The organism is Roseateles sp. P2_H4, from assembly GCF_056403315.1.
Window position 1 is genome coordinate 168,954 of record NZ_JBFUFR010000003.1, and the last position, 55,822, is coordinate 224,775.

The 55,822-nt window shown below is 68.6% G+C and carries 54 protein-coding genes (2 of these 54 only partly in view); 28 read left to right on the forward strand and 26 right to left on the reverse strand.

The window, feature by feature from the left end; translation table 11 throughout:
- From AC1DW3_RS03640 to AC1DW3_RS03650, 3 genes are all read right to left on the reverse strand, one after another.
- Window positions 1–107 carry the 5' portion of a CAP domain-containing protein gene (locus AC1DW3_RS03640; protein ID WP_477928659.1) on the reverse strand. Its footprint begins 520 nt before the window's first position, so 107 of the gene's 627 nt are visible here — the first part of the coding sequence; it begins with the start codon at window positions 105–107; the stop codon falls past the left edge of the window.
- 102 nt (window positions 108–209) lie between these two features.
- Complete coding sequence (locus AC1DW3_RS03645; protein ID WP_477928661.1) at window positions 210–2,531, reverse strand: ATP-dependent DNA helicase; 2,322 nt, start codon at window positions 2,529–2,531, stop codon at window positions 210–212.
- Complete coding sequence (locus tag AC1DW3_RS03650; RefSeq protein WP_477928663.1) at window positions 2,528–3,736, reverse strand: DNA polymerase Y family protein; 1,209 nt, start codon at window positions 3,734–3,736, stop codon at window positions 2,528–2,530. Before AC1DW3_RS03650 ends, AC1DW3_RS03645 begins: the two co-directional genes overlap by 4 nt.
- A 162-nt stretch (window positions 3,737–3,898) precedes the next feature.
- On the opposite strand from AC1DW3_RS03650, the gene AC1DW3_RS03655 reads away from it, so the two are divergent.
- On the forward strand, window positions 3,899–5,293 hold the full coding sequence (locus AC1DW3_RS03655; protein WP_477928665.1) for a patatin-like phospholipase family protein: 1,395 nt from the start codon (window positions 3,899–3,901) through the stop codon (window positions 5,291–5,293).
- Between the two features lie 271 nt (window positions 5,294–5,564).
- Entirely contained in the window at window positions 5,565–6,197 is a 633-nt protein-coding gene (locus AC1DW3_RS03660; protein ID WP_477928667.1) for a PEP-CTERM sorting domain-containing protein, read from the forward strand.
- A gap of 67 nt (window positions 6,198–6,264) precedes the next feature.
- Here AC1DW3_RS03660 and AC1DW3_RS03665 read toward each other — a convergent pair whose 3' ends face one another.
- On the reverse strand, window positions 6,265–7,245 hold the full coding sequence (locus tag AC1DW3_RS03665) for an aldo/keto reductase (protein WP_477928669.1): 981 nt from the start codon (window positions 7,243–7,245) through the stop codon (window positions 6,265–6,267).
- Window positions 7,246–7,361: 116 nt separating this feature from the next.
- On the opposite strand from AC1DW3_RS03665, the gene AC1DW3_RS03670 reads away from it, so the two are divergent.
- Both AC1DW3_RS03670 and AC1DW3_RS03675 read left to right on the forward strand, forming a co-directional pair.
- On the forward strand, window positions 7,362–7,649 hold the full coding sequence (locus tag AC1DW3_RS03670; protein WP_477928671.1) for a hypothetical protein: 288 nt from the start codon (window positions 7,362–7,364) through the stop codon (window positions 7,647–7,649).
- An 85-nt stretch (window positions 7,650–7,734) separates the two neighbouring features.
- The gene (locus AC1DW3_RS03675) at window positions 7,735–8,364 is read left to right on the forward strand and encodes a hypothetical protein (RefSeq protein WP_477928673.1); all 630 of its coding nucleotides are present in this window, start codon (window positions 7,735–7,737) and stop codon (window positions 8,362–8,364) included.
- Between the two features lie 221 nt (window positions 8,365–8,585).
- On the opposite strand, the gene AC1DW3_RS03680 is transcribed toward AC1DW3_RS03675, so the two are convergent.
- The 3 genes from AC1DW3_RS03680 to AC1DW3_RS03690 all read right to left on the reverse strand — a co-directional run bounded on the left by AC1DW3_RS03680 (window position 8,586) and on the right by AC1DW3_RS03690 (window position 11,584).
- Entirely contained in the window at window positions 8,586–10,253 is a 1,668-nt protein-coding gene (locus tag AC1DW3_RS03680; RefSeq protein ID WP_477928675.1) for a PhoH family protein, read from the reverse strand.
- Between the two features lie 186 nt (window positions 10,254–10,439).
- The gene (locus tag AC1DW3_RS03685) at window positions 10,440–10,919 is read right to left on the reverse strand and encodes a peroxiredoxin (protein WP_439463346.1); all 480 of its coding nucleotides are present in this window, start codon (window positions 10,917–10,919) and stop codon (window positions 10,440–10,442) included.
- A 146-nt stretch (window positions 10,920–11,065) separates the two neighbouring features.
- A complete protein-coding gene (locus AC1DW3_RS03690; protein ID WP_477928677.1) occupies window positions 11,066–11,584 on the reverse strand; it encodes an Mth938-like domain-containing protein in 519 nt (172 codons plus the stop codon).
- On the opposite strand from AC1DW3_RS03690, the gene AC1DW3_RS03695 reads away from it, so the two are divergent.
- The 6 genes from AC1DW3_RS03695 to speD are packed head-to-tail and all read left to right on the forward strand — an operon-like array spanning window position 11,574 to window position 17,362.
- Window positions 11,574–12,800, forward strand: coding sequence for a pyridoxal phosphate-dependent aminotransferase (locus AC1DW3_RS03695; protein WP_477928679.1), 1,227 nt, complete (start codon window positions 11,574–11,576; stop codon window positions 12,798–12,800). The genes AC1DW3_RS03690 and AC1DW3_RS03695 overlap by 11 nt on opposite strands.
- An 11-nt stretch (window positions 12,801–12,811) precedes the next feature.
- Entirely contained in the window at window positions 12,812–14,131 is a 1,320-nt protein-coding gene (locus AC1DW3_RS03700) for a homoserine dehydrogenase (protein ID WP_477928681.1), read from the forward strand.
- 1 nt (window position 14,132) lies between these two features.
- On the forward strand, window positions 14,133–15,524 hold the full coding sequence (gene thrC, locus AC1DW3_RS03705; RefSeq protein ID WP_477928683.1) for a threonine synthase: 1,392 nt from the start codon (window positions 14,133–14,135) through the stop codon (window positions 15,522–15,524).
- Entirely contained in the window at window positions 15,517–16,725 is a 1,209-nt protein-coding gene (locus AC1DW3_RS03710) for a molybdopterin molybdotransferase MoeA (protein WP_477928684.1), read from the forward strand. Before thrC ends, AC1DW3_RS03710 begins: the two co-directional genes overlap by 8 nt.
- Window positions 16,722–16,979: a MoaD/ThiS family protein gene (locus AC1DW3_RS03715; RefSeq protein ID WP_477928686.1), complete on the forward strand. Its 258-nt coding sequence runs from the start codon at window positions 16,722–16,724 to the stop codon at window positions 16,977–16,979. The genes AC1DW3_RS03710 and AC1DW3_RS03715 overlap by 4 nt, the downstream gene beginning before the upstream one ends.
- The gene (gene speD / locus AC1DW3_RS03720) at window positions 16,976–17,362 is read left to right on the forward strand and encodes an adenosylmethionine decarboxylase (protein ID WP_477928688.1); all 387 of its coding nucleotides are present in this window, start codon (window positions 16,976–16,978) and stop codon (window positions 17,360–17,362) included. Before AC1DW3_RS03715 ends, speD begins: the two co-directional genes overlap by 4 nt.
- Here speD and AC1DW3_RS03725 read toward each other — a convergent pair.
- The 4 genes from AC1DW3_RS03725 to AC1DW3_RS03740 are packed head-to-tail and all read right to left on the reverse strand — an operon-like array spanning window position 17,320 to window position 21,784.
- The gene (locus AC1DW3_RS03725; RefSeq protein WP_477928690.1) at window positions 17,320–18,906 is read right to left on the reverse strand and encodes a flavin monoamine oxidase family protein; all 1,587 of its coding nucleotides are present in this window, start codon (window positions 18,904–18,906) and stop codon (window positions 17,320–17,322) included. The genes speD and AC1DW3_RS03725 overlap by 43 nt on opposite strands.
- Window positions 18,907–18,944: 38 nt before the next feature.
- Window positions 18,945–19,202 carry a hypothetical protein gene (locus AC1DW3_RS03730; protein ID WP_477928692.1) on the reverse strand — a complete coding sequence of 86 codons (258 nt, stop codon included), beginning with the start codon at window positions 19,200–19,202 and terminating at the stop codon, window positions 18,945–18,947.
- A gap of 57 nt (window positions 19,203–19,259) precedes the next feature.
- Window positions 19,260–20,813 carry a polyamine aminopropyltransferase gene (locus AC1DW3_RS03735; RefSeq protein WP_477928694.1) on the reverse strand — a complete coding sequence of 518 codons (1,554 nt, stop codon included), beginning with the start codon at window positions 20,811–20,813 and terminating at the stop codon, window positions 19,260–19,262.
- Window positions 20,810–21,784 carry a TolB family protein gene (locus AC1DW3_RS03740; protein WP_477928696.1) on the reverse strand — a complete coding sequence of 325 codons (975 nt, stop codon included), beginning with the start codon at window positions 21,782–21,784 and terminating at the stop codon, window positions 20,810–20,812. The genes AC1DW3_RS03735 and AC1DW3_RS03740 overlap by 4 nt, the downstream gene beginning before the upstream one ends.
- A 184-nt stretch (window positions 21,785–21,968) precedes the next feature.
- On the opposite strand from AC1DW3_RS03740, the gene AC1DW3_RS03745 reads away from it, so the two are divergent.
- Window positions 21,969–22,790 (forward strand): PEP-CTERM sorting domain-containing protein, encoded by an 822-nt coding sequence (locus AC1DW3_RS03745; protein ID WP_477928698.1) that lies wholly within the window; start codon window positions 21,969–21,971, stop codon window positions 22,788–22,790.
- Here AC1DW3_RS03745 and AC1DW3_RS03750 read toward each other — a convergent pair.
- The 5 genes from AC1DW3_RS03750 to AC1DW3_RS03770 form a co-directional block, all read right to left on the reverse strand.
- Complete coding sequence (locus AC1DW3_RS03750; RefSeq protein WP_477928700.1) at window positions 22,787–23,134, reverse strand: YciI family protein; 348 nt, start codon at window positions 23,132–23,134, stop codon at window positions 22,787–22,789. The genes AC1DW3_RS03745 and AC1DW3_RS03750 overlap by 4 nt on opposite strands.
- A 159-nt stretch (window positions 23,135–23,293) precedes the next feature.
- Window positions 23,294–24,631: a M48 family metallopeptidase gene (locus tag AC1DW3_RS03755; protein ID WP_477928702.1), complete on the reverse strand. Its 1,338-nt coding sequence runs from the start codon at window positions 24,629–24,631 to the stop codon at window positions 23,294–23,296.
- Between the two features lie 96 nt (window positions 24,632–24,727).
- The gene (locus AC1DW3_RS03760; protein WP_477928704.1) at window positions 24,728–24,949 is read right to left on the reverse strand and encodes a DUF350 domain-containing protein; all 222 of its coding nucleotides are present in this window, start codon (window positions 24,947–24,949) and stop codon (window positions 24,728–24,730) included.
- 12 nt (window positions 24,950–24,961) lie between these two features.
- Window positions 24,962–26,554 carry a DUF4178 domain-containing protein gene (locus tag AC1DW3_RS03765; RefSeq protein WP_477928706.1) on the reverse strand — a complete coding sequence of 531 codons (1,593 nt, stop codon included), beginning with the start codon at window positions 26,552–26,554 and terminating at the stop codon, window positions 24,962–24,964.
- Window positions 26,547–27,575, reverse strand: coding sequence for an SPFH domain-containing protein (locus AC1DW3_RS03770; protein WP_477928708.1), 1,029 nt, complete (start codon window positions 27,573–27,575; stop codon window positions 26,547–26,549). Before AC1DW3_RS03770 ends, AC1DW3_RS03765 begins: the two co-directional genes overlap by 8 nt.
- Window positions 27,576–27,688: 113 nt before the next feature.
- Between AC1DW3_RS03770 and AC1DW3_RS03775 the strand changes: the two genes are divergently transcribed.
- From AC1DW3_RS03775 to clpB, 3 genes are all read left to right on the forward strand, one after another.
- The gene (locus AC1DW3_RS03775) at window positions 27,689–28,162 is read left to right on the forward strand and encodes a molybdenum cofactor biosynthesis protein MoaE (protein WP_477928709.1); all 474 of its coding nucleotides are present in this window, start codon (window positions 27,689–27,691) and stop codon (window positions 28,160–28,162) included.
- Window positions 28,159–28,524, forward strand: a complete 366-nt coding sequence (crcB, locus tag AC1DW3_RS03780) for a fluoride efflux transporter CrcB (protein WP_477928711.1) — start codon at window positions 28,159–28,161, stop codon at window positions 28,522–28,524. The genes AC1DW3_RS03775 and crcB overlap by 4 nt, the downstream gene beginning before the upstream one ends.
- Window positions 28,525–28,585: 61 nt before the next feature.
- Window positions 28,586–31,180 (forward strand): ATP-dependent chaperone ClpB, encoded by a 2,595-nt coding sequence (gene clpB, locus AC1DW3_RS03785; RefSeq protein ID WP_477928713.1) that lies wholly within the window; start codon window positions 28,586–28,588, stop codon window positions 31,178–31,180.
- A gap of 30 nt (window positions 31,181–31,210) precedes the next feature.
- Here the strand turns inward: clpB and AC1DW3_RS03790 are convergent, their stop codons facing one another.
- Genes AC1DW3_RS03790 through AC1DW3_RS03800 form a run of 3 tightly spaced genes read right to left on the reverse strand, consistent with a single transcriptional unit; the run spans window position 31,211 to window position 34,576 of the window.
- Window positions 31,211–32,551, reverse strand: a complete 1,341-nt coding sequence (locus AC1DW3_RS03790) for a GGDEF domain-containing protein (RefSeq protein WP_477928715.1) — start codon at window positions 32,549–32,551, stop codon at window positions 31,211–31,213.
- 58 nt (window positions 32,552–32,609) lie between these two features.
- Window positions 32,610–33,593 carry a DUF2804 domain-containing protein gene (locus AC1DW3_RS03795; RefSeq protein ID WP_477928716.1) on the reverse strand — a complete coding sequence of 328 codons (984 nt, stop codon included), beginning with the start codon at window positions 33,591–33,593 and terminating at the stop codon, window positions 32,610–32,612.
- Window positions 33,590–34,576 (reverse strand): AraC family transcriptional regulator, encoded by a 987-nt coding sequence (locus AC1DW3_RS03800; RefSeq protein WP_477928718.1) that lies wholly within the window; start codon window positions 34,574–34,576, stop codon window positions 33,590–33,592. The genes AC1DW3_RS03795 and AC1DW3_RS03800 overlap by 4 nt, the downstream gene beginning before the upstream one ends.
- 127 nt (window positions 34,577–34,703) lie before the next feature.
- Here AC1DW3_RS03800 and AC1DW3_RS03805 point away from each other — a divergent pair, with 127 nt between their 5' ends.
- Complete coding sequence (locus AC1DW3_RS03805; protein ID WP_477928720.1) at window positions 34,704–35,579, forward strand: sterol desaturase family protein; 876 nt, start codon at window positions 34,704–34,706, stop codon at window positions 35,577–35,579.
- Here AC1DW3_RS03805 and AC1DW3_RS03810 read toward each other — a convergent pair.
- Together AC1DW3_RS03810 and AC1DW3_RS03815 are read right to left on the reverse strand one after the other, a co-directional pair.
- Window positions 35,569–37,524, reverse strand: a complete 1,956-nt coding sequence (locus tag AC1DW3_RS03810; RefSeq protein WP_477928722.1) for an alpha/beta hydrolase family protein — start codon at window positions 37,522–37,524, stop codon at window positions 35,569–35,571. The two genes, AC1DW3_RS03805 and AC1DW3_RS03810, sit on opposite strands and share 11 nt — an antisense overlap.
- Before the next feature lie 7 nt (window positions 37,525–37,531).
- Complete coding sequence (locus AC1DW3_RS03815; protein WP_477928724.1) at window positions 37,532–39,532, reverse strand: S9 family peptidase; 2,001 nt, start codon at window positions 39,530–39,532, stop codon at window positions 37,532–37,534.
- 226 nt (window positions 39,533–39,758) lie between these two features.
- Between AC1DW3_RS03815 and nadB the strand changes: the two genes are divergently transcribed.
- Complete coding sequence (gene nadB, locus AC1DW3_RS03820; protein WP_477928726.1) at window positions 39,759–41,360, forward strand: L-aspartate oxidase; 1,602 nt, start codon at window positions 39,759–39,761, stop codon at window positions 41,358–41,360.
- Here the strand turns inward: nadB and AC1DW3_RS03825 are convergent.
- From AC1DW3_RS03825 to AC1DW3_RS03840, 4 genes are all read right to left on the reverse strand, one after another.
- The gene (locus AC1DW3_RS03825) at window positions 41,357–42,334 is read right to left on the reverse strand and encodes a hypothetical protein (RefSeq protein WP_477928728.1); all 978 of its coding nucleotides are present in this window, start codon (window positions 42,332–42,334) and stop codon (window positions 41,357–41,359) included. The two genes, nadB and AC1DW3_RS03825, sit on opposite strands and share 4 nt — an antisense overlap.
- 121 nt (window positions 42,335–42,455) lie before the next feature.
- Window positions 42,456–43,133: a hypothetical protein gene (locus AC1DW3_RS03830; protein WP_477928730.1), complete on the reverse strand. Its 678-nt coding sequence runs from the start codon at window positions 43,131–43,133 to the stop codon at window positions 42,456–42,458.
- An 83-nt stretch (window positions 43,134–43,216) separates the two neighbouring features.
- Entirely contained in the window at window positions 43,217–43,753 is a 537-nt protein-coding gene (locus AC1DW3_RS03835) for an RNA polymerase sigma factor (RefSeq protein ID WP_477928732.1), read from the reverse strand.
- A gap of 2 nt (window positions 43,754–43,755) precedes the next feature.
- On the reverse strand, window positions 43,756–43,953 hold the full coding sequence (locus tag AC1DW3_RS03840) for a YgaP family membrane protein (RefSeq protein ID WP_477928733.1): 198 nt from the start codon (window positions 43,951–43,953) through the stop codon (window positions 43,756–43,758).
- A gap of 220 nt (window positions 43,954–44,173) precedes the next feature.
- On the opposite strand from AC1DW3_RS03840, the gene AC1DW3_RS03845 reads away from it, so the two are divergent.
- Window positions 44,174–44,707 (forward strand): hypothetical protein, encoded by a 534-nt coding sequence (locus AC1DW3_RS03845; RefSeq protein WP_477928735.1) that lies wholly within the window; start codon window positions 44,174–44,176, stop codon window positions 44,705–44,707.
- Between the two features lie 12 nt (window positions 44,708–44,719).
- Here AC1DW3_RS03845 and AC1DW3_RS03850 read toward each other — a convergent pair whose 3' ends face one another.
- Window positions 44,720–45,574, reverse strand: a complete 855-nt coding sequence (locus AC1DW3_RS03850; RefSeq protein WP_477928737.1) for an AraC family transcriptional regulator — start codon at window positions 45,572–45,574, stop codon at window positions 44,720–44,722.
- 38 nt (window positions 45,575–45,612) lie between these two features.
- Between AC1DW3_RS03850 and AC1DW3_RS03855 the strand changes: the two genes are divergently transcribed.
- The 11 genes from AC1DW3_RS03855 to AC1DW3_RS03905 form a co-directional block, all read left to right on the forward strand.
- Window positions 45,613–46,872, forward strand: coding sequence for an MFS transporter (locus AC1DW3_RS03855; protein WP_477928738.1), 1,260 nt, complete (start codon window positions 45,613–45,615; stop codon window positions 46,870–46,872).
- Window positions 46,873–46,938: 66 nt separating this feature from the next.
- On the forward strand, window positions 46,939–47,394 hold the full coding sequence (locus tag AC1DW3_RS03860; RefSeq protein WP_477928740.1) for a group II truncated hemoglobin: 456 nt from the start codon (window positions 46,939–46,941) through the stop codon (window positions 47,392–47,394).
- 6 nt (window positions 47,395–47,400) lie between these two features.
- Window positions 47,401–47,817 (forward strand): NAD(+)--rifampin ADP-ribosyltransferase, encoded by a 417-nt coding sequence (gene arr / locus AC1DW3_RS03865; RefSeq protein WP_477928742.1) that lies wholly within the window; start codon window positions 47,401–47,403, stop codon window positions 47,815–47,817.
- A 67-nt stretch (window positions 47,818–47,884) separates the two neighbouring features.
- Window positions 47,885–48,307 (forward strand): hypothetical protein, encoded by a 423-nt coding sequence (locus tag AC1DW3_RS03870; protein WP_477928744.1) that lies wholly within the window; start codon window positions 47,885–47,887, stop codon window positions 48,305–48,307.
- Window positions 48,308–48,345: 38 nt separating this feature from the next.
- Window positions 48,346–48,777 carry a hypothetical protein gene (locus AC1DW3_RS03875; protein WP_477928746.1) on the forward strand — a complete coding sequence of 144 codons (432 nt, stop codon included), beginning with the start codon at window positions 48,346–48,348 and terminating at the stop codon, window positions 48,775–48,777.
- Window positions 48,778–48,853: 76 nt separating this feature from the next.
- The gene (locus tag AC1DW3_RS03880) at window positions 48,854–50,566 is read left to right on the forward strand and encodes a thiamine pyrophosphate-binding protein (protein WP_477928747.1); all 1,713 of its coding nucleotides are present in this window, start codon (window positions 48,854–48,856) and stop codon (window positions 50,564–50,566) included.
- The gene (locus AC1DW3_RS03885) at window positions 50,559–50,783 is read left to right on the forward strand and encodes an RNA-binding S4 domain-containing protein (RefSeq protein ID WP_477928749.1); all 225 of its coding nucleotides are present in this window, start codon (window positions 50,559–50,561) and stop codon (window positions 50,781–50,783) included. The genes AC1DW3_RS03880 and AC1DW3_RS03885 overlap by 8 nt, the downstream gene beginning before the upstream one ends.
- 49 nt (window positions 50,784–50,832) lie before the next feature.
- Window positions 50,833–52,125 (forward strand): metal-dependent hydrolase family protein, encoded by a 1,293-nt coding sequence (locus AC1DW3_RS03890; RefSeq protein WP_477928751.1) that lies wholly within the window; start codon window positions 50,833–50,835, stop codon window positions 52,123–52,125.
- 402 nt (window positions 52,126–52,527) lie between these two features.
- Window positions 52,528–54,909: a pectate lyase family protein gene (locus AC1DW3_RS03895; RefSeq protein WP_477928753.1), complete on the forward strand. Its 2,382-nt coding sequence runs from the start codon at window positions 52,528–52,530 to the stop codon at window positions 54,907–54,909.
- Between the two features lie 14 nt (window positions 54,910–54,923).
- Window positions 54,924–55,673: a PEP-CTERM sorting domain-containing protein gene (locus AC1DW3_RS03900; protein ID WP_477928755.1), complete on the forward strand. Its 750-nt coding sequence runs from the start codon at window positions 54,924–54,926 to the stop codon at window positions 55,671–55,673.
- A gap of 10 nt (window positions 55,674–55,683) precedes the next feature.
- Window positions 55,684–55,822: the 5' end (the start) of a PEP-CTERM sorting domain-containing protein gene (locus tag AC1DW3_RS03905; protein WP_477928757.1), read on the forward strand. It continues 743 nt past the right edge of the window; only the first 139 of its 882 coding nucleotides appear in the window; its start codon is at window positions 55,684–55,686; the stop codon falls past the right edge of the window.

The window sequence follows — 55,822 nt, forward strand, 5'->3', positions numbered from 1 at the left end:
GCGGGAGCGGGCGAGGCGGTGTCGGACCCACCGCCGCCGCAGCCGGTCAATGAAAGCAGGGTGGCGACGGCGAGAGGAGCAACGAGGCGGGCGGGGAGTGGGCGCATAGGCTGCCAGCGTCGCACGCCTGGCCGGGGCGCCGGTTACCGGGTGCAGCCGCGACAGACGGCCGGCAACATCCCTACACACCTGACGTCAAGGACTCGGGGTCAAAGCTGCCACCACGCCGGCAGCAGCGCCCGCACGTCGGGCCGGGCATAGCGCTTGTCCAGCAGCCACACCCAGCCGCGGTCGTCCACGGAACGCAGCACGCGGCCGGCGGCCTGGACGACCTTCTGCATGCCGGGCACGAGGTCGGCATAGCCGTGGTCGGCGCCGAACATGGTGTCCAGGCGATCGCGCACCTGGTCCTGCAGCGGCGACACGGGCGGCAGGCCCAGCGTGGCGATGAAGGCGCCGATGAGGCGGGTGCCGGGCAGGTCCACGCCCTCGGCGAAGGCGCCGCCCAGCACCGCAAAGCCGATGCCACGGCCGCCCGCGACGAAGCGGTCGAGGAAGGCGCGCCGCGCGCCGTCGCCCATGGCGCGGCCCTGGCTCCATTGCACGACCTGCGGGTGGCGCAGCGCCAGGCGGGCCGCGGCCTTGTCGAGATAGTCGAAGCTGCTGAAGAAGGCCAGGTAGTTGCCGGGGTGTTCGGTGAACTGCAGGGCGAGCAGGTCCACCAGCGCATCCATCGAGGCCTCGCGGTGCTCGTAGCGCGTGGACAGGCGGTGGGCCACCTGCACGCTCAGGTGCTCGGGCGGGAAGGGTGCGGGCACGTCGATCCAGGCGGTGTCCTCGGGCATGCCGAGCAGTTGGCGCGGGTAGTCGGGCGGCCCCAGCGTGGCCGAGAACAGCGTGACGCTGTGGCAGCCCTCGAAGCGCTCCTTCAGGAAGGCGCCGGGCACGATATTGCGCACCGACAGCACGACGTCGCGCACGTCGCCGGTGTCGACGGGTTCGTCGTCCTCCAGCAGCGACAGGTTGAGCGGCGCATCCGCCACCAGCACCCGGCCGGCGGTGCGCTGCAGGTCGCACAGCGAATGCGTGTCGAAGCGGTCCAGCAGGCGCTGCAGGCCCAGCACCTCGAAATAGAACTCCAGCAGTGCGCCCACCTCCAGCGGGTGCTTCTGCACATGCTCGCCCAGGGCAACGTTGACGCGCTGCAGGGCCTCGGCCAGCGCGTCGGGCACTTGCTTCAGCGGCTGGTAGTCCTCGACCTGCTCGGTCCCCAAGCGGGCCAGCTCACCGGCCAGGCGGCGCAGCGGCGCGCGCAGGCTCACGGGCGCACCGGCGAGCACCTCGCGCACGCGCGCCAGGCTCAGTGCGACGCTGTACATGTCGCGGGCCCGGTCGATCAGGTTGTGGGCCTCGTCCACCAGCAGGGCCAGCTTCCAGCCCTGGGACTGGGCCAGGCCGTAGAGCTGGCCATAGGGGTCGAAGGCGTGGTGCACGTCGCCGACGACGACGTCGGCCCAGCGCAGCAGTTCCTGACCCAGGTAGTAGGGGCAGACGTCGTGCTTGAGCGCGATGCGGCGCTGGGCGGCGGGGTCCAGCCAGGCTGTCTGCACGGCCTCGGCGCGGGCGGCCGGCAGCTTGTCGTAGAAGCCGTTGGCCAGCGGGCAGGCATCGCCATGGCAGGCCTTGGTGGGGTGCTCGCAGGCCTGCTCCTTGGCCACCAGCGTCAACACGCGCAGCGACTTGGTCGGCGCGCCGTCGCGCAGCGCCTCCAGGGCCTCCAGCGCCGCGATGCGGCCGGTGCCCTTGCAGGTCATGTAGCCGATCTTGTCGAGCTGCTGGGTGGGCATGGCGCGCAGCAGCGGGTACAGCGTGCCCAGGGTCTTGCCGATGCCGGTGGGTGCCTGGGCCAGCAGATGGCGGCCATTGGCGGCGACGCGGTAGACGGCTTCGGCCAGCAGGCGCTGGCCCGGGCGCAGCTCGCCCTTGGGGAAGGGCAGGGTGGCGAGGCCCGCGTCGCGTTGGCCGCGGTGCTCGGCCTCCTGCTGCGCCCAGGCCTCGAACTGGCGGCAGCGTGCCTCGAAGGCGGCCTGCAGGCTTGCGGCCGTGACCGTCTCGCGCAGCACGGTTTCGTTCTGCGTGTCGGCATCCACGTAGACCAGAGCCAGCTCGATCTCCGGCAGTTCGCGGTCGGCGCAAATCAGCGCGCCATAGGTTTCGAGCTGGGCCCAGTGCAGCGCTCGGCGGTTCTCGGGGATGAGATCGACGGGGCCGCGGATGGTCTTGATTTCCTCCAGACGGTTCACGTCCGCCTCGTAGCCATCGGCCCGGCCGCGCACGCGCAGATTGCCGTGGACGGCCTCCAGCGGCAGCTCGATCTCGTAACCCGGCGAGCGCCGCGCCAGCACGGCCATCTGGCCGGCCTGGCCCTCCAGCGCGGTGGCCGAGGGCGTGAAGCGGCGGTCCAGGTCGCCGCGCTTGGCGGTGAACTCGCAGAGGCTGCGGACCGAGACGGTGTAGGTCCAGTCGCTCAAAACAGACTCAGGTTGTCGGGCGCAGGCTGGAGCTCGGCGCGCGCCGCTGCGGGCGCGGCCTGCACTTCGCTGGCGTGCACGAGGTTGCCGATGCGCACGCCCATCAGCCGCAGGCGCTTGTCGAACTTGACGCGCTTGAGGCAGAGCCCAACCGCGTGGCGGATGTCGGTGGCGCTGGTGATGGGCAGTTTCAGCGTCTGGTCGCGCGTGACGGTCACGAAACCCTCGAAGCGCAGCTTGATGCCCACCGTCTTGCCGGCGTAGTGCTTGCGGGCGAGGTCGCGGGCGAGGCTTTCGCAGAGCTCGTCCATGATGCCGCCGAGCAGGACCTTGTCATGCACGGCGCTCAGGTCGCGCTCGAAGGTGGTCTCGCGGCTGATGGAGACGGGCTCGCTGTGGGTGACGACGGCGCGGTTGTCGAGGCCGTGCGAGGCCGCATGCAGCCAGGCGCCGTAGCTGCCGCCGAACTGCTCGATGAGCCAGGCGGGGTCGGCGGCGGCGATATCGCCGACACTCTCCAGGCCCAGCTTGATGAGCTTTTCGCCGGCCTTGGGACCGATGCCGTTGATCTTGCGCACGCCCAGCGGCCAGACGCGGCTGGGGATGTCGTCCATCGTCAGCACGCTGATGCCGTCGGGCTTGTCCAACTCGCTGGCGATCTTGCTGAGCAGTTTGTTGGGCGTGACGCCGATGGAGCAGGTCAGGCCGGTGGCGCGGCCGACCGAGTTCTTGATCTCGCGGGCCACCGCCTTCACGCCGCCCAGCGGGTCGTGGCCGACGGCATCGCGCACGCCGGGCACGTCGGTCAGGTCGATGTAGATCTCGTCGATGCCGCGGTCCTCGATGACGGGTGCGACCTCGGCGACGGCGGCCTTGAAGAGGCGCGAGTACTTGCGGTAGCTGTCGAAGTCGGCCGGCAGCAGGATGGCGTCGGGCGCGCGCAGGGCCGCCTTCATCAGGCCCATGGCCGAGAACACGCCGAGGTCGCGGGCGGCATAGGTGCTGGTGGTGACGACGCCGCGGCCGGTGTAGTCGCGCAGCTTGGAATAGCGCCAGGAGCCGTCTTGCAACTGCTGCGGTGCATCGGCCCGCCGGCCACCGATGACGACCGGCAAGCCCCTGAGCTGCGGATAGCGCAGCAGCTCGACGGACGCGTAGAAGGCGTCCATGTCGAGGTGGGCGATCCAGCGAGGGGGCTGCTGCATGTCAGCGGTGCACGGCCGCCCGAAACCGCTGGCGCGCCCCCGCGGGGGGCAGCGAGCGGATGCGAGCGTGGGGGGTGTTCATTCCCTGGATTGTCACTGGGAATAAAGACAGGGTCTGGCAGCATCGGCAGAATGCGCCGGATCTCAAGGGAAAGAGGCCCGATGCGCGTCCTGCTGCTGCTTTGCACCTGCCTTGTCTGGCTCTCGCTGGCCGGCTGTGCCGGCGCACCGCTGAACACGCCCAAGAACCGGCCGGCCGTGGCCGAGCCGGTGGCGCGCGAGCCGCAGAGCGCCGTCAGCGAGACCATCGTGGCCCTGAGCTTCTCGGGCGGTGGCCTGCGCGCGGCGGCCTTCTCCTACGGCGTGCTGGAGGGCTTGCGCGACCAGCCCTCGGCCGCTGGCCACAACCTGCTGGACGACGTGAGTTTCATCACCAGCGTGTCGGGCGGCTCCATCACGGCGGCTTACTTCGGCCTGCATGGCACCGAGGGCATGCGGGACTTCCGCGACAAGGTGCTGATGCGCGATGGCGAGGCCGGCCTGCGCTTCAGCCTGCTCAACCCCAACAACCTGCGCCGACTGTTCGCCGGCGGCCTGAACGACCGCAGCAACTTCAGCGACTGGCTGGAGCGCGACGTGTTCCAGGGTGCGACGTTCGCGGACATGTTCCGCCACCAGAAGCCGGTCATCTGGATCAACGCGAGCAACGCCCAGTACCGGTTGGCCTTCCCCTTCCACGAACGGGCCTTCGACGCCATCTGCAGCGACCTCGCCAGCTTCCCGGTGTCGGAGGCCGTCGCCGCGTCCATGGCGGTGCCGCTGTTCTTCGCGCCGGTGGTGCTGGAGAAGTTTCCCGAGTCCTGCCAGAAGCCCATGCCCGCCAACCTGGGCCGTGTGCCAGGCCCCGAGCGCGACGACCAGCACCGGCTGCGCCTGGCGCTGCTGCGGGCGCTGAAGGACTTCCGCGACAGCAAGACGGGCCGCTACATCAAGCTGGTGGACGGCGGTATCACGGACAACCTGGGCCTCGTCAGCATCCTGCAAAGTCGCATCCTGCTGAACACGCCCTACGGCCCGATCAGCGAGCACGACGCGGCGAACGTGCGGCGCATGCTGTTCGTCGTGGTCGACGCGGGCCAGGGCCCGAGCGGCGACTTCGGCCGCGAGGTGGCGGGGCCCTCTGGCCTGGACGTGGCGACGGCCGCCGTGGACACGGCCATCGAGAGCACGATGCGCATGAGCTATTCCTATTTCGTGCCCATGGTGCGCAACTGGGAGCGTGACATCGTGACCTGGCGCTGCTCACTGCCCGATGAACGCAAGGCCGCGCTGCGTGCCTGGAACCCTGACTGGCGCTGCGAGGACATCAAGTTCGTCGTCACGCAGATCAGCTTCGCCGACCTGCCCGAGGCCGAGGAGATGGCGCTCAACGCCATCCCGACGCGGCTCAAGCTGCCGGCCGAGCAGATTGACAGGCTCATCGCCGCCGGGCGTCAGGCCGTGGCGGCGGATGCGGGTGTGAAGCGCTTTTCTACGGCCGTTCAGCGGGGCGACTGACTGTCAACCCCGTATCTGATCGACTTGCGAGCGGTTTTCCTGACGGGTCATTTCAGCGCAAGGTCCACCAAGGGTTTGTCTCATGTCGAGGGAATTTCCACCTTCGAACGTGGGGGTCATTTCACGTCTGAACGGCACGTCTGTCCTACCGGAGCGTCCTACACGCGGCTTGGTGTTGGCATGGTTGATGCGCTAGGGATTGTGCGGTGCCCTAAACGTGTCGTTGAGCGAAGGCGCCAGCAAAACCATTGCCACCTCTGGAGATAAACCAATGATCAAGAAGATGCTTGCCACTGCGGCCCTTGTCGGGCTCGCCCCGTTCGCGGCCCACGCCGCCTTGACGACATTGACGGCTGCTGACGGTTGGCCGCCGGCGGGCAGCACCGGCCTGCAGACCGTGCAGTTCGCCGCCGTTGCGGCCAGCGGGGTCAAGGTCGCCATCGGTGCTCACGCCTACAAGAACAGCGCCTTTCTGGCCAATGACGGGGTGCGCAATTTCTATGCGCAAAATGGCGTCTATCTGCCCGACGGCAAGAACTACGCGAACTGGAGCTTCGACTTCGCCTACGACATCCGCGGCTGCCAGGGCTGCAAGATCTGGCTGGGCATCGACACCGACAGCAGCGCCGCCGTCAACTACACCGACATCGACCTGCTGAGCCTCGGGCTGCCGATGTTTCTGGGCGAGTCCTGGAACCTGGAGATGTCTTTCCTGAACACGCCGAGCTTCAATTTCAACCCCTACGCCGCCAGCTCGACGGATTTCCGCCTGTTCGTCACCGATGCGGCCGGCGGCACCCTCGCGACCACCGACATCACGGTCAATGTGCCCGAGCCGGCCTCGATGGCTCTGATCGGCATCGCACTGGCCGGCCTGGCGGCAGTCCGCCGTCGCCGCGGCTGATCCGCCGAGGAGAAAAGCGAAGCGGCCCTCGGGCCGCTTTTTCATATGGGGTGAGTGCGGCGCGGGTTCACCAGAGGGCGTGGACCTGCGGCGCGATGCGGCGCAGGTAGAGCGCGGCCAGGGCCTGCATCAACGGCGCGGGCAGGGCGGCCAGGTCGGCGGCGCTGACGTTTTCGTCCACCTGGGCCGGCGTGCGGCCCCCGGGGATGGCCGTCGTGACGGCCTCGTTCATCAGGATCCAGCGCAGGGCCAGCCTGGCCATGCTCACGCCTGGCGGCAGCAGGCCACGCAGCTCTTCGACGGCGGCCAGGCCTTGCTCGTAGTCGACACCCGAGAAGGTCTCGCCCTTGTCGAAGGCCTCGCCCTGGCGGTTGAAGCCGCGGTGGTCGTCGGCGCCGAACTTGCTGTCGCGCGTGAACTTGCCGCTGAGCATGCCGCTGGACAGCGGCAACCGCGCCAGCACGCCGACCTGGGCCGCCTGGGCGGCGGGCAGGAAGACTTCGGCCGGGCGCTGGCGGAACAGGTTGTAGATGATCTGCACCGACTGCACGCCCGGGAACTTCAATGCGGCCAGCGCCTCGTCGACGCGCTCGACGCTGACGCCGTAGTGGCGCACTTTGCCTTCACGCACCAGTTCGTCCAGGGCGCCGAACACCTCGGGCATGCTGTACACGGCGGTGGGCGGGCAGTGCAGTTGCAGCAGGTCGATGGCCTCGGACTCGAGGTTCTGCAGGCTGCGCTCGATGAAGGGCCTCAAGTCGCGATAGCCCTCGGCGACATGCGGGTTCAGGCGCCGGCCGGCCTTGGTGGCGACATAGAACGCGTCGCTGGGCCGCTCCTTGCGCAGGCGGGCCAGCAGGCGCTCGCTGTGGCCATCGCCGTAGACGTCGGCCGTGTCGAAGAAGTTCACGCCGCGGTCCAGGGCGTGGTGCAGGGCCGCCATCGCGGCGCTGTCGTCCGTGTCGCCCCAGGTGCCGCCGATGGCCCAGGCGCCGAAGCCGATGGCAGAGATGTTCCAGCCGGTGCGGCCGAGGGAGCGGTAGATCATGGAATCGCCAGGAAGTGGAAACGAAATGGTATCGCAACCATCTTCGTGGCCCGCCGCCTGTGGGAGCGCGGATTGCTGCTGCATCCCCTGCGCCTTTTCGGCTCTGAAGGAGCAACATGATCACGTCGCCATCCCGTGCCGCCCAGCCGGCAGGAACTGAAGATTTGCAGCCGCAGCAAGATCGGCCGCTGCGCCAGGCGCAGCAGTCGCCGGGCGCTGCTACGGTGCCCGCGTCCGTCCCGCACGGGGGGCGTCGCCAGCAGCAGCAGGAGGACTTTGCGCATCGCCCCGCGACCCAGCAGCAACAGCATGAGCGTCAGCAGCATCTGGTCGATGCCGAGGACGACCCGGCCTCCGACGCGAATACGGCTTCTGCCAACCACCCCAACGACGACGACGAGTGACCGTGTCGCAGACCGTGAATGATGTGCACCACGGCATTCGCCTCCAGGCGGAAGTGGGGCCTCGCGAGGGGTGAGCAAACGGCCCATGGACGACACCGCATCGCTGTTGCAGGGCCTACTCGCCTTCGTGTGGGCGCCCATGCTGGTGGCTGCGGGTGTGCTGGACTGGTCGCTGCACCGCGCGCAACGCATTGAGTTCACGGCCGGCATTGCCGAATCGGCTCTGCACCTGGCCATGCTGGTGCTGGTGGGGAGCGCCATCCTGGCGGCAGTGCTGCTGGAGCCGACCGCCGGATTGCTGGCGGGCCTGATGGCCGTCGTGCTGCTGCACGATCTGAGCTACCTGGCCGATTTGCGCGTGGCGCTGGCAAAGCGGCGCATTCCCATACTGGAGCAATGGGTGCACGGCTTCCAGCACTTGTTGCCCTGGGCGGGCTTGTCCTGCCTGCTGGCGCTTGCTCCCGGGCAGACGCTGGCGCTGCTGCAACGGCCGGGCTACACGGCGGACTGGGGCCTGCGCTTCAAGGCGGACCCGCCCTGGACGTACACGGCCGTGATGTTCGTCATCTCGATGCTGCTCACGTGCTGCCGTTTTGCGAGGAAGCATGGCGCAGCGTCAGGGCGGCGCGGCGCCGCTGAGCCAGGGCTCCGCGAAGCTCAAACGGGACTTTCGTGCTGCAATTCCGGGTCCTCGCGGTCGGCGTCGTCCGGCTGAAGCGCCTGTGCTTGCCCGGGGTGCTGCGGCAGATGCGTCGCGGGCGGGCTGGCCGGCGCAACGCCGCTGGGCTGGACGTCCGGCACGCCTTCGCGCTGGGGCTGGTCGGAACTGTCCGGCTGAAGGGGCTGGTCGGCTTGGGGCGATGGATTGCTCATGGGGATTCCTTTCAGAATCCCCATGGCAATCGTCGTGCCGCCCCAGAGACGGCTTCAGTTCGGTCAGAGCACTTCGGAGGCGAAGTCGGCCAGCCTTGAGCGCTCGCCGCGCGCCAGCGTCACATGGCCGCTGTGGGCCCAGCCCTTGAAGCGGTCGACGGCAAAGGTCAGGCCTGAACTGCCTTCGGTCAGGTAGGGCGTGTCGATCTGCGCCAGGTTGCCCAGGCAGACGATCTTGGTGCCGGGGCCGGCGCGGGTGATCAGCGTCTTCATCTGCTTGGGCGTCAGGTTCTGGGCCTCGTCGATGATGACGAACTTGTTCAGGAAGGTGCGCCCGCGCATGAAGTTCAGGCTCTTGATCTTGATCTTGCTGCGCACCAGGTCGTTGGTGGCGGCGCGACCCCATTCGCCCGCGGAAGACCCGCCCTTGGCCAGCACCTCGAGGTTGTCGTCCAGGGCGCCCATCCAGGGGCCCATCTTTTCTTCCTCGGTGCCGGGCAGGAAGCCGATGTCCTCGCCGACCGGCACGGTCACGCGGGTGACGATGATCTCGCTGTAGCGGCGGTCATCGAAGACCTGGGCCAGGGCGGCGGCCAGCGTCATCAGCGTCTTGCCGGTGCCGGCGGTGYCGGTCAGCGTGATGAAGTCGCATTCCGGGTCCATCAGCAGGTTCAGCGCGAAATTCTGCTCGCGGTTGCGCGACGTGACGCCCCAGACGGAATGCTTCTGGTTGCCGTAGTCCTTCAGCGTGCGCAGCACCGCCGTCTTGCCGGTGATCTCGGTGACCTTGGCGTAGAGCGGCGTCTCGCCCGGGGCTTCAAGATAGACCAGTTCATTGATCAGCAGCGTGGGCACGAGGGGGCCGCTGATGCGGTAGTAGGTCGTGCCACCCTGCTGCCAGCTCTCCATGGTCTTGCCATGGCGGTCCCAGAAGTCCGAGGGCAGGGCCTGGACGCCGGTGTAGAGCAGGTCGGAGTCTTCCAGCGTCTTGTCGTTGCGGTAGTCCTCCGCCGGCAGGCCCAGGGCGCGGGCCTTGATGCGCATGTTGATGTCCTTGGACACCAGCACGACTTCGCGGCCCGGGTGGCGGCCCTTCAGCGCCTGGACGACGCCCAGGATCTGGTTGTCGGCCTTGCCCTGCGGCAGGCCCTGGGGCAGGGGAGTGTCGATCAGCTCGGTCTGGAAGAAGAGCTTGCCCTCGGCCTCGCGGTGGCCGGTGCCGGCCAGTGGCAGGCCCTTGGACATTTCCTCCAGGCTGCTGGTCTGCAAGCCGGCGGCGAGTTGATCCAGCTCGCGGCTGACCTGGCGCACATTGCGGGCAACTTCGGTCATGCCCTTCTTGTGCCCGTCCAGCTCCTCGAGCGTGATCATGGGCAGGAAGACGTCGTGCTCCTCGAAGCGGAACAGCGACATCGGGTCGTGCATCAGCACATTCGTGTCGAGGACGAAGAGCTTGGCGGCGCCGGCGGGTTTGCGCGTGCGTTTGGGTGCGGCGGCTTTGGCGGGCGTCTTGCTCGCCGATTTCACGGGCAGCGCCGGCTTGGCGGCAGCGGGGCTGGAGGTGGGGGTGGGAAGCCGCAGCACTTCGGCTGTCGGCACCGCGACCGGAGCGGCGGCGGGCGCGACGACGACGGGAGGCGTCGCGCGAGGTTTGCTGGGGGTCAGAGTGGCCGAATAAGCAGAGGCATCGAGGCGGCTGGCGCGTTGTGCAGGAGGCTTAGGCAGTGGCATGTACGGCGGATGGGCGACAAGTGAACCCCCTGCGATCCAGGCTCCAGAAAGCAAAAAGCCGCACAGGATGAGTGCGGCTTTGTAGTCTGAGACAAGGATTCGACCCGGGGCATGAGCTGATTATGCACATACCGCGGGCACCCGCGATGTCAGCAAACAACGCGCTTTCGCGTCCGATGCGGCGCCTTAGGCGGCTTCCTTCTTCAGGCCCTTCACGGCCTTCAGGACTTCGTCGACGTGGCCGGCAACCTTGATGCCGCGCCATTCGCCCACCAGGATGCCGTTCGGGGCGATCAGGAAGGTCGAGCGCTCGATGCCCTTGACCTTCTTGCCGTACATGATCTTGTTCTTGACCACGCCGAACATATGGCAGAGCTTCTCTTCGGTGTCGGCGATCAGCTCGAAGGGCAGTTCCAGGGCCTGCTTGAACTTCTCGTGCGACACCATGTTGTCGCGCGAAACGCCCAGCACCACCGCGCCGGCCTTCACGAAGTCCTTGTGGCGATCGCGGAATTGCATCGCCTCAGTGGTACAACCCGGCGTATTGTCTTTCGGGTAGAAGTACAGCACCACCGATTTGCCCAGGAAGGCATTGGCAGTGAACTTCACGCCGCCGGTGGCTTGAGCCTCAATTTCCGGCAGGGGTTTGTTGAGCGCAGGCGTCATTGGGGAGTGCAGCAGAAGCGTTGTGCTCACGGGGTCCCCGGTTCGTGATCACTCTGTGAAGCCTTTCACGGAAGCAATCTACGCGGGCGCCCGCAAGCAATAGCCCGTGATTATAAAGCCTCGCCCCGACCTCCCGGTCGGTTCGGTCATCCCTCGATGAGCAATGCTGCCAGAACGTTGCGACCTTCGCTGGCCAGCACGTTGTAAGTACGGCAAGCGGCTGCGTTGTCCATCACCTCGAAGCCGATGCGCGTTTCGACCAGGGCCCGCCACAGCGCCGGGTTCGGGAAACGCAGCCGGGCGCCGCTGCCAAAGACGACCAGCTCGGGATTCAGCGCCTTGATTGCTTCGAAATGCGCAGGCTGAAGTTCCTCGAAGCGCGAAGGCGCCCAGGCGACGACGTCACCCTTCCAGGGGACGAGGACGCTGGCCGTGTGCGGGCGGCCGTTGACCCAGACGCCCTGGGCGTCATGGCGGGAAATGCTGTTGCCGCCTTGCGGCTCGTCGAGCTGGAACTTCATCGTGAAAGGGCCGGAAAACCGGGCGCGAGTGTCGCGCAGAACGGCAGCTTGCGTGCCCGGGCCTTGCTTAAACTCCAAGATCCCCCTTTTTGGCCCTTTCTTGCACTGCAGCAACGCTGCGCCGGAGCCCCTTTTGAAGCCCATCGCCAAGTCCAGCAAGCTCGCCAGCGTCAGCTATGACATCCGCGGCCCCGTGCTGGACAAGGCGCGCCAGATGGAGGAAGAGGGCCAGAAGATCATCAAGCTGAACATCGGCAACACGGCCGTGTTCGGCCTGACGCCGCCGGACGAGATCGTGCAGGACATGATCCGCAACCTGGCCGATGCCGGCGGCTACACGGACAGCAAGGGCCTGTTCGCGCCGCGCAAGGCGGTCGTGCACTACACGCAGGAGAAGGGCGTCAAGGGCGTCAGCGTCGACGACGTGTATCTCGGCAACGGCGCCTCCGAGCTGATCCAGATGGCCATCAACGCCCTGGTCAACGATGGCGACGAGATCCTGATTCCCGCCCCCGACTTCCCGCTCTACACGGCCGTTGTCGGCCTGTCCGGTGGCCGTCCGGTGCATTACCGCTGCGACGAGGGCGCCGGCTGGCTGCCCGACCTCGCCGACATCGAGGCCAAGATCAGCCCGCGCACCCGCGGCATCATGGTCTGCAACCCGAACAACCCGACCGGCGCGCTCTACCCGGACGACGTGCTGCTGGGCATCATCGAACTGGCCCGCCGCCACCAGCTCGTCATCTTTGCCGACGAGATCTACGACAAGACGCTGTACGACGGTGTGACCCACACCAGCATGGCGTCCCTCGCCGACGACGTGCTCTTCATCACCTTCAACGGCCTGTCCAAGAACTACCGCGCCTGCGGCTACCGCGCCGGCTGGATGGTGGTCAGCGGCGAGAAGCGCCATGCCCGCGACTACATCGAGGGCCTGAACATGCTGGCCTCGCTGCGGCTGTGCTCCAACACGCCGGGTCAACTGGCGATCCAGACGGCCCTGGGCGGCTACCAGAGCATCAAGGACCTGGTCGCCCCCACCGGCCGCCTGGCCCGCCAGCGTGACCTCGCCTACGAACTGCTGACGCAGATCCCCGGCGTCAGCGTCGTGAAGCCCAAGGCGGCGCTTTACATGTTCCCGCGCCTGGACCCCAAGATGTACCCCATCGCCGACGACCAGCAGTTCGCCTACGAGCTGCTGGCCGAGGAGAAGGTGCTCATCGTCCAGGGCACCGGCTTCAACTGGCCCGAGCACGACCATTTCCGGTTGGTGTTTCTGCCGAATGTGGACGATTTGCGTGAGGCTATTGGCCGCATTGATCGATTTCTTGCCGGGTATCGCCGGCGTGTTTCTTCCTGAGAGCGTTGCAGATGAAAGCCATCCAAGTCGGCCTGATCGGCCTCGGCACCGTCGGTGCCGGCACCTTCCACGTCTTGCAGCGCAACCAGGCCGAGATTCGCGGCCGCGCCGGACGGGGCATCGAGATCGCGATGGTGTCCGCCCGCAATGCCGAGCGCGCCAAGGCCTACCAGGCCATCGTCGGCGACGGCATTCCCTGCGTCGGTGACGCCCAGCAGCTCGTCAACAACCCGGCCATTGACATCGTCGTCGAGCTGATCGGCGGCATCGAGCCGGCGCGCTCGTTGGTGCTGCAGGCGATCGCCAACGGCAAGCATGTCGTCACCGCCAACAAGGCCCTGCTGGCTCTGCACGGCACCGAGATCTTCGAAGCCGCGCGCGAGAAGGGCGTCGTCGTCGCCTTCGAGGCGGCCGTGGCTGGCGGCATTCCCATCATCAAGGCGCTGCGCGAAGGCCTGACGGCCAACCGCATCGAGTGGATCGCCGGCATCATCAACGGCACCACCAACTTCATCCTGTCGGAGATGCGCGGCAAGGGCCTGGACTTCGGCGTCGTGCTGAAGGAAGCCCAGCGCCTGGGCTATGCCGAGAGCGACCCGACGTTTGACATCGAAGGCGTCGACGCGGCCCACAAGCTGACGCTGATGAGCGCCATCGCCTTCGGCGTGCCGGTGCAGTTCGACAAGGCCCATGTCGAGGGCATCAGCAGCCTGCAGGCCACCGACATCAAGTACGCCGAGCAGCTCGGCTACCGCATCAAGCTGCTGGGCATCACGCGCCGCCGCGACAACGGCATCGAGCTGCGCGTGCACCCCACGCTGATCCCGTCCAGCCGCCTGATCGCCAACGTCGAAGGCGCGATGAACGCCGTCGTCGTGCAGGCCGATGCCGTCGGCACGACGCTGTACTACGGCAAGGGCGCCGGTGCCGAGCCGACCGCCTCGGCCGTCGTCGCCGACCTGGTGGACGTGACCCGCCTGGCCACCGCTGACCCGGATCATCGTGTGCCCCATCTGGCCTTCCAGCCCGACGCGATGAGCGACACGCCCATCCTCGAGATGGCCGACGTGCACACCGCCTTCTATCTGCGTCTCGTCGTGGCGGACCAACCCGGCGTGCTGTCTCGCATCACCACCATCCTGGCCGAGCACGACATCTCCATCGACGCCGTGCTGCAGCGCGAATCCGGCGAAGGCGAGCGCCAGACCGACCTCATCATCCTGACCCACGACACGGTGGAAGGCCGCATGAACGAGGCCCTGGCCAAGATGCAGGGCCTGCCGACCGTGCTGGCGCCCATCGTGCGCATCCGCAAGGAAGAGCTGGCCTGATATGAAGTACATCAGCACCCGCGGCGACCAGACCGAGCGCGGCTTCTCCGACATCCTGCTGGAGGGCCTGGCGCCCGATGGCGGCCTCTATCTGCCCAAGGCCTACCCGCGCGTCGACGCGGCCACGTTGGCGCGCTGGCGCGGCCTGGCCTATGCCGACCTGGCCTTCGAGATCCTGTCGCTCTACATAGCCGACATCCCGGCCGACGACCTGCGCGCGATCACGCGCAAGGTCTACACGGCCGAAGTCTTCGGCACCGAGCAGATCACGCCGCTGACCTGGCTGGGCGACCACATCGCGCTGCAAGGCCTGTCCAACGGCCCGACGCTGGCCTTCAAGGACATGGCCATGCAATTGCTGGGCGCGCTGTTCGAGTACGAACTCGGCCGCCGCGGCGAGACGCTGAACATCCTGGGCGCCACCTCGGGCGACACCGGCAGCGCCGCCGAATACGCGATGCGCGGCAAGAAGGGTGTCAAGGTCTTCATGCTCAGCCCCAATGGCCGCATGAGCCCCTTCCAGCAGGCGCAGATGTTCAGCCTGCAGGACGCCAACATCCACAACATCGCCATCGACGGCGTGTTCGACGACTGCCAGGACATCGTCAAGGCGGTGTCCAACGATCTCGCCTTCAAGCGCGAGCACCGCATCGGCACCGTCAACTCCATCAACTGGGCGCGGTTGCTGGCCCAGGTCGTCTACTACTTCGCCGGCTATTTCCAGGCCACCAAGAGCAACGCCGAGAAGGTCAGCTTCACGGTGCCGAGCGGCAACTTCGGCAACGTCTGCGCCGGCCACGTCGCGCGCATGATGGGCCTGCCCATCGCCAAGCTGGTCGTCGCGACCAACGAGAACGACGTGCTCGACGAGTTCTTCCGCACCGGCGCCTATCGCCCGCGCGGCACGGCCGACACGCACGAGACGTCCAGCCCGTCCATGGACATCTCCAAGGCCAGCAATTTCGAGCGCTTCGTGTTCGACCTGCTGGGTCGCGACGGCGCGCGGGTGAAACAGCACTTCGGCGCCTCGCAGTTCGAACTGGGCGGCGGCGAGCATGCCGACATCGCCGGCTTTGGCTTCATCTCCGGCCGCAGCACGCATGCCGACCGCGTCGCGACCATTCGCCGCTGCCACGCCGAGCATGGCGTCATCATCGACCCGCACACGGCCGACGGCCTCAAGGTGGCGCTGGAGAAGCGCGACCCCAACGTCACGATGCTGGTGCTGGAGACGGCCCTGCCGGCCAAGTTCGCGGCCACCATCGTCGAAGCGCTGGGCACCGAGCCGCCGCGGCCCGCGAACCTCGAAGGCATCGAGCAACTCCCCAAGCGTGTGAAGGTCATGCCGGCCGATGTGGGCCAGGTGAAGGCCTACATTCACGCCCATGTCTGAACCCAAGAAGTCGCCACTGATCCCGCTGGACGAGGCGCTGGCCCGGCTGCTGGCCGGGGCTGAAGCGCTGGCCGGGCGCGAGACGCTCGCGACCGGCGCCGCCACGGGCCGTGTGCTGGCGGCCGATCTGGTGTCGCCGGTCGACGTGCCGCCGGCCGACAACTCGGCGATGGACGGTTACGCCCTGCGCGCCGCCGATGCCGGCCAATCCCTGCCGGTCACCCAGCGCATTCCCGCCGGCAGCGTGCCCGCCCCGCTGCCGCCCGGTGAGGCGGCGCGCATCTTCACGGGCGCCCAGGTGCCCGCGGGTGCCGACACCGTCGTCATGCAGGAGTTCACCGAGCTGGTGGGCGACCAGGTCAGCGTGACCCAGCCCATCACCGCCGGCGCCAATGTGCGCCTGCGTGGCGAGGACGTGCGCACCGGTGCCGTCGTGTTGCCTGCGGGCACGCGGTTGGATGCCGTGGCCGTGGGGCTGGCCGCGACTGCCGGTGCCGCCGAGCTGACCGTGACCCGTCGCCCGCGCGTGGCGCTGTTCTCCACCGGCGATGAACTCGTCATGCCCGGCGAGGCGCTGCCGCCGGGCGCCATCTACAATTCCAACCGCTTCACGCTGCGGGCGCTGCTCGAAGGCCTGGGCTGCGAGGTCATCGACCTCGGCATCGTGCCCGACCGCCTGGACGCCACCCGTGCCGCGCTGCGCGAGGCTGCTACCAAGGCCGACGTCATCCTGACCTCGGGCGGCGTCTCGGTTGGCGAGGAAGACCATCTTCGTCCCGCCGTGCAGGCCGAAGGCCAGCTGGACCTGTGGGCCATCGCCATCAAGCCGGGCAAGCCGTTCGCCTATGGGCGCGTTGGCGAGGCCCACTTCATCGGCCTGCCCGGCAACCCGGTGTCCAGCCTGGTGACCTTCCTGGTCCTGGTGCGGCCCTTTTTGCTGAAGCTGCAGGGGGCGAACCGTGTCACGCCGCGCGGCTACCGTCTGGCAGCGGGCTTCGATTGGCCCAAGCCCGACAAGCGCCGCGAGTTCCTGCGCGTGCGCCTGGACGAGGAGGGCGGCCTGGCGATGTTCTCCAACCAGAGCAGCGGCGTGCTGACCTCGGCCTTCTGGGCCGACGGTCTGCTCGACAACCCACCGGGCCAGGCCTTCAAGGCGGGCGATGCGGTGCGCTTCATTCCGTTTGCGGAGCTGCTGGCGTGAGCATCACGGTGAAGTTGCGCTTCTTCGCGTCTCTGCGCGAGAAGCTGGGCGAGGGTGAAGCACTGGCCTTGCCCGAAGCCAGCTCCGTTGCTGCGGCGCGCGAGGCCTTGATGGCGCGTGGCGGCCTTCACGCCGAGGCGTTGGCCAGCGGCCGCGCGGTGCGGGCGGCGCTGAACCAGAAGATGTGCGCCGAGTCCGCCGAGCTGGCAGACGGCGACGAGCTGGCTTTCTTCCCCCCGGTTACCGGCGGATGAACGGCTTGCACCTGACCGCCGATCTGCACGGCGTCGACCCGGCGCTGGCGGTCATGCGCGATGCGGATGCGCTCGCCCTGCTGTGCCGTGACGCGGTGACTAGATCAGGTCTTACCGGCGTTGCTGAACTCTTCCACCGCTTTGCCCCCAAGGATGAGCAGAGTGGCGTCACCGGCGTCGTGCTGTTGGCCGAATCGCATCTGGCCGTGCATACCTGGCCCGAGCTGGGCGGCGTGACGCTGGACGTCTACGTCTGCAACTATGGCGCCGACAACAGCACCAAGGCCGAGGCCTTGCTGGATGCCTTGCTGAAGGCGTTTGCGCCGCGCGAGGCCGAGATTCAGAGGCTGAGCCGCGCCGCCGCCTCGACGCCGGCCGTGTAGGCCTCTTCGAACACCGAATACGCCGCCAGGTCGCTGTGCGCGAAGACGACGCGGCCGCGTTGGGCGTTCAGCGCTGCCAGCTCGGCGGAGCCGCGCAGGCCCGGGGTGGGAATGCTCATCGCATGGCCGAAGCGGCACAGGTCGATGCGCTCCAGCTTGGCGGGCAGATCGGGGTGGGTCTGGGCCAGTTCGTCAGTGACGACCCGCGCCCAGTGCTGCCAGGGCTGTTTCAGCAGCTCGCCGCGCTGGGTTTCGGGCAGGGCGAGATAGGCGGTCAGCAGCGGCGCATGCGGTGTCGGGTCCAGGGTTTGATGGTGGGCATCGACATAGCCGAGCGCCGTGGTGCCGTAGCGCACGTTGTCCCAGGACGGCGGCGCGCCGGCACGTTGCAGCAGCGGCTCGCGCAGGGAGAGGTTGGCCGTCAGCCAGGGCGCGTGGCGCTGCTTCAACGAGCGCAGCGCAGCGGGCGGGGCGGCCAGCAGCCGGGCCGACACGAACAGCGGCGTGGCCATGACGACGGCACGCGCTGCCCAGCGCTCGGTCGCGCCGGTGGCCTCGTTCCAGGCCAGCAGCTCGACGCCCTGGCGCTGCTCGGTCACGCGCAGCACCGTACGGCCCAGATGGATGCGCTCGCGCAGCGGCGCGGCGATGCGGGCGCTGAGCCAGCCATTGCCTTCGGGCCAGGTCAGCACCGGTTCGCGCTCGCCCGCCTCGTCGCCCGGCGCATGGAAGCCGTGGCGGCTGGCGAAATAGTGCAGGCCGGCCCAGGCCGACACGGTGTCGGCCCCGGCGCCGAAGTCGTCGCGGCAGCAGTAGTCGAGATACCAGCGCAGGCGAGGATCATCCAGACCATCGTTGTCGAGCATGGTAGCGAAGGTCTGAGCATCCAATGCGTCGTGATAGACCTTCCACCGGGCACGACGGCTAGGCATGGCAAAGCCCATGTTGCGCTGCGCATCTTCAACGAGAACGCTGAAGCGCCGGTATTGGGCCAACGAGGCAGCGCCGCTGGGCGGCGGCAGCAGGCCGTCGCGCCATTCGCCGTCGATGAAGAGGCGCTCCTGCGGGCTGTGGCAGAGGTGCTTCTCGTCCCAGACGGTGCGGCCCAGTTGTTCGCGGGCCAGGCCCAACTCGTGCAGCAGCTCGCTGACCTCATGCGCTTCGGCGCCGGGCACGGGCAGGTAATGTGCACCCAGCGGGCAGGGCGAGCCGGCGAGGCTGTGGCCGCGGCTGTTGCCGCCGGCCTGGTCTTCGAGGTCGAGCAGGGCGAAGTCGTCGACACCGCGCGTGGCAAGGGCACGCGCGCAGGCCAGGCCGGCGATGCCAGCGCCGACGATGAGGACGCCGGTGGTTTTCAGCGGCCCGTCGGCCTTGGGCGGCTCGCCGCGCAGCCGATGGCCACGTTCCGGATGCGTGCCGACCCAGCCGCCCTGCAAGGCCGGCGCCTCGGGCGTGCAGCCGCTGGCCAGCAGGCCGAGCACAACCGCCCGGCGTGACGGGCCGGGAGAGACGATGCGGGAATGGACGGGCGGGGGCGGACGCAAGGGCGGCAGGGTAGCAGCCTGGCGCCGTGATCCCGCCGTCAGCCGCCGGTGGGTTTCACGTCGGCGCCGTCACTGTTCGAGCGCCATTCGCGCAGCTCTTCGGCCAGCACCGGGTGGTGGTCGGCCGCGGCGCGCTGCATCAGCGCCTCGACGTTGGCTTCGGTCACGTGCTCGTGGCCGACACCGTGGACGAGGTTGTCGTAGATGCTGTCGATATTCCTGGCATCGGTGCCGGGCGGCGTCGAAGGCAGGTCGACCTGGGCCAGGGCCTCAGGTTTCAGGGTGGCAGTCTGCATGGGTGGCTCCTGCGCCGGCGCCTCGCCGGCGAGCCCATCTTCCGGCAAAAGGCGCTCCTAGTGAACCTGCCCCCACTCGGTTTCAAACTCTTGCACCAGCACCTGGTTGCTGAGCCGGTTCACCTCGGTGGGCACGCGCGCCATGTCGGGCGGAAAGTCGAGCAGGGCCGGCAGGCTGCTGGGGCTGATAAAGCGCAGGCCGTCGGGGAACTTCGTGGGCCGGCGGAACGGCCGCCGCGACGCCAGCACGAAACCCCATTCGCCGAAGCTCGGCACATGGGCGTGGTAGGGCGTCGTCGTCAGGCCGGTGGCTTCGATCGTCGTGACGACGGTCCAGAAACTTCGCCGCGCGATCAGCGGTGACGTGGTCTGCACGACCGCATAACCGCCGGCACTCAGGTGCTGGTCCACCAGCTCGTAGAAGCTGGCCGTGTAGAGCTTGCCCAGCGCAAAGTTGGACGGGTCGGGGAAGTCGATGACGATGACGTCGAAGCTGTCCTGCTGCTGCTCCAGCCAGCCGAAGGCATCGGCATTGACGATGCGCAGTTTGGGGCTGGACAGCGCGTGGCCGTTCAGCGCCGACAGCTTGGGGTTGTCGCGGAACAGCGTCGTCATCTGCGGGTCCAGCTCGACCAGCGTGACCTGTTCGACGCTGGCGTACTTCAGCACCTCGCGCACGGCCATGCCGTCGCCGCCGCCCAGCACCAGCACGCGCTTGGGCGCCCCGTGCGCCGCCATCGCGGGCTGCACCAGGGCCTCGTGGTAACGGTACTCGTCCTTGGAGTGGAACTGCAGATTGCCGTTCAGGAACAGGCGGGTGCCGGCGCGGCCATCGGTGACGACGATGCGCTGGTAGGCGCTGCTCTGCTTGAAGACGATGTGTTCACCGTAGAAGCGGTCCTCGGCCCAGGTCGTCAGTTGCTCGGCGCCGGCGAGGGCCGCGAGCAGCAGCGCGGCCGACAGCGCGCAGGCGGCGGTGTGGGCACGCTTGGCGCGCAGGTCGGCACGGAACAGCCACAGCGCCCAGATCGCGACGGCGACATTCAGCAGGCCGAAGGCCACGCCGGTGCGCACCAGGCCGAGATGCGGCACCAGCACGAGCGGGAAGGCGAGGGCCACGAGCAGGGCGCCGAGGTAGTCGAAGGTCAGCACCTGCGAGACCAGATCCTTGAGGCCGTAGCGTGCGCTGAAGTGGCGCTTCAGGATGCGCATGACCAGCGGAATCTCCAGCCCCACCAGCGTGCCCACCAGCAGCACCAGCGCATACAGCAGCACGCGGAAGGCCGCGGCCTCGCCCGGCGGCAGCAGGCTGTGCACGGCGAACAGCGCCGCCGGCATCAGGCCGCCGATGACGCCCACGAGCAGCTCCACCTGCAGGAAGACGCCCACCAGCTGCCGCTCGACGAAGCGCGACAGCCAGGACCCCAGGCCCATCGCGAACAGGTAGACGCCGATGACGGTGGAGAACTGCAGCACCGAGTCGCCGAGCAGATAGCTCGCGAGGGCGCCCGCCGCCAGCTCGTAGACCAGGCCGCAGGCGGCGATGACGAAGACGCTGGCGAGCAGCAGCAGCTCGGGCAGCGAGGCGCGCGAGGAGCCGGGTTCCGTCACGGCTTGGCCGGGGCCAGCAGCACCGAGAAGGCCAGGCGCTTGCCGTCGGGGCTGACGGCGATGTTGCGGATGGCGCCGCCGAGATCGGTGAGTTCGGCCAAGGGCTTGAAGCCGCCACCCGGCTTGCCGTCCCAGCGCAGGAAGAGGTTGCCGCGCGCCATCAGCATCGAGCCGTCCGGCAGGGCGACGAAATACTGGCTGCGGTTGGATTCCTTCTCGCCCTCGGGCAGGGCCGGCGTCTCGACCAGGGCCTGGGGTTTGGCGTCGCCGACACCCATGGCGGCAATGAACCAGTGGGCCGGGTCGGTCTGGTCGACGAAGAGGGCGCGCTTGCCGTCGGCCGTGCGGCCGAGCGAGCGGCCGGGCTTGGAGGTCAGCAGCGTCTGCTGACCGGTGGTGCGGCTGATCAGCACGGCGCGGTGGTTGTTGCGCTCGGGCACGTCGTCGACGAGGAAGGCGGCGATCAGGTCGGGCGTGATCCAGGCGTGGTAGCCGATGCGCTTGGTCGGCACGACGGGCGCGACGGGCTTGCCGTCCCAGCCGAACAGCCACAGCGAGGGCTCGTTCATCTCGATGCCATAGGCCGGATCCGCGGTGACGACGCGGATGGCCGAGAAGCCGCTGCCATCGGCCAGTGGCGTGGGCGAATAGAGGTTCTCCGTCGTCGCCGTGACGGCCGAGGTGGTGTTCTTGGCCAGGTCGTGGCGGTAGATGTTGTTGGAGCCCGAGCGGTCCGACGCGAACAGCACCGCGCTGCCGTCGCGCAGGAAGGACGGTTGGAAGTTGGCGCCCTTGGCGGGCGTGACGTTGCGGACGTCGCTGACCGTGCCCGCGGCTGTGTCCAGGCGGGCCAGGAACAGGCCCACGTCGGGCTTGGCGTCGGCCGCCCCGGCAGACAGCGTGAACAGCGCGAGGGCAGATGCGGCCAGCCCCTGCAGGGCGAGGCGGCGGGTCGGAGCCGGCAATGGCATGAGCGGGCCTTTGAGGAGGGGGTGAAGCGGGGCGAGGCAGTCTAGAGCCTGTCCATGGGGCCGCAACGCGGGTCGGCGCCGACCCGAGGACGCGGGGGCTTCTCGTCCTCTCTCGGTAGGGCGGCGCGGCCGGTTCCAGGGCGTGCCGGCGGCCACACTGCCGCATTCAGACAAGGAGCTGGAGATGACGCTGACAAGAATGGGCAAGACTTTGGCGGGCCTGCTGCTGGTCGCCGCGACGGCGGCCGTGCAGGCACTGCCGGCGCCGTATGTCTACGGCGCCTATGGCTACTACAACCCCGCCACCGGAGACCACACCGTCTTCACGCCGGGCAGCCAGTCCCATGCCGACAGCAACGCGGCGTTTGCCTCCATGGCCACCTTGAACGGCCCGATGGCCCAGGCCTATGTCGGCACCTCGGGCTACATCGGCACCGGCCAGTCCAATGCCAATGCGACGTCCTCCGCGACGGTGCAGTACGACTTCTACGCAACCAACGGTCTGACCTTCAGCGACCTCGTGCCGATCACGATCAAGGGCCGGGCCTTCATGTCCGGCACGGGCAGCGCAGTGGGCAGCGGCTACGCGCGCGTGGTGCACTCGTCGACCGCGGGTGGCGTGAACAACGGTTCCTTCACCAACCAGTTGACCACCTGGAACTGCGGCGGCGGCGGCAACGATTGCGGCCTGTTCGACTTCGAGTTCAAGCTCTACGTCAGCGCCTTCTCCTTCGCCGAACCCGGCGAGATCGCGCGCATCAGCCTGTTCGCGAGCGCCAAGCTCAACAACTCGGCCTACGCCACCCAGGCCAGCGCCTGGGTCGACCCGGTCATCAGCATCGACCCGGCCTATCTCGCCAGCCACCCGGACGCCGCCCTGGTGTTTGACTCGTCCATCACCAACGCCATCGGCGCGGCGCCCGTGCCGGAGCCGGGCACCAATGCGCTGCTGCTGGCCGGCGTCGCGGTCATGGGTGCAGCCTTGCGCCGCCAGCGCCCGCGCTAGAACGACACCGGCTGAGGCAGGGCCTTGCTCCAGTAGAAGATGTCCCAGCCGGCGCGCAGGCCGCCGGTGGTGAAGGGGTCGGTCGCGATCAGCGCCTCCACGGCGGCCTTGTCCGGCGCCCGCACCACCCACAGGCCGCCGACGGGTGTCGCCTCGGGCGACTCACGCAGCGAGCCGATGGCCCTCACCATCTCGGCATTGGCTGCTGCCCATTCCAGATGGGCCTGCAGCAGCTGGCGGCGCAGCTCGCCGGCGCCCGGCTTGTCGTGGAAGCGGATGGCGAACAGCGTCCAGTCCTCGTGGGCGTTGTTGGTCAGCGTGGCGAAGTCGTGTGTGGCGGGCACTACATCTCTCCTTGTTGTCTTCGGGCCGAGCGCTGGGCCGCTCCCGAGCCGGCCCGCGTTGGCGATGTGCTTGCGGCTCGATGCCGCAAGCATCGCCGTCCCCTCGGGGGACCGTTCAGGCGCGTCCACGTTCAGTGGGGCGCGACTGGGCGAGGGGCTTCAGGGACTGCTCATTGCCTCTCGCCAGCGCATCGCGTCGTAGACGCGGTGGCGGGTGCTGGGGTGGTGGAAGAAGATGAATTCTTCCAGCGCGCCCGGGTCAGCCTTGCGGTACTCGACGAGGCGCAGTTGGGCCTCGGCAAAGCCATGCGGCTCGCGCGACAGGTTGAGGCCGAACTGGTCCGCCTCGGCTTCCTGCACGCGGGTGATGCTGTTGTTGACAGGCGTGGCGAGCGCGAAGAAGACAGAGAACACCGCCGCCAGCATGGGCAGCCCGGCCACATCGTCGATGCGGCTGACGCCGGTGACGCCGGCAAAGCGTGCAAGCAGCCGCCCGAGCAGCCACTGCACGGTGGCAAAGCCGACGAAGAGCACCAGCGTCAGCATCGCCATGGTCTTGGCGATGTGGTTCATCACGTAGTGGCCCAGCTCATGGCCCATCACGGCGCGGATCTCGGGTTCCGAGGTGCGGCGCAGCAGGTTGTCGTTCAGGCGCACGGCAGCGCTGCCGAACAGGCCGGCCACGTTGGCGCTGATGCGCGTCGTCTGGCGCGAGGCGTCGAAGACGTAGACGTTGTCCACCGGCACGCCGTTGGCGTGGGCCATCTGCAGCACGGCGCTCTTGATGGGGCCTTCTTCCACTGGCTTGTAGGTATTGAAGGCCGGCTCGATCAGCACCGGCGAGATGGCGATGATGACGATGAGCACGGCCATGCTGCCGGCTGTTCCCCAGATCCACCAGCGCGCGCCGGTGCGGCGCATCAGCGCATACAAGCCCGCCACGACGATGGCCATCAATGCCATGTTGATGGCCTGCATCATTGCCGCCTCACCCAGCCAGGCGAGCAGGGTCTGGGTGGACATGCCGTAGGCCTGTTCGCGCCACCAGCCTTCGTAGACGGCCAGCGGCAGGGTCAGCAGCGTCGAGGCGGCCACGTAGACGGCGCCGAACAGCATGTCGCGGCGCACCGGCCCCTTGCCCACGCGTTGGGCCCAATCACGGACGCGGGCGGCGCGGCGGCCGCTCATCATCAGCACGGCGACGGCCAGGCCAAGCAGCAGGTTCCACAGTTGCAGCCAGTAGCCGCCGGTGTAGTAGGCGTCGGACTTGGCGACGACGTCGGCCGGCAGCCTGTCCATATAGGCCTGGGTGGCGGCCTCGGCATTGCGGGGCAGGGCGGCGCGCCAGGCGTCGTCGACGGGGCGGATCTTGAAGCCCGAGGCCTGGGCGGTGGCGTCGGCCTTCTGGGCCTGGGCTTGAACCTTCGCGGCATCGTCTGCGGCGTGGGCCAGCGTGAGGCTGAGCGCCAGGGTGGCTGCGGTCAACCATGTCTTCATCGAATCCTCCTGTTTTGAAGCGGCGCGATTGTGGCGACGCTCACCACACCCGGAGGTGCGGTGCGACAGGCTGCGTGCAGAGCAGGATGGACGGCTTCAGCCGTGGATGGCTGCAGCGACGATGTTGCCGATGGAGATGCACATCGCTCCCACCACGATGGCCAGGGCGATGTTCTTGTGCTCCACGAGCTCTTCCCAGAGTTTGTAGGGCGTGATCTTGTCCACGATGATGAAAGCCACCCAGAAGATGACGACGCCGATGAGGGCGTACATCGTCGAGCCGAGGACGACTTCGGGTTTGAGCCAGTCGAGGGTCATGGTGCGTGCTCCTTATTTGTGGCCGCCGCCACCGCTGCTGTAGCCGCCATAGCTGCCACCGCTGTTGCCACTGCCGAAATAGCTGCCGCCGCGCGAGCTGCTGCGGCATTGCCGGTATTCATTGCTGTTCTCACCGAAGCTGGTCTTGTACTGCTGGCAGTCATCGTTGGAGCATGCGCGCAGCAGCGCGAACAGCAGCACGATGAGAAACAGGCCGATGATGATGTTGCGCAGCAGATTGCCGCCGCTCTTGAAGGCCGAGGCGTCGCGCGCGAAGGGTGCCGCCGGTGCGCGCAGGCCGAAGGCCTTCTGCACGGCGTCGGCGGGCACGGGGCTGCCGCCGCTCCAGGTGATCTCGGGGCCTTGCTGTTCGCGGCTCAGCAGGTATTGGCCGTCGCGGGTGATGTAGTCGGTGACCTGGACACGGTCCTCCAGCCGCACGGGCCAGTAGAACTCGCCCAGTACCTGCGTGGTCTTGGCGCCGTAGACCCAGCGCTGGCTGTAGTCCCTTCCCTGCCAGTTGACGCCACCACGGGCCTGGGAGGGTGCGCCCGTCAGCGTGCGCACCAGGCTCCAGCCTTCGCGGGTATCGACGAGGAAGGCGAAGCCGGCGAGGCGGTTGTAGAGCAGGTACTCGCGCCAGAAGCTCTGCTCGTCGTCGGCATCTTCGGGCAGGTCGCAGCGCTCCTGGTAGCCGACGACGGTCCAGACTTCGGGCTTGCCGTCGACGCCCAGCGTGCCGGTGCGGCCGAGCGGGATCAGCGGCGGCAGGCCGGGGTTCTGGGCCGTGAAGCCCAGCGCCTTCGACTCGCCCTCCGGCAGGTCGACGACGGCGTTGCACTGGGCGCAGACCATGCTCTTGGTCTGCGACAGCTTGGGCTCCAGCGGCGCGCCGCAGCTGGGGCAGGCGATGGCCCGGCCCTTGAACTTGGCCTCGGCGATGGACTCGCCTTCGGCCGTCGTGCGCAGGCCCTGCAGGGCCATCTCGGCCAGGACGACGCTGCGGCCGAGCGACCAGACCGGCGGCTGGCCGTCGCGGTATTCCAGGCTGCCGACCTCGCCCTGGGCGTTGCGCAGCTCGACGACCCGGCCCGCCTTGGGCGGCCGCGGCAGCTCGCCCTCGGCCGCACGCAGGGCCGCCTCGACGATGGCGGCCACCTGCCAGCGCTGGCCGGCCACCGTCAGCGGCAGGCCGACGCCAGGCGCCTCGGGCGGTGTTTCGTTGAGTGGCGCCTCCAGGCTGAGGACGAACTGGCCGTTGTCCTCGCTGAGCCAGGCGACGCGGGGCGTTTCCGGCCCGGCGTCGAACAGCAGATGCCATTCGTTCCAGTTGCCCAGCTCCGAGCCGCGCTGCACGCGGCCGACGACGGCGAAGCTGCGGCCCATCCAGCGGCCCGTGGTGCCGAGCTGCAGCGGGGAATAGTCTTCGAAGATCTCGGCGCTCTGGCCGATCTGGCTCAGCGTGTCGCCGTCACGCAGCAGCGTGCTGCGGCAGAAGCCGCAGACGGCACTGGCCGACGCCGCGCTCGCGAACTCGACGGGCGCGCCGCAGTTGGGGCAGGCAGCGCGCCAGCGTCGCTGCGCGGCTGGCGCCTGATCAGCCAAGTTTCTTCAGCAGGTCAGCCTTCTTGGCGGCGAATTCCTCATCGGTCAGGATGCCCTTGGCCTTGAGGTCGCCGAGCTTTTCCAGCAGCGAGACGATGTCTTCGGGCTTGCTGGCKGCGGGCGCGGGTGCGGCGGTGCCGACGCCGGCCAGGCCCTGGCCCAGCGTCTGCGCCAGCGTCTGGCCCAGGGCCACGCCGGCGCCCAGGCCCACGGCCTGGCCGGCGATGCCACCACCGTCGCCGCCGCCCTTGGCCATTTCGGGCAGGGCTTGCGCGGCCTGGTACTGCATGAACTGGCCCATGTTCTGGCCAATGATGCCCATGCCGATGCGCTGGTCGAGGATCTTCTGCAGCTCCTCGGGCAGCGACACGTTCTGCATCGTCACCGAGATCAGCTCCAGGCCGATGGCCGTGAAGGATTCGGCGGTGGCGTTCTTCAGCGCGGCGGCGAACTCGACCTGGTTGGCGGCCAGGTCCAGGAAGGGCGTGCCGCTGCTGGCGACGGCGTCGCTGATGTGTTGCAGCATCAGGCCGCGGAGCTGGCCGTCCAGGTCCTGCACCGTGTAGCGCTCGCGCGTGCCGGAGATCTGCGTGTGGAAGACCTTGGGGTCCTGGATGCGGTAGGCGTAGTTGCCGAAGGCGCGCAGGCGCACGGCGCCGAAGTCCTTGTCGCGGATGGCGACCGGCTGGCTGGTGCCCCAGCGCTGGTCGATCTGCTGGCGGGTGCTGAAGAAGTAGACGTCGCTCTTGAAGGGCGACTCGAAGAGCTTGTCCCAGTTCTTCAGGTAGGTCAGCACCGGCAGGGTCTGGGTCGTCAGCTTGTGCGTGCCGGGGCCGAAGACGTCGGCCACCTGGCCTTCATTGACGAAGACGGCAACCTGCGACTCGCGCACCACCAGTTGGCCGCCGTTCTGGATTTCCATACCCGACATCGGGAAGCGGTAGGCCAGCGTGCCATCGCCGTCCTCGGTCCACTGGATGACGTCTATGAACTGTTTCTTGATGAAATCCATCAGGGCCATGTTGGTTCCTGCGTGCGGTGAGAAAGAAATGACGACAAGTATCCGGCCGCGGCTGGGCGCTTCGACGCCCAAACATGTGAATCTCACCGCGGGCCGAGGTGAGAATCCGTGCCATGCCTAGAGTTTGCATCCAGACGCAGGACTTTGACGTCGGCGCCGAAACCTCCGCCCTGCGGATAGGGGATGGCGGCGTCGGTGCCGCCGTCGCTTTCGTCGGCACCGTGCGCGAGCGCAGCAGCGGCGCGGCCGTGTCGGCGATGGAGCTGGAGCACTACCCTGGCATGACGGAGGCGGCCATCGAGGCCATGGTCGACGCGGCGCTGGCCCGTTTCGACATCCGCGCCGCCAAGGTCATCCACCGCGTCGGCCGCCTGGAGGCCCGCGATCAGATCGTTCTCGTGCTGGTCACCAGCGCCCACCGAGGGCAGGCGTTTCAAGCCTGCGAATTCCTGATGGACTATCTGAAAACCCAGGCGCCGTTCTGGAAGAAGGAGCACACGCCGGATGGCGCGCACTGGGTGGACGCCCGCGTGGCGGACGACGAGGCGGCGGCGCGCTGGGGGATTGCTAGGGGGAATGCAGTTTGAACGCGGTCGCGGTTTCCCTCGGCGCCGCGCTGGGGGCGTTGGCGCGCTGGCAGGCTGGCGTGCTGTTCAACAGCCGATGGATGGGATTTCCGCTCGGCACCCTGCTGGTCAACCTGGTGGGCGGCCTGCTGATCGGCATGGCGCTGGAGTGGTTCGGCCGCCAGCCGAACGAGTTGCTGAAACTTTTGCTGGTGACCGGCTTCCTGGGCGGGCTGACGACGTTTTCGGCCTTCTCGGGCGAGTCGCTGGCCCTGCTGCGCCATGGCGACCTCGGCATGGCCGCTGCCCATACGCTGGCCCATGTGCTGGGAGCRCTTTTTGCCGCGTGGCTGGGCATGCGTCTCATGCAGGCCTTGATTTAGCGCAACTTGAAAAGCGCTGAAGGGCGCCCACTTGGCTTCGCAACCGGAGGATTTCTTCACCATGCGTGCCGACAAGTTCACCACCCGCTTCCAGGAGGCCCTGGGTGAGGCCCAGAGCCTCGCCCTGGCCCGCGACAACCCCTATATCGAGCCCGTCCATGTGCTGGCGGCCATGCTGGCCCAGGACGAAGGCCCACGCGCGCTGATGGAGCGCGCCGGCGTCAATGCCGGCGGGCTGCGCACGGCGCTGGACGGCCTCATCGCCGGCCTGCCCCAGGTCAGCGGCTCGGGCCAGACCGTGCAGGCCGGGCGCGACCTCGTCAGCCTGCTGCAGGCGGCCGAGAAGGAGGCCACCAAGCGCGGTGACCAGTTCATCGCCAGCGAGATGTTCCTGCTGGCGCTGACCGAGGCCAAGACCGACCTGGCCGGCGTCGTGCGCGGCCATGGGCTGACGCGCCGCTCCCTGGAGTCCGCCATCGAGGCGGTGCGTGGCGGCCAGAAGGTCGAGTCTGCCGAGGCCGAAGGCCAGCGCGAGGCGCTGAAGAAGTACACGCTGGACCTGACCGAGCGCGCCCGCATGGGCAAGCTGGACCCGGTCATCGGCCGCGACGAGGAGATCCGCCGCACGATCCAGGTGCTGCAGCGCCGCAGTAAGAACAACCCCGTGCTGATCGGCGAGCCGGGCGTGGGCAAGACGGCCATCGTCGAGGGCCTGGCCCAGCGCATCATCAACGGCGAGGTGCCCGATTCGCTGAAGGGCAAGCGCGTGCTGGTGCTGGACATGGCCCTGCTGCTGGCCGGCGCCAAATACCGCGGCGACTTCGAGGAGCGCTTGAAGGGCGTGCTGAAGGAAGTCAGCCAGGACGCGGGCCAGACCATCCTCTTCATCGACGAGATCCACACCATGGTGGGTGCGGGCAAGTCCGAAGGCTCCATCGACGCCGGCAATATGCTCAAGCCCGCCCTGGCGCGTGGCGAGCTGCACTGCATCGGCGCGACGACGCTGAACGAATACCGCAAATACGTCGAGAAGGACGCCGCCCTGGAGCGCCGCTTCCAGAAGGTGCTGGTCGACGAGCCGACGGTGGAGGCCACCATCGCCATCCTGCGCGGCCTGCAGGAGAAGTACGAGGTCCACCACGGCGTGGAGATCACCGACCCGGCCATCATTGCCGCGGCCGAGCTGAGCCATCGCTACATCACCGACCGTTTCCTGCCCGACAAGGCCATCGACCTCATCGACGAGGCCGCGGCCAAGATCAAGATCGAGATCGACTCCAAGCCCGAACCGATGGACCGGCTCGACCGCCGCATGATCCAGCTCAAGATCGAGCGCGAGGCGGTCAAGAAGGAAAAGGACGAGGGCTCCATCAAGCGCCTCGGCCTCATCGAGGACGAGCTGCTGAAGCTGCAGCGCGAGTACAACGACCTGGAAGAGATCTGGACGGCCGAGAAGGCCCAGGCCCAGGGCTCGGCCCACGTCAAGGAAGAGATCGACCGCGCCCGTCAGCACATCGAGGAATGGAAGCGCAAGGGCGACTTCAACAAGGTCGCCGAGCTGCAGTACGGCAAGCTCCCGGAGCTCGAGAAGCAGCTCAAGGAAGCCCAGGCCAAGGAGGCTGGCAAGGCAGGGGACGCGAGCAGGCCGCAGTTGCTGCGCACGCTGGTCGGCGCCGAGGAGATCGCCGAGGTCGTGGCGCGCTCCACCGGCATCCCCGTCTCCAAGCTGATGCAGGGCGAGCGCGAGAAGCTGCTGCAGATGGAAGCCAAGCTGCATGAGCGCGTCATCGGCCAGGACGAGGCCATCCAGGCCGTGTCCGACGCCATCCGCCGTTCACGCGCCGGCCTCAGCGACCCGAACCGGCCGCTGGGCAGCTTCCTCTTCCTCGGCCCTACGGGGGTGGGCAAGACCGAGCTGTGCAAGGCGCTGGCCGGCTTCCTGTTCGACAGCGACGACCACATGGTGCGCATCGACATGAGCGAGTTCATGGAGAAGCACTCGGTCTCGCGGCTGATCGGCGCGCCCCCGGGCTATGTCGGCTACGAGGAAGGCGGCACGCTGACCGAGGCCGTGCGGCGCAAGCCCTATTCGGTGCTGCTGCTCGACGAGGTCGAGAAGGCGCACCCGGACGTCTTCAACGTGCTGCTGCAGGTGCTGGACGATGGCCGCCTGACCGACGGCCAGGGCCGCACCGTGGACTTCAAGAACACCGTCATCGTCATGACGTCCAACCTCGGCTCGCAGCACATCATGGCGTTGTCGGGCGAGAAGGACGAGGTCATCCGCGAAGCGGTGTGGGGCGAGGTCAAGGCCCACTTCCGGCCCGAGTTCCTGAACCGCATCGACGAGACCGTCATCTTCCATGCGCTGGGCGCCGACCACATCAAGTCCATCGCCCGCATCCAGCTGCGTCTGCTCGAAGCGCGCCTGGAGAAGATGGAGATGAAGCTGGACGTCAGCGAAGCAGCCCTGGACGAGCTGGCCAAGGTCGGCTTCGATCCGGTCTTCGGTGCGCGGCCACTGAAGCGTGCAATCCAGCAGCGCGTCGAGAACCCGCTGTCCAAGCTCATCCTGCAGGGCAAGTTCGGGCCCAAGGATGTGATCCCGGTGCAGGTGGAGGGCGGCGAGTTCAGTTTCGGGCGCGTCGTGCACTGAGGGCTGGCCAAGGCCGGCACCGCGCCACGCTCAAAGCGTGGTGGCGGTGTCGTGTGCCGTGTCGAGTTCGACGCGGTTGCGGCCAGCCGACTTGGCCCGGTAGAGCGCCGCATCCGCGCGCTTGAAAGCGCGGTGGGTCGATGTGCCGGGCGGTGCGAGCGCGACGCCGAAGCTGGCCGTGATGGCGAAGCGGCCCTTCGCGTCGAAGCTGCCGTTTTGCACGGCCTCGCGCAGCTTTTCCGCCAGGCGCATGGCATCGTCGACGTGGCGGCCCTGGCAGGCGACGAGGAACTCCTCGCCGCCCCAGCGGCCGATCACGTCGCTGGCCCTGAGATTGGCTGTGATGACGGCGGCCATGCGGCGCAGCACCTCATCGCCGATGGCATGGCCCCAGCGATCGTTGATGTGCTTGAAGTGGTCGATGTCCAGCAGCACGAGTGCGACACCATCGGGCTGGCCTTCGAAGTCTTCCAGCGCGGATTCCAGGCCGCGTCGGTTCAGCACGCCGGTCAGCTCGTCGATGGTGGCCAGGCGGCGCAGCTTGTCCTGTTCGATGCGCAGCAGGCGTGTGCGCGCGGTCAGCGCGTCGATCTCACGTTGTTGGTGGCTGTGGCTGCGTCGCAGCGCCCGCCAGTGTTGCGTCACGACCAGGCAGGCCGCCAGCAGCCAGGCGCAGAGCAGGCCGAGATAGACGGTGTCGCGGCCGATCCACGGCCCCTTCAGCGTCAGATGGCGCAACTCCATGTCCTGGGGCTGACCGGCGACATCGGCAGGCACGTCGATGGACAGGGTCGTCACGTTCTCGACGCTGGGGCGGTTGTACTCGCGCGGCAGATTGAACTGCGTGATCCACCACTCCGGCACTGTCAGCTCGCCCAGGTCGAGGAGAAGGGGGGTGGCGATGTCGCGCTGCCTGATATTGACCGACTGCATGCGCGAGCTGTTGCCGTCTTCCAGCTTGGAAAACCTTGGGTCGAAGTTGCGCAGCGCCACCCGCACATAGGGCGAACTGCCCTTGTAGGCCAGGTCCACCGCCAGGGTTTCGAAGCGACTGAGGTCCAGGCCGCGTTTCGGGTCTTCGCCGCTCAGCACGAGGGTCATGCCGCAGCCTTGCGAAGGCGCCTGGGCCGGGTAGCGGCAACGCCAGTGCCGACGGTCGGCGTCGACCCATTGCACCGGAGGCTCGCCCTGGACTTCGCCCGGCGCGATCAGGAAGAAGTTGCTGACCGCGCCGGGTGCCGCCAGATCCAGGCTGCGTTCGGGCAACCAGGCCTGACCCAGCAGAAGGAGCACGGTCAGCGCAATGCCGGCCAACAGAGGGCGGACGTGGAAGGGGTTGGGTTGCTGCAATGTGTTGACGGCTGCGGGCATGACGCGACGCGACTCACTGTATCGACCTGGGCAGCGGGCGGGAAGCCGCCTGCCTGGGTCACCAGCGCGAATGGTGGTCTTCGGTCACGCCGAGCAAGCCCGTGACCGGTCTGGCCGGCGCGTCGGGCGAAGCCCGCACACTGCCGGCAAAGCTGCCCACCGGTTGCACATAGCGGCTGGCAGCAAAGCCCAGGTCCTTGTTGGCCGCACGCGCACCCTCGGGCGTGAACACCAGGTCGAGCAGCCCGTCCTCGGTGCTCACCCGCCACGGGTCCAGCGGCCGAGCGGCGTCGAACTCGAAGTGCGCCGCGCCCAGCGCGATGGGCTGGCCGTCCAGCCACAGCACGTTCTCCTGATTGCCGAAATAGCCCTGCTGCAGATTGAAGCCGATATCCGGCCGATGGGCACTGGCCCAGCGCCAGGCGGTGTCGCGCGCGAGCAGGCCGTTGGACGCATCGACCGCGGCCCAGGCGCCGTCGAGATCGAAGCGCTGGCCGTCGGCCTCGGCCGAACCGAGGACGGGCAGGGCGCTGGTCTTCTGTGTCGCATGCGACAGGCCGCCTGCGATCGGGCCGACGGCGAGCAATGGCGCGGCCATGTCGTGCAAGTCGAGTTCGGCGTCGATGCGCAGGGCCCGCGTGGCGACACGCAGGCGCAGCACATCGCCAGGTGCATGCTGCAGCGACAGCTGCGCGCCCAGGCCGCGGAACCAGGCGTCGGCCCCCGCCAGCGGCTCGTCGGACACCCTCGCCTGCAAGCCCGGCAGGCCGTCCTGGCTCCAGTCCGCCAGCAGCTTGCGGCGGCGGCGGTCGAAGAGGTAGGCGAAGGCGCTGCAGGCCCATCCCAGGTCGACGATGGCCACGCCGATGAAGAGCTGCTCGTTGCCGAGGCCGACGTAGTGCCAGCGCTTGTGGTGCAGCTTGTGCCAGAGCCAGGAGCGGCGCTCGCGCAACAGGGACCAGTCGATGCGCGGGATGCGGCCGGCATGGCGGCCATGGGCGGGGGTGCCGTCGATGAGGACGGATGCTGGAGCTGGAGTCATCTTGAATGCTGGCGGCGCCATTGCAGCGGCGCCTGACCGGTCCATTGCCGGAAGGCGCGCGTGAAGGCGCTTTGCTCGGAATAGCCGAGCAGCAGGGCCACCTCGGCCAGCTCGACATTGGCGTCGCGCAGATAGGCCTCGGCGAGCTGCTGGCGCGTCTGGCTCAACAGGGTCTGGAAGCTGTGGCCCTGTTCAGTGAGGCGGCGTTGCAGGCTGCGCGGGCTCATCTGCAGGCTCAGGGCCAAGTCGGCCAGCGAGGTGCGGCCGCTGCGGATCAGGCCCACCAGGGCCTGGCGCCAGACGCCCACCGGCTCGCTGACGGCGGCCACCTCCTGCAGCAGGCGTTCGGCCTGCGCGTCGAGCAAGGCCAGCAGGGCCGCATCGGCGCCGCGCATGGGCAGGGCCAGGTCGCGCAGCGACAGCACGATGCGCGTGCTCGGCTGGTCGAAACGCACCGGGCCACCGAAGAAGTCTTCGTAGGGCCGCAGGTCGGCTGGGCGGCGGTTGACGAAGTCGACGGCCAGGGCGCGTACCGGCTTGCCGGTGAACTCGCGCGCCAGCTGCACCAGGGCGGCGATGGCGGTCTCGTCGACCAGCGCGCCCGGCCGGCCGCGCTCCACGCCCCATTCGATGCACAGGCCTTCAGCGACGGGATGGACCTGGGCCACGTTGGCGTCATAGACCGAGCGGTGATAGCGCTCCAGCCGCATCAGCGCCTCGGCCAGAGTGCCGCTGGCCAGCGCCGCGAAGCCGACGACGCCGAAATGGCGCGGCGCGATGCCGCGTGCCAGGCGCAGCGGGAAGGTGGTTTTCGCGCCGGGGTCGAGGTCGCGGGCCTGCTCCAGCAGGGCCTGCCAGCGGCGCATGGACACGAAGGTTTCGCTCGCCGCGGGCGGCGCGCCCAGGGCGTCGGCACGGCCCAGCTTGGCCAGGTGCTCGAAGAGCAGCTGGACATAGCTGGCGGCGACACGGGTCTCATCCATGGGGGCGCGATGATGCAGCAGCACATTGGGCGCGGGCGGCCGGGATAACGCCAGCGCTGGCGTGATTTGTCAAAAACCTGGGGTCGCCCGTCAAGCCGGCGTGGCGCCGAAGTCGCATCATTCGGCCATGGACTGGCTGCTCGACCTCTACCACCGCCACGGCGACTGGCGCGACCTGACGCTGGTCATGCTGTCGCCCATCTTCGGCATCTTCATCGCGATGGAGGCCTGGCGCTTCCGCAAGACCGGCGTCTTCGACCTCTGGGACACCTTCGACAGCATGAACAGCGGCGGCAGCTATCTGGTGGCCGACCTGATCCTGCTCGTCGTCCTCGTGCTGCCGGCCATGGGCTGGGTCTACGACCACCGCCTCTTCACCATCGACGTCACCGTCTGGCGCTTCGTCGCGCTGTTCCTCTTCGTCGAGTTCCTCTATTACGGCTTTCACCGCGGCAGCCACCGCATCCGCTGGTTCTGGTGCGCCCATGTCGTGCACCATGGCTCGGAAAAGATGAACTTCGGCACCGCGCTGCGCCAGAGCTGGTTCTATCCGATCGCCGGCAACTGGCTGTTCTACCTGCCGGCCGTGTGGCTGGGCTTCGAGCCGCGCTGGGTGCTGTTCGCGCTGTCGCTGAACCTGGGCTACCAGTTCTTCGTGCACACGAGCTGGGTCGGCAAGATGCCGGCCTGGTTCGAGTTCATCTTCAACACGCCCTCGCACCACCGCGCCCACCACGGCCGCAACCCGCAGTACATCGACAAGAACTTCGGCGGCATGCTGATCATCTTCGACCGCATGTTCGGCACCTTCGAGCCCGAGGAAGAGGCGGTGGACTACGGGCTGGAGCACCCCTTCTACACGCACAACCTGTTCTGGCTGAACGCCCACGAATGGCGGGCGATGTTCCACGACATGGCCCAGGAAAAGACCTGGGGCATGCGCCTGGCCCACCTGTGGAAGCCGCCGGAGTGGCGGCGGCATTGCAACGGGTTCAAGGGCTAGCTGGGCCGAGGTATTTGGCCAGGAAGGCTTCCAGGCGTTCGGCGTAGTCCACCCGGTCCTTCAGGTAATACAGGCCATGCCCGCCGTCGGGATAGGTCAGCCAGACCGGCTCGTTGCCTGAGCTTTGCAAGGCCTTGCGCATGCGCTCCCCGTGCGCCAGGGGCACACGCCAGTCACGACGACCGTAGACCAGCATGACGGGTGCCTTGATCCTGGCAGCCTGCTTCACGGGCGTCTGGGCGTCGATCATGACCGCGTCCCGATCGATGTCGCCCACCATATCGGGGGCCACGAACCGACGCGCACCGAGGGAGATGTCATCGGCGATCCACGCTGAGCCTTGCAGGTACAGCCTCAGGTCGCTGGGGGCGAAGCCGGCGACACCACAGCGGTACAGCGCAGGGTCGTTGACCAGCCCCATCAGCGCGCTGTAGCCGCCGTAGCTGTCGCCCGCGATGCAGGCCTTGTCGCTGGCCATGCCTTGGGCTTGGGCCCACTTCAGCGCATCGGCCACGTCATCCTGCATGGCCTGGCCCCATTGCTTCAAGCCCGCGTGCAGGTGCGCCGAACCGTAGCCGTCGCTGCCACGCATCTCCGGTTCGATGACCACATAGCCCCGCGACGCAAGGAATTGCGGCGTCGCTTGCCACTCCCAGTGACGCCCCCGCAACCAGGGCCCGCCGTGCACCAGCACAACGGCCGGCCGCGGGCCGGTTGCGGCGTCCGGCCGCGTCACCCAGACCGGCAGTTCTCGGCCGTCGCGCGCCGCGATGCGGTGCAAGGTCATGCCGGCCATCTGGGCGGCGTTGATCCCGTCCATCCTGGCGCCGACGGGGCGCCAGTTTTTCTCGCCCTGGGCCGGTTGGGCCTGGTACAGATAGAACCTGCCAGGTTCGTGGTCACTGAACGATCGGACCACTGCCACCATGTCGGCTGCGCCGCAGCGGCGGCAATCGATGCGGTTCACATGGCCGGGAAAGATGCCGTCGACGCGCTCCTGGAAGGCCCGCATGGACGCGTCGAACCAGTGGGTCGACTCCCCGTCCACGATGAATCGGATGCCCTGCAGCCGGCCGCCCGCATTCAGCAGGCGGCCGCTGAAGTCGAACCCAGGCGTCCTGACGATGGCACGGTCCTCTGGCTTGCCGGCCTGGAAGTCGTAGCGCGACAGCCAGCGGTAGCCCTCGGGACCTTCGCTGCGCGTCACGTACAGGCCGCCGGAGTCGTCGACTCCCTCGACATGGAAGGGCACCGCCAGCTCGGGGCTTTCGTAGAGCTTGTTCCATTTCGCGCTGCCGGGTGCCCGCCAGAAGGCCGCTTGCATGCCGTCGTGCCAGGTCAAGGCCACCCGCAGTTCGCCCCGGCTGTCGGCGATCCAGTCGGCCACGTGCGGCGGCGCGTCCAGTGCCGGCAACGTACGGGTCGAGGCGCGCCGTACATCCAGCCATTGCGGCACCAGACCGTCGCCGTCTCTCCAGACGCCCATCAGGATCTGCTCGTTGGCCTGGCCGGCCACGGGCGCCGGCACGCTCAGGATGCGGTGATGGCCCGACCAGATCCGCCGCAGCGACGTCCCGTCGCCGCTGACCGTGTACAGCGCGGCCGGTGACCCGTACTTCTCGGGGCCATCGTCGGCGCGCCGGACACTGAACACCAGCTTGTCCTCATCCAGCCAATGCACGTTGCGAATGTCGCCGTCGGGAAAGTGCGCGATGCGCCTGGCCTGGCTGCCCTGCGCCAGGTCAAGCACCGCCAGTCCTACGCGCTCGGCGCCCTGGTTGGACAGGATGGCAAGCTTGAGGCCCGAGGGCGACAGCAGCACCTCTTCCATGTCGGCGTTCTTGAAGAACAGTTGCGCCGGCTGTGCGCCTGCAACGCCACCGGCCAGCCACAGCACCGCAGCCAGCCCACAGGCACGCATCAAGGTCAGGAACGTCATTGCCATCAGATGCTCAAGGCTTCAGATACTTGGCCAGGAAGGCCTCCATGCGCTCCGCGAAATCGACGTGGTTCTTGACGACGCCGAAGCCGTGCGCCTCGCCGGCGTAGGTCACCCACACCGGGTCGTTGCCTGCCGCCCGCAAGGCATCGCGCATGCGCTTGCCGTGGACCAGCGGCACGCGCTGGTCCTGCTCGCCAAAGGCCAGCAGCAGCGGGGCCTTCAGGCGGGCCGCCTGCTTGAGTGGTGAGTTGGCGGCCAGCATGGCGGCGTCCTTCACGGCGTCGCCGACGCGCTCGGGCATGGCGTACTTGCGGAAGTCGTCATGCGTGCTGTCGTCCACCAGCCAGGAGCCCGTCACCATCAACTCCAGGTCGGTCACGGCCAGCCAGGCCACGCCGCAGCGGTACAGCGTCGGGTCCTTGATCAGGCCCATCAGCGTGCTGTAGCCGCCGTAGCTGGCACCGGCGATGCACGCCTTGTCGCTCGCGAGGCCTTCCTTCTGTGCCCAGCGCAGCGCGTCGGCCACGTCGTCCTGCATGGCCTGGCCCCATTGCTTGAAACCCGCTTCGAGGTGGGCGGTGCCATAGCCGGCACTGCCGCGGAATTCGGGCTCGATGACCACATAGCCGCGCGACGCCAGGAACTGGGCATCGGCATTCCAGCGCCATTCGCCGCCGCGCACCCAGGGGCCGCCGTGCACCAGCACGACGGCCGGCAGCGGTCCCTTGGCATCGGGGTTGCGGGTGACCCACACCGGCAGGTCACGGCCGTCACGCGCCTTGATGCGCTGCAGTTCCAGCGCGGCCATCTGGTCGGGCTTGATGTCCTCGCGCACGGCCTTGATCAGCCGCCAGCTCTTCTCGCCCTCGGGCGGCTTGGCCTGGAAGAGGTAGAGCTGGCCCGGGTTGCGGTCGCTGTAGCTGAGCACCAGGGCCACCATGTCCGGCGTGCCGCAGCGGCGGCAGTCGATGTGGTTGATGCGGCCGGCGAAGAGGTTGTCGGCGCGCTGCTGGAAGGCCTGCATCGCCGCATCGAACCAGATCGTCGTCTCGCCATCGGCGGTGACGCGCACGCCCAGCGTGCGGCCGGCCTCGTCGGTGATGAAGTCGCCGCTGAAATCAAAGCCCGGCACGGCGACCAGGGGCTTGGCCTCCGGCGCGCCGGTCGCGAAGTCGTAGCGCGACAGCGCGCGGTAGCCCTGCGCACCTTCTTCGCGCGAGACGAACATCGCGCCGGTGTTGTCTATTGCCTCGATGCGATAGGGCAGGGTGTTCAGGTCCGCCTCGTAGAGCTGCTTCCATTCCCGGGTGCCGGGCGGTTGCCAATAGGCCGCCTGGCGGTTCTTGAACTGGGTCAGCGCGATGCGCGGCTCGCCGAGGTTGTCGGCCACAAACCCCACCGTGTGTACCGGCTCCTTGTAGTCGACGCTGCGAACGGTGTTGCTGGCCGTGTTCAGCCAGACGGGCGTTTCTATGCCCTCGCCGCCGTAGGAAAACTCGGTCAGCAGCACCTCCTCGTTGATCTTGCCGGGCCGCGAGGGCGGCACGGCCAGCAGGCGATGGTTCCAGTCCAGCATGCGGTCGTCGCGGCCGTCGTTGACGAGCGGCTTCCACTGGCGCCGCACCAGTTGGCGGGCCGGCGAACCGTCCGTCTTCACCGTGAACAGTCCCGGTGCGCCGGCGGGCCGACCGCTGCCCGCGCTGTAGTCGGTGACGCCGAACACCAGCCTCTCGTCGTTGACCCAGTGCACATTCATCACGTCCGCCTCGGGGAACTGGGCCACGCGCAGGATGCGGCCGCCCGGTGCGAGGTCGTAGACGACGAGGCCGATGCGTGCCGTGCCCTTGGCCGTCGTGACCGCCAGGCGCCGGCCCGAGGGCGACAGCACGGCGTAGGTGATGTCCGCATCCTTGTAGAACACCTCGGCCGGCGGCGGGGCCGCCTGGGCGAGTGGAACGCCCACGCAGGCAAATGCGAATGCGAGCGCGGCGGCGCGCAGGCGTGTGGCCATGGTCATCTCCCTGATTGCGATTGTTTTTGGCGGCGCGAAGGATAGTGCGTCGACCGCAGTTGGGTCGTGGGGCATGCCCCCGGGGGCAGGGGGGCGGCCTGTGCCGGCCCTGCAGGAGGTCAGGGCTGAAGCCAGCACAGGCCAGCCGCCCGCGTAGCGAGACTGCGTGTCTTGGCAATCCTCACCTCGCCCCGTGGGCACCGCCCCTGCGGGACAATGCCCGGCCATGACTGCTGCTCCCCAAGACGCCCCCGTCGTCATCATCGGCGCCGGCCTGGCCGGCCTCACGGTGGCCCTGCACCTGGCCGACACCGTGCCCGTCGTCATCCTCGCCAAGCGCGAGTTGACCGAGGCCGCCACCGCCTGGGCCCAGGGTGGCATCGTCGGTGTGCTGGGCAGCGACGATTCCATCGAAAGCCATGTGCGCGATACCCAGGACGCCGGCGCCGGCCTCGTCGACGAAGCCACGGCCCGCTTCATCGCCGAGCGCAGCGCCGCCGCCGTGGGCTGGCTGGTCGACCAGGGCGTGCCCTTCACGACCGACGACACCGGTCCCATGGGCCTGCACCTGACGCGCGAAGGCGGTCACGCGGTGCGCCGCATCGCCCATGCGGCCGACGCCACCGGCAAGGCCATCCACGACCAGTTGCTGGCCGTGGCCCGCAAGCACCCCAACATCACGCTGCGTGAGCGCTGGATGGCGCTGGACCTGATCACGTCGCGCCATGTGCAGCGCGACGAGCCGCCGCGCGTCTACGGCGCCTATGCGCTGGACATCGATGCCCAGCGCGTCGAGACCCTGCCGGCGCGCGCCGTCGTGCTGGCCACCGGTGGCGCCGGCAAGGTCTACCGCTACACGACCAACCCCGACACGTCGACCGGCGACGGCATCGCCATGGCCTGGCGCGCCGGCTGCCGGGTGGCGAACATGGAATTCATCCAGTTCCACCCGACCTGCCTCTACCACCCGCAGGAACGCAGCTTCCTCATCACCGAGGCGCTGCGCGGTGAGGGCGGGCATCTGAAGTTGCCGGATGGCACCCGCTTCATGGCTGCGCATGACGAGCGCATGGAGCTGGCACCGCGCGACATCGTCGCCCGCGCCATCGACTTCGAGATGAAGAAGCACGGCCTCGACCATGTGTGGCTGGACGCCACCCATCTCGGCGAAGCCTTCCTCATCGAGCACTTCCCGACCATCCACGCCCGCTGCCTCAAGCTCGGCATCGACATCGCCAGGCAGCCCATCCCCGTCGTGCCGGCCGTGCACTTCACCTGCGGCGGCGCCGTGACCGACCTGCTGGGCCGCTGCGACCTGCCCGGCCTGTATGCAGTGGGCGAGACCGGCTACACCGGCCTGCATGGCGCCAACCGCCTGGCCAGCAACTCGCTGCTGGAATGCGTCGTGCTCGGCCAGACCTGCGCCGGCGACATCCTCGCGCACGCTCCGCTGGAGTCCGCGCCCATCCCGAGCTGGGACGAGAGCCAGGTCGAGAATGCCGACGAGCAGGTCGTCATCGCCCACAACTGGGACGAACTGCGCCTGCTGATGTGGAACTACGTCGGCATCGTGCGCACCACCAAGCGCCTGGAGCGGGCCCTGCACCGCATCGCGCTGCTGCGCGGCGAGATCGACGACTACTACGGCAGCTTCCGCGTCACGCGCGACCTGCTGGAGCTGCGCAATCTCGTCGAATGCGCCGAGCTCATCGTCCGCTCCGCCCTGATGCGCCACGAAAGCCGCGGCCTGCACTTCAGCCGCGACTATCCGCGCACGCTACCGGTCAGTTTCCCGACGGTGCTGATCAGCGAGCGCCATCGGCGCTAGGGCAGCCGAAGGGTGTCGCGCTCGCTGACGCGGACCGTGTTCGGCGGCTCGTTGCCCAGCCGGTAGGTGACGCTGAGCAGCTTGCGGTGGCCGGGTGCGGGGTCGAAGCCGAAAAGCTCGTTGCGCACCTCGGCCTCGAAGCGTTCGCCGCGAATCTGGGCGCGCAGGGCCTGGGTCACATCCTTCCAGCGGCCCTCCGCGCCGTAGCTGGCGCTTTCGATGACGAGACGACCGCCGCTCGGGCGGGTCGGGCCCCGGTCGCCGCCGCGACCACCACGGCCCCAGTCGCCGCGGCCCCAGCCGACGAACTGGTTGCCGTCGACGGTGCCGTATTCGCTGTATTCGAAAATGCGCTCTTGGCCGCTGCGGTCACGGGCAAAGATGCGCAGGATCTTGGTCTGGCCCGGCAGCGGGTCCACGCCGAAAAGATCGTTGGTCAGGCGGAAACGCTGGTCGCGCCGTGCCAGCTCGCGCAGGCGGTCGGTCACGTCCACGTCGCGGCCGCTGGCGCCATAGGTGGCGTAGAGGATGGTGAACTGGCCGTCGTCATGGCGGTCACCGCCGCCGGCGTTATTGGCGCCGCCCTGCCAGCCACCCTGCCAGTTGGAATCGCCCCAGTTGCCGCGCCCCCAGCCGACGAACTGGGCACCGTCGACCCAATCGCGCTCGCGAAAATCGAACGTGCGTTCTCGGCCGTTGCGGTCGCGGGCGAAGATGCGCAGCGTCTTGGTGCGGCCGGGCTCGGGGTCAACGCCGAAGAGGTCATTGGTCAGGCGGAACCGCCGGTCCTGGCGCGCCAGCTCGCGCAGGCGGCCGGTCACGTCCACATGGTTCTGCTCGCCGCCGTAGCGAGCGTGCAGGATGACGAACTCGCCGTCGTCGTCATCGCGGGCCGTAGCCGGCAATGCCACGCCAGCCAGCAGGCCGGCAAAGAGGGCGCTGCCCGCACCCAGAGTCCATTGGCGTCTTCTCATGGCGTTCTCCTTGTTATGGTGCGACTGATCGTCGCACGCGCCATGTCACAACGCGCAGATCCGCGGCAGGGCAGACGGCCCATGGGCGTGGGCCGTCGTAAGGGTTGGTAACGCGAGACGGTCAGCGGCCCCAGTCGCCGCGACCCCAGCCGGTGAACTGGGCGCCGTCGACGGTGCTGCCTTCGGCGTACTCGAAGCTGCGCTGCTGGCCGTTGCCGTCGCGCGCAATGATGATCAGCCGCTTGCCGCGGCCCGGGTCGGGGTCGACGCCGAAGGTGTCATTGCCCATGCGGAAACGCTCGTCGCGGCGCGCAAGTTCGCGCAGCCGGCCGGTCACATCCACCTCGCGGCCCGGGTTGCCGTAATTGGCGGCGACGATGGTGAACTGTCCGCCGTCATGGCGGTCGCGATAGGGGTTGCCGGCCCAGCCGCCGTTGTAGTTCTTGTCACCCCAGCGGCCACCGCCCCAGGCGGTGAACTGGCCACCGTCGATCCAGGCGCGCTCGGGGTAGTCGAAGCGGCGCTCACGGCCGTCACGGTCGCGGGCATAGATGCGCAGGTATTTGTCGCGGCCCGGGTCGGGGTCCACGCCGAAGAGGTCGTTGGTGAGCTTCACGCGGCGATCGCGGCGCGCGAACTCACGCAGCCGGTCGGTCACGTCGACGTGGTTGCGGTCGGTGCCGTAACGGGCCTGCAGGATGACGAATTCGCCGTCGTCATCGCCGCGTTGCGCGAGGGCGGGGGCCGAGATGGCAGCGAGCAGCGTGGCCGCGCCCAGAACATAGTGGCGTCGATTCATGGTGGATGTCTCCGAAGTTATGGAGGTCACCATGCTTTCACCGGGCATGCCGGTGCCAAGTCGGACGGCAGGAAGTCCGCCCGTCAGCCACGGGCGGGCCGCCCTCCGAGCAGGTACTCCCGTGCCAGCGCCCGGGCGCGGTGCAGGCGGCTTTTCACGTTGGGCCGCGTCAGGCCAGTGCGGGTGGCGATCTCCTCGATGGTCATCTCTTCCACGTCGCGCAGCAGCATGACCTCGAGGTAGTGGGCCGGCAGCGACTCCAGTGCCGCCACCAACTCGCGCCGCAGGCCCACCTCGTCATGCGCGACCAGCCATTGCTCCAGCTTCTCTTCGTCGTAGGGGTCGTAGCGCAGCGTGACGCGGCCCAGTCGACGGCATTCGCGCTGCACGAGGCGGATGGCCCAGCCCGAGAAGGCCGCCAGCACGCGCAGCGACGGCAGCTTGCGCGCGACGATGAGCAGGGCCTCCTGCACGGCGTCGTCCACGTCGCTGAGCAGGCAGTGCTGCTGGGCATAGCGGCGGATGTCCGGCCGCGTGATGCGCAGCAACTGCTCCAGCGCCCCTGGGTCGCCGCCGTGGGCGGCGGCGAGCAAGGGCAGGTGATGGGCGGCCAGGGCCACGGCTACTTCAGCTTGCGCCCGACCAGGGCGCAGGCGGGGCAATAGCCGAACAGGCCCGAGGCCACCAGGCCGATGGCGCTCGCGGCGACCAGCCAACCCGCCGCGCCACCCAGCATCGTCAGGCCCAGGCCGGCAGCCATGGCGCCCGCCAGCACGCGCAGCACGCGCTCGCCGGTCGGAACATTCTTCACATAGAACATGGTTCAACTCCAAGTGCATCGAGGACGACCCTCGGACACTAAGAGGCGCCGGCTGGCGAAAAGGATTCGCGGTCGAAAGAAAATATTTTGAGTCACTCGCCCAGAAGCGTCGCTGAGCCGGCGCCAGCGGCAGCCACGGGGCCCATCCTCCAAGCTGAGGATGTGGCGTGCAGCTTGAGCCTCCAATACTGAAGCCAGCTCACTCGCACCGGGAGACGTCATGTCTGACGCATATGAAAAGGACGAGTACTTCGCCCTGGTGAAGTCGATTGCGGACTTTGACCAGCGCATGCTGACCGTCAAGGGTTGGGGCGTGACGCTGAGCCTGGCGGCCCTGGGCCTGGGCTTCCAGTACCGGGCCTATGGCTACTTCCTCATCGCCGCCGCCAGCAGCGTGGCGTTCTGGATCATCGAGCATGCCGGCAAGCGGCATCAGATGCGCCACTACGTGCGGATGCGCGAGATCGAAATGCATCAGTACGACGCGGCCGCCGCAGGCGACAAGCAGGTGTCCAGCCCACGCATCGATTGGTCGTGGTCGACGGCGCACCGCACGCTTGGCAATGGGGCCGTCGCACCGAAGGCCATCACCGCCAGGGGCGCGAACGGCTTCTATCGCTTCGCCGGCTTCATGCCCCACGTCGCCTTCCCTCACGCGATCACGCTCGTCGTGGGTCTGGTGCTGTTCTACCTGGGCTGCGCGGGGGAGCTGACTGCATTCGCCCTTGGGTCGCCGCCAACACCAGCCAAATAGCGGAGTCCGCCGTCAGGCTTCGGCAAAGAACCGGCTCGGCGGCATGCCCACCGTGCGAGTGACCATGGCCGTGAAGGCGCTGGCGCTGGCATAGCCCAGCTCGGCCGCGATATGGCTCATGGGGCGGCCGCGCGCCGCCAGCGTCAGCGCATGGGCCAGCAGCAGCTGCGAGCGCCACTGCGCGAAGCTGGTGCCGAGCTGCTCGCGGAACAGCCGGCTCAGCGTGCGCGGGCTGGCACCGGCCTCGGCGGCCCATTCGTCGAGGCCCGCGTGGCGGCCCGGCTCGTTCAGCATGGCCTCGCAGAGTTTGCGCAGGCGCGCATCCTGGGGCAGGGCGACGCCCAGTGCCAGCGAGCGGGCACGCTGCAGTTCGATGAGCACGAGCTGTTCGATGCCGCGGCGCCGCGCGGTGTCCTCGTGGCTTTCCTGCGGTGCCGGGTCGGGCACGGCGGGCAGGGCCAGCACCAGCTCGCGCAGCAGCGGCGACACCTCCAGCACGCGGCCCACCTGCCAGGTCTCGCCGGCCAGCAGCTCGGGACCGAGGTAGAGCGTGCGCAGGTCGCACTGCTCGATGGCCGTCACCGCATGGACGATGCCGGGCGGGATCCACACTGCCCGCGACGGCGGCACGATGTAGGTGGAGGCCTCGGTATTCACGCGCACCGCGCCGGTCATGGAGAAGACCAGCTGGGCCCAGTCATGGCGGTGGGGCTGGATGTCGGCCAGATGCTCCAGCAGCCGCGATTTGGCGCGCAGGGGCCGGTCGGGCGTCGGCGCGAAGAGCTCGGGCGAGAAGGCGGGGAAGCTGCGGCGGTTGGAGGACACGGCGATGGGGTGGCTGGATTTCGACAGAACTTGACGAATCATCGTAACTGCGCCGATTCGCCGTTGCCTAGAGTAGGGTCATGAGTGCAACCCTTGCTTCTTCTCTCGACGCCGGCCTGCAGCGCCGGCGCGACGTCACGACGATCTCCACCATCGGCGTCGCCCACGGCACCTCGCATTTCTTTCACATGCTGCTGGTGCCGCTGTTTCCGGTGTTCAAGGCCGTGTTCGGGTTGAGTTACTCGGAGCTGGGCCTGCTGGTGACGACCTTCTTCGTCATCTCGGGCGCCGGCCAGGCGCTGTCGGGTTTCATCGTCGACCGCATCGGTGCGCGCCCGGTGTTGTTTGCCGCGATGGCGAGCTTCTTCCTCGCCTCTGTCGCCGCCGGCCTGGCCCAGGGCTTTGGCGGGCTGATGCTGGCGGCGGCGCTGGCCGGCGTGGGCAACGCGCCCTTCCACCCGGCCGACTTCACCATCCTGAACAAGCGCGTGTCGCAGCCGCGCCTGGGTCATGCCTTCTCGGTGCACGGCATCAGCGGCAACCTGGGCTGGGCGCTGGCGCCAGTGTTTTCCATGAACATTGCCCAGGCCACGGGCAACTGGCGCTTTGCGTACCTGGGCACGGCCCTGGTCGCTTTGGCGGTGATGGGCCTGTTGTTCTGGCAGCGGAATGCCATTGATGACCGTCAAGGATCGTGGGGGCACGCCAAGCCTGCCGCCGGCGCTCAGGTCGAGCACCCCATGGCCTTCCTGAAGCTGCCTTCGGTCTGGCTGTGCTTCTCCTTCTTCTTCTGGAGCACGGCGGCGCTGTCAGCCATCCAGAGCTTCGCCAGCCCGGCCCTGCACCAGATCTACGGCCTGCCGCTGGCGCTGACGGCCTATGTCGTCACCGGCTACATGCTGGCCGGCGCGGCCGGCATGGTCTGCGGCGGCTTCCTGGTGGCCAAGGCGGAGCGGCTGGAGCGCACCATCGCGCTGGCCTTGGCATTGGCCGCGGGGCTGCTGCTGCTGGTCGCGACGGGCGTGCTGCCCGGCCTGCTGGCGGCAACGGTCGCGGCGCTGGCCGGTTTCGGCACCGGCCTGGCCGGCCCCTCGCGCGACATGCTGATCAAGCGCGCCTCGCCGCCGGGRGCGACGGGCCGGGTGTATGGCACCGTCTATTCGGGCCTGGACATCGGCTTCGCCTTGGCCGCACCGGTGTTCGGCGCCATCCTGGACCACGGCATGCCGCGCGGCGTGTTCGCCGGCTCGGCGGCCGCCCTGCTGATGGGCGTGGCGTCGGCCGGCCTGGTGGGCATGGGCCTGGCGCGGCGGCGCGCGATGGTGGCTGCGGCCACCTGAACGCGACGGCTTGACGGGCGGCCTGGTGCCGGGCATCGTCGCGGCCCGATCCGGCCAGGAGGAGCCATGCGACAAGACAGTCTGTTCGATGCCCTGGGCGGCCAGGACGCCGTGCTGCGCCTGGCCCAGGCCTGGCACGCGCGGGTGCTGGCCGACGAAGTCGTCGCCCATGCCTTCAGCCATGGCTTCCATCCGCAGCACACCGAGCGCCTCGCAGCCTATTGGGCCGAGGCCTGGGGTGGCCCGGCGCTGTACAGCGCGCAGCTCGGCAGCCACTCGGCGGTCGTGCGAAGCCACAGTGGCAACGGCCCGCACGAGGAGATGGACAGTCGCGCGATTGCCTGCTTCGATGATGCACTGGCTGACGCCGGCGTGGCCGACGCCGAGCTGCGCCAGGTGCTGCATGACTACTTCGCCTGGGCCACGACGCAGGCGATGGCCGCCTACCCGAGCCGCGGCCAGACCGTGCCCGACGACCTGAGGCTGCCGCACTGGTCGTGGCAGGGCCTGGTGAGGGCTTAGTCCGCGATGACGCAAGACATCGATCCCGGCGCCCCGCGCTACTACCACGGCACCAAGGCCGATCTGAAGGTGGGTGACCTCATCCAGGTCGGCCACACGTCCAACTACGGAACGCGCCGGAAGGCGAACCACGTCTACCTGTCCACCACGCTGGAGGCGGCGGTCTGGGGTGCCGAGCTGGCAGTGGGGGATGGGCGCGGTCGCATCTATGTCGTCGAGCCGACCGGCGAGATCGCCGACGACCCCAATCTGACGGACAAGAAGTTCCCGGGCAACCCGACCCAGTCCTACCGCAGCCAATCGCCCCTGCGTGTGGCGGGCGAAGTGCTGGAATGGCAGGGGCATTCGGCCGAGCAACTGCAGGTCATGCTGGCGCATGTGGAACGCATGCGGCAGCTGGGCATCGAGGCCGTCGACGACTGAGCCGGTCTGGCGGCGCCCGCAGGCATCGCCGCTAAAGTGGACACCATCCACTTCATCTTCGCCTTCCATGTCGATTCGCGGTCTTGTCATTGCACTGCTCCTGGTGGGCGCCCTCGGCCTGGCCTGGCAACAGCGGGAGCCGCTGCAGGCCTGGCTGGGGACGTCGGCCGCCAAGGTCCAGAGCCTGGCCGAAGCTTCGACCGACAGTCGCCCGGCGGCGGGTGCCTCTGGGCCCAAGGCCCGGCCGGGTGGCCTGCGCAAATGCGTCAAGGGCCAGGAGATTTCCTACACGAATGCCGAATGCCCGCCCGGCTACCGCGACCTGGCCGTGACGGCGGGTTCGGTCACCGTGCTGCCCGCCACGCCGGTCCCCAAGCCTGCCGAGGCCAGCAGCGGGCCGTCGTCGCTGCACAAGGCCTTGGGCATCACGCGCGATGACACCCTCAAGGAAAAAGCCATCGATCGCGCCATCGACGGGGCGACCCGCTGACGGGCAAGCCGGCCTGATATCGGACTCAGAGTGCTACTTTGAAAGATGCGAATGCTCATGGCTTTGCCAGCGCCGTCTACGGCGGTCTTTCCGTCGCGATAGCTCTCGCGGCCCAGCAGTTCGAACTTCTCCGACGCCCCCGTGGCGGGCACGTGCTTGAGCTGGCGCGCAAGCTCGGCATTCTTCGTGAGCCGGACCCCGGAGCGACGCCGGAGATTCTTGGCACCACACTGCTCACCATCACCGACGGTTGGGTCGTCACCGCACTAGGAGTTTTCGCGGTCTACCTCGCCGTGGCCGCATTTGCGTACGCGCTGTGGGCGGAGCACCGTGAAGAGGATTCGCTCTACCTGAGTGTTGGCTTCATCTGCGCGGGTATGACGGTGTTCTTGCTCCATCAGCTCGCGGGCGCCGTGGTCGCCGTCGTTGCTACGGCCTTTATTCTTTCAATGCAGCGTCGGTCTGCCTGATGCAGTGGCGACCCGCTGACCGGCAAGCCCATGCTCAGGGGACGTGTGCGGCCCCGGCGCCAGCTAAAGTCCCCACATGACTAGACAAGCTACCACCCCCCGTCTGGCCGGCCACAAGCTGGTCGAGGCGCTGATCGCCCAGGGCGTCGACACCGCTTTCGGCGTGCCCGGCGAATCCTTTCTGGCGGTCCTCGACGGCTTCCACGAGTACGCCGACAAGATCCGTTTCATCGCCTGCCGCCAGGAAGGCGGCGCGGCCTTCATGGCCGAGGCCCAGGGCAAGCTGACGGGCCGCCCGGGCATTTGCTTCGTGACACGCGGCCCCGGCGCGACGAATGCCAGCATCGGCCTGCACACGGCCTTCCAGGATTCGACGCCGATGATCCTTTTCATCGGCCAGGTCGCCAGCGACCAGCGCGACCGCGAGGCCTTCCAGGAGGTGGACTACCGCCAGATGTTCGGCCCGGGCACGCTGGGCATGGCCAAGTGGGTGGGCGAGGTGCATGACGCCGAGCGCCTGCCCGAGTACGTGGCCCGCGCCTTCCACACCGCCATGCAGGGCCGGCCTGGCCCGGTCGTGCTGGTGCTGCCCGAGGACATGCTGACCAAGCCGATCACGGCGCCCATCGTCGCGCCGGCTCGCCCCGCCGAAGCCGCGCCCACGCCGGCGGCCCTGGCCGAGCTGCGCGAGCGCCTGGCCGCGGCGAAGAAGCCGCTGGTGATCGCCGGCGGCGGTGGCTGGACGCCCGAGGCCACGACGGCGCTGCAGACCTTTGCCGAAGCCTGGCAGCTGCCCATCGGCTGCGCCTTCCGCTTCCAGGACCTGTTCGACAACGCCCACGCTAACTACGCCGGCGACGTCGGTATCGGCATCAATCCCAAGCTGGCTGCACGCGTGAAGGAGGCCGACCTCATCCTCGCCATCGGCCCGCGCCTGGGCGAGATGACGACCGGCGGCTACACGCTGCTGCAGGCACCGCGTCCCACGCAGCAGCTCATCCACATCCACGCCGGCGCCGAGGAACTGGGCCGCGTCTACACGGGCGAGCTGCTCATCAACGCGAGCATGAGCCAGGCCGCGCCGGCGCTGGCCGCACTGGCGCCGCCGACTGACGTCGCCTGGCGCGACTGGACGGCTGCGGCCAACGCCGACTATCAGGCCAACCTCGTGCCGGCACCCGTGGCACCGCTGGACATGGCCGAGGTCATCCGCCTCATCGACGCCAAGCTGCCCGAGGGCACCATCTTCACGAACGGCGCCGGCAACTACAGCGGCTGGTTGCATCGCTTCCACCGCTACACGGGCCTGCACCGCTTCGGCAAGACGCAGCTCGCACCGACCTCGGGCGCCATGGGCTATGGCGTGCCCGCCGCGGTGGCCGCCGCGCTGCTGCAGGACCGCTGGGTCGTCAACATCGCCGGCGACGGCGACTTCCTGATGACGGGCCAGGAGCTGGCCACCGCCACCGGCTATGGCGCCAGGAAGCTGCTTGTCGTCATCGTCGACAACGGTACCTACGGCACCATCCGCATGCACCAGGAGCGCGAGTACCCGGGCCGCGTGTCGGGCAGCGATCTGTTCAACCCCGACTTCGCCAAACTGGCCGAAGCCTTCGGCTTCGTGGCCTTCAAGGCCGAGAGCACCGAGCAGGTCGGCCCGGCGCTGGATGCTGCCATCGCGGCGGGCAAGCCGGCCCTGCTGCATCTGCGCCTGTCCAGCGACGTGAGCACTTCGCGCTCGACGCTGACCGCCATCCGCGAAGCGGCGCAGAAAGCCCAGCATGCTTGAGCTGACGCTGCGCGGTGACTACATCGAGCTCGACAAGCTGCTCAAGGCCATGGGCCTGGTCGAGAGCGGCGGCCGGGCGCGGGTGCTGATTGCGGCCGGCGAGGTCAGCGTGGACGGCCAGGTCGAGCTGCGCAAGACGGCCAAGATCCGCGCCGGCCAGACCGTGACTTTCGGGACGGACTCAGTCAGGGTCATCCAGGGGCCGGCCGGCGGCTGAGCGGCACGACACTCGCGGGCGGCTTTCTTTGCCGCTCACTTGGGTCGTCATGCGCCGCTTCACCCTTGCCCTGCTGTTCGCTGCCTGCAACGCCGCCGTCGCCGCCCCGGGCGAGACGCTGATCCATGCCGGCCGCCTCGTCGACACCGAGGCCGGCCGTGTGCTGGAGCGCCAGTCCATCATCGTCTTCGGCGACAAGATCAGTGCGGTCAAGCCGGGCTATGCCGACGCGGCGGGCTACGACAGGCTCATCGACCTGAAGGACCGCACGGTGATGCCCGGGCTGATCGACGCGCATGTGCACGTCAGCCATGAAAGCAACCCGGGCGCCTACGCCGAGCGCTTCTTCCAGAACCCGGCGGATGCCGCCCTGCATGCGACGGTCTATCTGCGCCGCATCCTCGATGCCGGCTTCACGACCGTGCGCGACCTGGGCGCGCCGGACGGCCTGGCCATCAGCCTGCGCGATGCGACGGCCAAGGGTTGGATCTCCGGCCCGCGCATCTACGCCGCCGGCAAGGCCATCGGCACCACGGGCGGCCATGCCGACCCCAGCAACGGCTTGAACAACCAGCTGCGCGGCGACCCCGGCCCGGCCGAGGGCGTCATCAACGGGCCTGACGAGGCACGCAAGGCGGTGCGCCAGCGCTACAAGGAAGGCGCCGACCTCATCAAGCTGACCGGCACCGGCGGCGTGCTGAGCCTGGCCACCAACGGCGTCAACCCGCAATTCACCGACGCCGAGCTGAAGGCCGTCGTCGAGACGGCCAAGGACTATGGTTTTGCCGTCGCCGTGCATGCCCATGGCAAGGAGGGCATGCTGCGCGCCATCCGCGCCGGCGTGGACTCGATCGAGCATGGCTCCTATCTCGACGACGAGGTCGTGGCGGCGATGAAGCAGCACGGCACCTGGCTGGTGCCGACGCTGTCGGCCGGGCGTTTCGCCAGCGAGAAGGCCCAGCAGCCGGGCTATTTCCCCGAGGTCGTGCGGCTCAAGGCCATCAGCGTCGGCATCCTCGTGCAGCAGGCGCTGGCCCGGGCCTGGAAGGGCGGCGTGAAGATCGCCTTCGGCACGGACTCGGGCGTCGGCCCGCATGGCGCCAATGCCAGGGAGTTCGGCTATCTCGTGGAGGCCGGCATGCCCCCGATGGCGGCCATCCAGAGCGCGACCATCAACGCCGCGAAGCTGCTGCGCCAGGACGGCCAGCTGGGCGCCATCACGCCCGGGCGCTGGGCCGACATCGTCGCCGTCAAGGGCGACCCGCTGGCCGACGTCCGGCTGATGGAAAAGGTCGACTTCGTCATGAAGGCCGGGCGCGTCATCCCGGCGGCTGGCAGCTGACAACCTTGTCCGCGGGTTGGTCCCGCCCCGCAGATCAATGCCCTCAGGGATAGCCCGGCGTTGACCCGAAATCAAAAAAACGAAACACTGTTTCAACTGCTCGCTGAGCCGAGACCGCGAACCGGACACCGCCGGGTGACCGGGGCCTCGTCAGCCGATGCAGTGCGAGGCGCCTGCTGCGCCCGCTCTCCCTCCTGATGCCCAAGCGAGCCGGTGCCGCACGGGTGTCAAGCGTCACCTCGGCCTGCCGCCGATCCCCCGTTTCCTGCTGCTGAAGCGCTGCGCGCCTGACCCCTGACGGGCCGGGTGCCGGGCGGGCTCGCGCCTGCTCGCCGACAGCGCCGGCCCCAGGAGCGGCAACACCCACGATTGCGCGCCGCAAGAGCGCGCCGGAGACATGCCATGACCTCGAGCAAGCCCAAGCTGGGCCTGCTGGCTTCGTCCATCTCGCTCGGCCTGCTGGCCTGCGGTGGCGGCCAGGAGAGCCCCGCGAACTTCGTCGCCCCGCAATCCAGCGAGCAGGCCAGCGCCAGCCGCCTGGACGCCACCCCTGCGACCGATGCCGCGACCGCCAAGGCCCTGGCCGTGCGCGACCCTCGCCCGGTCACGCCGCCGCCGGCGCCCGTCATCGACGCCGTCAGCCTGACGGACACGGCGGCACCACTGCTCTTCGACGTCGGTACGCGCAACTACGCCGCGCCGACGACGATCAGCGGCCTGCACAACCCGAGCAACTACCGCGCCGCGCCGCGCCTGCCGGCCTGGCAGTTCACCAGCGTCGACCCCACCGGCGGCCAGCTCACCTTCGAGCGCGAGACCGCGCCCGACATCGGCTGGCATGGCCGCTCGCGGGCCGGCAAGGTGCTGGTCACCGGCGGCTCCTCGGCCCCCGCCAACCGCGTCTACACGGTCTTCAACAAGGAGCAGTTGCTGGCGGCGCTGCGCGAAGCCAAGAACCAGCCCAAGATCATCCGCATCGTCGGCCACATCGACTTCCGCTGGCGCGACGGCAACACGGTGTTCGAGGAGTACACGGGCTTCCTGGACCAGAAGAACGGCGGCTCGCTGTCCATCCCGTCCAACACGACGATGGTCGGCATCAACGACAGCAATGGCCGACCGGCGCGCATCACCGGCACGCAGGTCCTGATCGGCATCGAGGCCGCGACGACGGCGGCGGGCTCCGAGGCCGATTTCAAGGCCTGGGTCGCCGCCGGCAAGGACCCGGAAGCCTTCCCGACCTGGACGCGCAACATCATCCTGCGCAACCTGCAGATCGACACGCCCTGGGACGTGAATCCCGAGGACAGCGACAACGCCTATATGGACGGGCTGACCGTCACGCGCGGGCAGCAGATCTGGATCGACCACGTGACCATCAGCGACGGCGACACGCCCGACTCGCTGGCCAGCGACACGCGGCATGACGGCGCGCTGGACGTCGTGCGCGGCAGCGACTACGTGACCATCTCCAACAGCGTCTTCAGCAAGCACCACAAGACGACGCTGGTGGGCAACGGCGATTCGGGTCGCGCCTGGAGCGACGCCGGACGCCTGCACGTGACCATGACCGGCAACTGGTGGAACGGCACCGGCTCGCGCCTGCCGCTGGTGCGCTTCGGCCAGCTGCATATGTACAACAACCTCGTCAGCGGCAGCACGACGACCTCCGACGCCGACCTGAAGTTCGCTTCCGGCCTGGACGCGCGCTACCAGTCCGACGTCATCAACGAGAGCAACTTCTACGAGTTCACCGGTCTCAAGCCCAAGGAGGCCTGCGGCAAGCTGGCCGGCGGCAAGGATGCGATCTCGATGCGCAGCTCGGGCCACCGCTTCATCAGCGACAAGGACGACCTTGGCAAGCCCATGGCCGGCGTCATCGACATCGAGCTGCAGGGTTGCGACGGCGTGCCGGTGGCGCAGAACTGGGTGCCGCCCTATGCCTATACGCTGCGCACGGCAGATGCCACGCGCGCCGCCGTGCAGGCTGCGGCCGGCGCCGGCCGGCTGGGCCCGTTCGCCGTGCAGGGGCCGGTGCCCGCGCCGCTGCCCAGCGCACCCGCGCCCAGCCCCGCTCCGACACCCGCTCCGACACCCGCGCCCACGCCAGCGCCAACGCCTGCTCCGACACCTGCGCCCACCCCCGCCCCGGCGCCTGCGCCGACGCCGGTCCCGCCCACCATCCCCGGCACCGCCTGCACGCCGACGCTGCCCTGTGACAGCAGCAGCGGCGAGAAGACGCTCAGCGCCGCCGTCACGGCGACCGTGCCGGCAGCGGCGTATGCCCAGGCCACGGGCACCTACACCTTGTCCGGTGCGGGCGCCATCAGCACCGGCGCGCCCTATGCGTTCAACTTCAAGTACACGGCGCTGACGGGTGACTTCACGTTCACGGCACGCGTGGTGATGCAGGGCGGCAGCGCCGACTCGGCACGCGCCGGCGTCGTGGCCATGGACGGCCTGACCGGCACGCCGGCCTATGCCTGGACGGCACGCTACTCGTCCACCGGCGAGATCCGCGCGGCCATCAACGCCAACAACAAGGCCAGCATCAGCGGCTTCACGGCCTCGGCGCTGCCGGTCTGGGTGCGGGTGCGGCGCGCCGGCAACTCGGTCTTCCAGGCCGCATCGACCGACGGCGTGACCTGGACCGAAAAGACCCCCACCAACCTCACCGTGTCCGCGTCGACGCTCTATGTCGGCCTGGCCCTTTCATCGGGCAACAACGGCACGGTCGTCACGGCCGATTTCGACAACGTCAGCATCGTCGGCGGCGGCCACTGAGCCAGGAGAACACCATGCGATTCCGACTTCAACCTCTGGCCGTGCTGCTGCTCGGCCTCACGCTGGGCACCGCCCAGGCCGCCGCGACCCACGAGGTGGGCTACGCCTCGCTCGGCGGCACGGCCGTCAGCTTCACCGAGCTGGCCGACGGGGCCGTCATCGACGGCCTGCTGAGCAGCGGCGGCGTGCTGTTCGGCGAGCACTTCGCCGGCCAGGAACTCGCCGTGGCCAAGGCGCCGCGGCCGGGTGCCGTGGCCCAGGACTGGTTCGACGACCTCAGCTTTGGCAGCCCCACGGCGGGCCTGGCGCTGCTGGCCGGTGCGCAGGGCGCCAACCTCGGCGCCTACAACTATGGCGACGCCGACGGCATGGCCCTGTTCGGTGCCGRCCCGCTGGTCGGCGCCGCCGATGGCTTCGGCRCCATCTCGGCCCGCTTCGCCGCGCCGGTGTCGGCCCTGGGCCTGCAATTGCGCGATGCCGATGGCGGCGCGATCACGTTGAGCCTGTACCGCACGGACGGCAGCCTGATCCAGGCCGTCGACCTGAGTGGCCGTGCCGATGGCCGCTACGCCTTCGCGCGCAGCGGTGGCGCGGCCGACATCGCCGGCTTCACGCTGACCAACCGCGACAGCTATTACGGCGTGTCGCTCGACAACCTCGTGCTGGCCGCCGCACCCGTGCCGGAACCGGCCGCGGCCCTGCTGCTGCCGGCCGGCCTCGCGCTGCTGCTGGCGGTACGCCGCCGTTCATCCAAAGCCCTGTGAGGAGACATCCATGAAGATCCGCAACACCGCCTTCGCCCTCTCCCTGCTGGCCGCGGCCAGCCTTGCCCCAGCGGCCACGACGCTGGTCGCCGGCGATCTCTGGTTCACCGGCCTCGCCCGCGAGTCGGCCTACGGGGGCTTCTCCTTYG

Bases quoted from the DNA above. Each gene is read 5' to 3' on its own strand.
- AC1DW3_RS03650 (WP_477928663.1), bottom strand. From the start codon at position 3,736: ATGCAGCAGCCCCCTCGCTGGATCGCCCACCTCGACATGGACGCCTTC.
- AC1DW3_RS03655 (WP_477928665.1), top strand. From the start codon at position 3,899: ATGCGCGTCCTGCTGCTGCTTTGCACCTGCCTTGTCTGGCTCTCGCTG.
- AC1DW3_RS03660 (WP_477928667.1), top strand. From the start codon at position 5,565: ATGATCAAGAAGATGCTTGCCACTGCGGCCCTTGTCGGGCTCGCCCCG.
- AC1DW3_RS03665 (WP_477928669.1), bottom strand. From the start codon at position 7,245: ATGATCTACCGCTCCCTCGGCCGCACCGGCTGGAACATCTCTGCCATC.
- AC1DW3_RS03670 (WP_477928671.1), top strand. From the start codon at position 7,362: ATGATCACGTCGCCATCCCGTGCCGCCCAGCCGGCAGGAACTGAAGAT.
- AC1DW3_RS03675 (WP_477928673.1), top strand. From the start codon at position 7,735: ATGGACGACACCGCATCGCTGTTGCAGGGCCTACTCGCCTTCGTGTGG.
- AC1DW3_RS03685 (WP_439463346.1), bottom strand. From the start codon at position 10,919: ATGACGCCTGCGCTCAACAAACCCCTGCCGGAAATTGAGGCTCAAGCC.
- AC1DW3_RS03690 (WP_477928677.1), bottom strand. From the start codon at position 11,584: ATGGGCTTCAAAAGGGGCTCCGGCGCAGCGTTGCTGCAGTGCAAGAAA.
- AC1DW3_RS03700 (WP_477928681.1), top strand. From the start codon at position 12,812: ATGAAAGCCATCCAAGTCGGCCTGATCGGCCTCGGCACCGTCGGTGCC.
- thrC (WP_477928683.1), top strand. From the start codon at position 14,133: ATGAAGTACATCAGCACCCGCGGCGACCAGACCGAGCGCGGCTTCTCC.
- AC1DW3_RS03710 (WP_477928684.1), top strand. From the start codon at position 15,517: ATGTCTGAACCCAAGAAGTCGCCACTGATCCCGCTGGACGAGGCGCTG.
- speD (WP_477928688.1), top strand. From the start codon at position 16,976: ATGAACGGCTTGCACCTGACCGCCGATCTGCACGGCGTCGACCCGGCG.
- AC1DW3_RS03730 (WP_477928692.1), bottom strand. From the start codon at position 19,202: ATGCAGACTGCCACCCTGAAACCTGAGGCCCTGGCCCAGGTCGACCTG.
- AC1DW3_RS03740 (WP_477928696.1), bottom strand. From the start codon at position 21,784: ATGCCATTGCCGGCTCCGACCCGCCGCCTCGCCCTGCAGGGGCTGGCC.
- AC1DW3_RS03745 (WP_477928698.1), top strand. From the start codon at position 21,969: ATGACGCTGACAAGAATGGGCAAGACTTTGGCGGGCCTGCTGCTGGTC.
- AC1DW3_RS03755 (WP_477928702.1), bottom strand. From the start codon at position 24,631: ATGAAGACATGGTTGACCGCAGCCACCCTGGCGCTCAGCCTCACGCTG.
- AC1DW3_RS03760 (WP_477928704.1), bottom strand. From the start codon at position 24,949: ATGACCCTCGACTGGCTCAAACCCGAAGTCGTCCTCGGCTCGACGATG.
- AC1DW3_RS03775 (WP_477928709.1), top strand. From the start codon at position 27,689: ATGCCTAGAGTTTGCATCCAGACGCAGGACTTTGACGTCGGCGCCGAA.
- clpB (WP_477928713.1), top strand. From the start codon at position 28,586: ATGCGTGCCGACAAGTTCACCACCCGCTTCCAGGAGGCCCTGGGTGAG.
- AC1DW3_RS03790 (WP_477928715.1), bottom strand. From the start codon at position 32,551: ATGCCCGCAGCCGTCAACACATTGCAGCAACCCAACCCCTTCCACGTC.
- AC1DW3_RS03795 (WP_477928716.1), bottom strand. From the start codon at position 33,593: ATGACTCCAGCTCCAGCATCCGTCCTCATCGACGGCACCCCCGCCCAT.
- AC1DW3_RS03800 (WP_477928718.1), bottom strand. From the start codon at position 34,576: ATGGATGAGACCCGTGTCGCCGCCAGCTATGTCCAGCTGCTCTTCGAG.
- AC1DW3_RS03805 (WP_477928720.1), top strand. From the start codon at position 34,704: ATGGACTGGCTGCTCGACCTCTACCACCGCCACGGCGACTGGCGCGAC.
- AC1DW3_RS03810 (WP_477928722.1), bottom strand. From the start codon at position 37,524: ATGGCAATGACGTTCCTGACCTTGATGCGTGCCTGTGGGCTGGCTGCG.
- AC1DW3_RS03815 (WP_477928724.1), bottom strand. From the start codon at position 39,532: ATGGCCACACGCCTGCGCGCCGCCGCGCTCGCATTCGCATTTGCCTGC.
- nadB (WP_477928726.1), top strand. From the start codon at position 39,759: ATGACTGCTGCTCCCCAAGACGCCCCCGTCGTCATCATCGGCGCCGGC.
- AC1DW3_RS03825 (WP_477928728.1), bottom strand. From the start codon at position 42,334: ATGAGAAGACGCCAATGGACTCTGGGTGCGGGCAGCGCCCTCTTTGCC.
- AC1DW3_RS03830 (WP_477928730.1), bottom strand. From the start codon at position 43,133: ATGAATCGACGCCACTATGTTCTGGGCGCGGCCACGCTGCTCGCTGCC.
- AC1DW3_RS03840 (WP_477928733.1), bottom strand. From the start codon at position 43,953: ATGTTCTATGTGAAGAATGTTCCGACCGGCGAGCGCGTGCTGCGCGTG.
- AC1DW3_RS03845 (WP_477928735.1), top strand. From the start codon at position 44,174: ATGTCTGACGCATATGAAAAGGACGAGTACTTCGCCCTGGTGAAGTCG.
- AC1DW3_RS03850 (WP_477928737.1), bottom strand. From the start codon at position 45,574: ATGATTCGTCAAGTTCTGTCGAAATCCAGCCACCCCATCGCCGTGTCC.
- AC1DW3_RS03860 (WP_477928740.1), top strand. From the start codon at position 46,939: ATGCGACAAGACAGTCTGTTCGATGCCCTGGGCGGCCAGGACGCCGTG.
- arr (WP_477928742.1), top strand. From the start codon at position 47,401: ATGACGCAAGACATCGATCCCGGCGCCCCGCGCTACTACCACGGCACC.
- AC1DW3_RS03870 (WP_477928744.1), top strand. From the start codon at position 47,885: ATGTCGATTCGCGGTCTTGTCATTGCACTGCTCCTGGTGGGCGCCCTC.
- AC1DW3_RS03880 (WP_477928747.1), top strand. From the start codon at position 48,854: ATGACTAGACAAGCTACCACCCCCCGTCTGGCCGGCCACAAGCTGGTC.
- AC1DW3_RS03885 (WP_477928749.1), top strand. From the start codon at position 50,559: ATGCTTGAGCTGACGCTGCGCGGTGACTACATCGAGCTCGACAAGCTG.
- AC1DW3_RS03890 (WP_477928751.1), top strand. From the start codon at position 50,833: ATGCGCCGCTTCACCCTTGCCCTGCTGTTCGCTGCCTGCAACGCCGCC.
- AC1DW3_RS03895 (WP_477928753.1), top strand. From the start codon at position 52,528: ATGACCTCGAGCAAGCCCAAGCTGGGCCTGCTGGCTTCGTCCATCTCG.